Here is a 57671-nt window from a genome sequence, read left to right on the forward strand (position 1 = left end):
GCGAACGCCGCCTACTACCAGTACCTGGTGATCCTCACGACCGCCGCCAAGATCGGTGGCGCGGACGTCCTCAAGAACATCGACAACCTCGAGGACGGCGCCTGGACTGCCGAGCCGGTCAAGCAGGCCGCACAGATGTGGGGCGAGATCGGCAGCAAGTACATGCTCAAGGCGCACCTCGGCCTGCGCCACACCGAGGTCCAGCTCCAGCAGAACCAGGATCAGGTGGTCTTCTACCCCTCCGGCTCCTGGCTGGAGAACGAGCAGGCCAAGGACACCCCGGCCGGCTTCAACTACGCGGTGATCCCGGTGCCGAGCGCCAGCTCGTCGGACAAGCTGCCGCAGACCGCGATCTACGCGGCGGCCGGCGAGATGTACTTCGTCGCGTCCAAGGGCAAGAACCCGCGCGGCGGCATGGAGTACCTGCGCCACATGCTCTCCAAGGAGGGCGCGAAGGGCTTCACGCAGCTGACCAAGGTGCTGACGGTCGTGCAGGGCGCCACCGAGGGCCTCACCATCTCGCCCGGCCTCACCAGCAGCGAGGCGATGCTCAAGGCGGCGGGCAGCGACTACTTCGCCTACCGCTGGGACACCTGGTACAAGAAGATGGACGACGAGTGCCGGGCGGCCACCAACGAGCTGATGTTCAACGGCGGTGACGCCAACAAGTTCGTGACCCGCATGCAGAAGGTCGCGGACGCGGTGAAGAAGGACCCCTCCATCGAGAAGTTCACGCGGTAGTCGTCATGCGGCATGGCAGGTACCCGTTCATCGTCGGCTTTCTGATCGCGCCGGTCACGATCTACGTGACCTTCGTGATCGCGCCGTATCTCCAGGCCTTCTACCTGGCGATGACCAACTGGCGCGGTGTCTCGGCTAACCCGAAGTTCATCGGGCTGGACAACTTCAGGCGGCTGCTCGAAGACGACACCTTCTGGAAGGCCGTACGGCATCACGGCGTGTTGCTGCTTGTCCTGCCGCTGGCGTCCATCGCGATCGCCCTCGTCTTCGCGTTCCTGCTGAACGTGGGTGGAGGGTCGAAGGCTGGCGTGATGACGGGGGTCTGGGGGTCGAAGTTCTACCGGATCGTGTTCTTCTTCCCCCAGGTCCTCGCCGTCGTCATCGTCGCCGTGATCTTCCAGCGGGTGTACGCCCCGGACGAGAGCGGCCTGCTCAACGGCTTCCTCGGGCTCGTCGGGGTAGACCCGGTGCCGTTCATGGCGGACAAGAACATCGCGCTCTTCGCGATCATCGCGGTGCTCGTGTGGCAGGCGGTCGGCTTCTACGTGGTCCTCTTCTCCGCCGGCATGGCGTCGGTGCCGAAGGACATCTACGAGGCGGCGGTGCTCGACGGCGCCGGGCGGGGCAGCATGTTCTTCAAGGTCACGCTGCCCCTGCTGTGGGACACACTCCAGGTCGCCTGGGTGTACCTGGGCATCGCGGCGTTCGACGCGTTCGCGATCGTGCAGGTGCTCTCGATCGACCGGGGCGGTCCGGATGGCGCCACGACAGTGCTCGGCATGGAGATCTACCGCAACGCCTTCGACTACTCGCAGTTCGGCTACGCCTCGGCGATGGGCGTGGCGCTGTTCTTCCTGACCATCACGTTCGCCGCGTTGACCCTGCGGGTCAGCCGGCGCGAGACGATCGAGCTCTAGGGGGTATCGACAGTGGCACGCATCGACACCCCGGCGCCCGCGCGGCGGGACCCCGCCCCGCCGCGGCGGCACGCCAGCCCGGCGGGGGAGCGCCGCCGCGAGGTCGGCCTGCTCAACAGCCTCGCGCACGTCGGGCTCGCGGTCTGGGCGATCATCATCCTCGCCCCGCTGCTCTGGATGTTCCTCGCCTCGTTCAAGACCAACACCGAGATGTACCTGGGCAACCCGTTCAGCCTGCCGAAGGAGATCGACTTCGACAGCTACGTGCGGGCGTGGAACAAGGCGCACGTCGGCCGCTACTTCCTCAACAGCGTCTTCGTGGTCACGCTGAGCACGGCGGGCACGATGCTCTTCGGCTCGATGGCGGCGTACGTGCTGGCCCGGTACAAGTTCATCGGCAACCGGGTCATCTACTACCTGTTCGTCTCCGGCCTGGCTTTCCCGGTGTTCCTCGCGCTGGTCCCGCTCTTCCTCATCGTCAACAACATGGGCCTGCGCAACACGTTCACCGGCCTGATCCTGGTCTACATCGCGTACTCGCTGCCGTTCACCGTGTTCTTCCTGGCCGCGTTCTTCAAGACGCTGCCCAACTCGGTGGCCGAGGCGGCGGTGATGGACGGCGCGTCGCACACGCGCCTGTTCTTCCAGGTGATGATGCCGATGGCGCGGCCGGCGCTGGTGAGCATCACGATCTTCAACATCATCGGCCAGTGGAACCAGTACCTGCTGCCGGTGGCGCTCATGCAGGGCGAGGGCGCGCAACAGAAGTGGGTGCTCACCCAGGGCATCGCGAACATCTCGGTGCAGGCCGGCTACGAGGCCGACTGGGCGGCCCTTTTCGCGGCCGTCACCCTCTCCATCCTCCCCATGATCGTCATGTACTCCATCTTCCAGCGCCAGATCCAGTCCGGCCTCACCGCCGGCGCGGTCAAGTAGCGGCAACGGCTGTCGCGGGCGTCTCCGGACGCCCGCGGCCGCCGCACCGGCGCGAGACCCGGTGGTGCGATGCGCAGCTCGACAGCTCTCCCGACCGACCGGAGCGGTGCCCGCGGAGCATACGGTCTACAACTGACACGAACGCGGGAAAAGGTCTCTAGAGACCTCTCGGAGTCGGAGTGGCTTCGACCCCTTATTTAGACAGAGATTTGAGCTACCGCGATGTGCGTCGTGGTCCAGGCCGCTGCTCCCGCGGCCTCACCCGTCCGCCGCTGGTCGCGCCGGTGGTCGACGTTTGTCCACAATGTCTGTTCCCGGATCGGCGATCCGGGAAAGTAGCGGGGTTTCGTCGCCGCGGGTAACCGCTGCGGTGGTGTGAGCGGCGCGAGATTCGAGATCTAGGAGAGTTAGGGCGCTATTTCAACCCTCAGTCTCCTAGATCTCGAAGTCTCGCCCCTTTGGCTGGTGACGGTGCGTCAGGATGGCGGAGGTAGGTCCGTGAAGGCCGCCTTTGGGGCTTGTCTCGCGGACCTGGCAGTGGACGGCCGGGGATCTCGGCGAGCGCTGCGAGCCGCCGGCCGGGAGCGGTCCCCGCGGGAGCATACGGTCCGCAGCTGACGCGGACGTGGGCAAAATATGTCTTCAACCCAGGACAGGCACCCTGACTCCGGATGTCTCTAGTACATCTGTCGGACCGGTCGTGCAGAATGCGCAGGTGGAGGTTGACGGGCGGCGGGTGTGGGGGTCGACGGCGGCCGCCTATCCGCCGCTGCTGCGTGCCGGGGTGCGGGTCGAGCGCTGCCACGACGTCGAGCTGACCGAGGCGCTGCTGCTCGGCTACGACGGGCGGTGGGGTGAGCCGCGTTCGCTCGCGGCGGCCGATGCCCGGCTCACCGGCGCGCCGGTGCCGCCCGATCCGCCGCCGCGCGCGGCCGCGCCGCCCGGCGATGCCCAGGCCTCGCTCTTCGACGACGCGCCGCCGCCCGCGGACGATCCGGCCGTCCTCGCCCGGGTCTACGCCGACCAGGCGGCCCGGGTCGCCCGCACCGAGCATCCCGGCCGCTTTCGACTGCTGGTGGCGGCCGAGTCGGCCGGGGCGCTGATCGCCGCCGAGATGGGGGCCGCCGGGTTGCCGTGGCGGGCCGACATCCACGACCAGCTGCTGCTGGAGCTGCTGGGTGAGCCGTCGCCGGTGGGCGGCCCGCCCCGCCGCCTGGCCGAGCTCTCCGCGAAGATCGCGGCCGCCTTCGGCGTGCGGCAGCTGCATCCCGAGTCGCCGCAGGAGCTGCTGCGCGCGTTCGCGCGGGCCGGCGTCCAGCTGCCCAATACGCGCGCCTGGTCGCTGCGCGGCGTCGATCATCCGGCGGTGCCGCTGGTGCTGGAGCACAAGGAGCTCTACCGCATCTGGACCGCGCACGGCTGGGCCTGGCGCGACGCGTGGGTCCACGATGGACGGTTCCGCGCGGAGTATGTGCCGGCCGGCGTGGTCTCCGGCCGCTGGGCCACGCGGGGTGGGGGAGCGCTACAGATTCCCAAGGTCGTCCGCCGGGCGGTCGTCGCCGACCCCGGGTGGAAGCTCGTGGTGGCCGACGCCGGCCAGCTCGAGCCCCGCGTGCTCGCCGCGGTCTCCGGCGACGACCGGCTGGCCGCCGCGGCCGCCTCGGGCGACCTCTACGCCGCGCTGGCCGCCGACGCCTTCGGCGGCGACCGGGCTCGCGCGAAGGTGGCCCTGCTCGGCGCGATGTACGGCCAGACCGGCGGCGCCGCCGTCCCCGCCCTGGCCACGCTCAAGCGCAACTACCCGACCGCGTTCGAGTACGTGGAGGCGGCCGCCCGCACCGGCGAGGGCGGCGGGCTGGTCCGCTCGTGGCTGGGGCGCACCTGCCCGCCCCGTTCGGTGCCGGTCGGCGGGGAGGAGTATGGGCCCGTCGACGGGTCCCGCGCGCGTGCCCGCGGTCGCTTCACCCGCAACTTCGTCATCCAGGCCACGGCCGCCGAGTGGGCGCTCACGCTGCTCGCCACGCTCCGCGGCGACCTCGCCGGCACCGGCGCCGACCTCGTCTTCTTCCAGCACGACGAAGTGCTCGTGCACGCGCCACAGGAGCGGGCCGCCGAGGTCAGCGAGGCCGTGCGCGCCGCCGCCACCCGCGCGGGCCAGCTGCTTTTCGGAGGCACGGCGGTCCGCTTCCCCCTCGACGTGTCCGTCGTTGATTGTTACGCCGACGCCAAATGAGCCGCTCGGGTCTTTCCCACAGGAGGTTGAGCGCTCACACTTGACGCGGCACACCTGGGGGGGTGTTCGCGATGACGACCGCGGGGATGGTCATCGCCGCCGGCGGGGGGCGCCGGATCGGCGGGCCAGAGGCACTACTGCAACACGACGGCACACCGCTCGTCGACCGGGCGATCGAGACAGTGCGCGACGCCGGCTGCGAGCCGGTCGTCGTCATCCTCGGCGCGGCCGCCGACGAGGTACAGGCCGCGGCCGAGCTCAAGGGCGCGAGCGTGGTGATCGACAAGACGTGGGGCCGCGGCATCGGCAGCTCACTGCGCGCCGGGCTCAAGGCCCTGACCGACACCGAGGCCGACGCGGTCGTGGTGGTCCCGGTCGACATGCCGGGCGTGACAGCACACGCGGTGCGCCGCGTGGCCGCACTCCCGTACTCCGACGTGCTGGTCTGCGCCACCTACGAGGGCCGCCGCAGCTTCCCGATGCTCTTCGGCCGCAAGCACTGGCCCGGCATCTCGACGGTCGCGCACGCCGACGCCGGTGCCCGGCCCTACCTGCTGGCCCACAAGCACGAGGTGCTCGACGTGGCCTGCGACCGCATCGCCGACGGCGCGCGGCTGGAAAGCCCGGAGGCGGTGGCCGCTTTCAAGCTGACGATCCCCGCGCAGCGAGTGCGCACCTGAGCATAGGCTGTCGATCATCCGGGTCCGCTGATCGTCATGGGGTCATGAAGTTCATCCTGCTGCTCTGGGAGCCCGACACCGACTGGCAGTCGGTGTCCAAGGAGCGCCTGGACGCCGCCCTGGCCGCACACGGCGCGTTCATCCGCTACCTGGACGGGCGCGGCATCCCGTGGACCGGCGGCGCGCTGGCCGCCCAGGACACGGCGACGACCCTGCGCCCGGGCGACGACGGGCCGGTGCTGACGGATGGGCCGTTCATCGAGCTCAAGGAGGGCATCGGCGGCTACTACGTCATCGACGTTGCCGACCACGCGGAGGCGGTCGAGGTCGCGAAGCACTGCCCGATCGGCTCGGCCACCGAGATCCGCCCGATCTGGGGCTGACCGCCCGCCGAGCGGCCCTGGAGAGGTCCCCGGGCCGCTCTAGAGACTTTTCGGAGTCGTTGTGGCTTTCGGCGCCCCCTATTTAGACAGATTTGAGCTACCGCGATGTCCGTCGTGGTCCGGACCGCTGCTCCCGCGGCCTCACCCGTCCGCCGTTGGTCGCGCCGGTGGTCGACGTTTGTCCACAATGTCTGTTCCCGGATCGGCGATCCGGGAGAGTAGCGGGGGTTTCGTCGCCGCGGGTAACCGCTGCGGTGGTGTGAGCGGCGCGAGATTCGAGATCTAGGAGAGTTAGGGCGCTATTTCAACCCTAAGTCTCCTAGATCTCGAAGTCTCGCCCCTTTGGCTGGTTACGCTGCGTCAGGATGGCGGGCCTCGAAGCATCACGACGGGCGGCGACCCCGACCCCGAAAGGTCTCTAGGCGGTCGGCTGTCAGAGGGTCACGGCCGCGTCCTCGGCGAGGGTGAACAGTCCGGCGTCGAAGGTGACCGTGGCCAGCTTGGTGCCCTTGGGCACGTCGAAGTAGACGAATGCGCGTACCTTGTTGCCCGGGTTGATCTCGTCCAGGAACCCGGCGCCGTCCTTGTTTCCGTAGATGTTGGCCTCGCCGTCGGCCGAGAACTCGCGACCGGTCGTGTCCTTCGCCGTGACGGTGCCGTCGGCGTGGAAGTAGTGCGCCTTCTTGGTCACGTTCTTGGCGCTGACGTCGACACGGCAGAAGGTCCCCTGGGCCTTCTTGTTGAGGAACTCGCTGCCGACCTGGGCGATTCCGCACTTCGCGCTGTGCACGACGAACTCGAAGTCGCCGCCGCGGACGGTCTGACCGACCCGGTACGTCTTCGGCTTTTCCTCGGCGGTCTCCGCTTTCTCCTCGGCCTGCGCGGCGGGCGCGTCTTTCGGCTCCTCGGCCTGCTGCCCGCTGGTGCTCGTGGTGGTCGTGCTGGGGTCGCCGGCGACCGCGGCGGCGACGGCGCCGCCGATGCAAAGGACGGCGAAGACGGCCACGACGATGCCGATGGTGAGGCCGACGTTGGACTTCTTCTTCGGCGGTGGCATGACCGGGCCGGCGTGGTACGGCGGCTGCGGCTGACCCGGGCTGACCGGCGGGCTGGGGTATGTCACGGTGCTCTCCAATGCGGGGTCCGCGGGAGAAGACGGCGGCCGGCTGGACCCTGCTGAGCGTGCCGACCGCCGCGTTTTGAAGGGGGATCGGCCGGTCACGGTAGTGATCCCGTCGCAGGGTGTGCTGTCAGATCAAGGTCATGGTTCGCCGAACGGGTCCGCGTAGTCGGCGGTTTCGATCTCCGCGGCGAGGCGGGCTGTCCGTTCGGACATTTCGGCAGTGCACCGCGCGCCGGCGGTCGTCAGGGGCGGTGGGTGAGGTAGGCGGCGCCGCGTGGGGAGATGCGGTAGCCGACCTCCAGGCTCTCCGTCAGGCCGAGTGCCTTCAGCTTGCGCACGTCCGCCTTGAACGACGGCACGTCTCGGCCCAGCGCGGCCGCGAGGTCGGCCGCGCGTACCCCGGGATGGTCCGCGATCGCCCGCAGTGCGGCGGCGGTCCACGGGCCGCGGGTGCTGGCGTGGTCGAGGCGGGCGAGTCGCAGGTCGATGGCGGCCACGCCGGCGTCGTCCAGGCGGTCGTCGGCGGCCAGTGCGGCGCGCGGGTCGGGGCCGGCCACCCGGCGGAAGCGGAGCAGGTAGAGATGGCCGTCGGCGGGGCCGTGGAGATGGGCGAGCAGCGCGGCCACGCTGTCGAAGCCGGCGGCGTGTGCGTCGGCGGGGGTGAGGTCCTCCGGGCGTACCGGGTCGGCGGCGGTCACCTCCACCAGGCCGGCGCCGGTCCGATATGTCCGGCCGGCCACGACCTGGGGACGCCGCCAGCGGCGCAGCGCCGCGGTGATGGTGCCCTCCGCGATGCCGTCGCGCAGCCGCCGCTCAAACAGCATGGCCGCACCTCCGGGCGAGGTGGTCCCGGCCGACCGCGCGCAACCGCCGCTCAAACAGCATGGCCGAACCGCCTGGCGAAGTTGCCCCAGCAGACCGCGCGCAGCCAGTCGTCGCCGAGGTCGAGGCGGATCAGGCCGGTGAGCTGGTCGGCGTACTCGTAGGGGATGTTGGGGAAGTCGCTGCCGAGCAGCACCTTGCCGCCCAGCCCCAGCTCGCGCAGGCGCGGGCGCAGCGAAGGGGGAAACGGCACGAACTGGTCGAAGAACGGCGTGAACGCCATCGTGGTGTCGAGCGCCACCCGCTCGTACGACTCGGCCAGCGCCAGAAACTCCTCGTAGTCCGGCGCGCCCATGTGCGCCACGATCGCGGGGAGGCGCGGGTGGCGGGCGAGCAGGGCGGCGAAGGGCGATGGGCCGGTGTACTCGGCGGCCATCGGCGCGTGCCCGGCGTGCACGACGACCGGCACCCCCGCCTCGGCGAGCAGGCCCCACACCGGCGTCAGCGCGTCGTCGAGCGGGTCGAAGCCACCCACCTGGAGGTGCACCTTGAAGACGCGCGCGCCCGCGTCGAGCGCGGCGGTCACGTACTCCGTCACGCCATCCTCGGGATAGAACGTCGCCGACGGGAGGCAGCCGGGCGTGGCGCGGGCGAACGCCAGCGTCCAGTCGTTGAGGTCGGCGGCCATGCCGGGGCGGTGCGCGTAGGCCAGCGCGGTGAACGCCCGTACGCCGAGCTTCTCCAGGTGGGCGACCCGCTCCGCGTCGGACCACCGGTAGCGGATCGGCCACTCCACGCCCACCAGCGGGCCGGCCTCGTCGAAGTGCGCCCACACACGGCGGAGCATGCGCGGCGGCAGGAAGTGCACGTGCACGTCGGCCAGGCCGGGCAGGCCGAGACCACCCCAGAACCCCGGGACCGCGTTGTCACCCGAGACTGTCACACCTCGATATTGAACCGGCGGAGCACCGAAGGCGCCAGCAGCCCCCACGCGGACAGCAGCGAGACCACCATGAACGCGCCGCGGAACAGATAGACCTCCACCGCTCCGCCCGCGCGTACCGCGAGGCCGCCGGGCAGGCCGAACATCCGCCACATGCGCCGCCCGGTGGGGATGGGCCACAGGATGGGTACGCCGGCGCGGGTGATCAGGTCACCCAACAGGTGGACGAGGCAGCCCACGCCGACCGCGAGGCCCAGCATCGGGTATCCCCGGTCGCCGGGCAGGCGCAGCGCGGTGCCCCACGCGGCCGCGGCGGAGATGAGCGTGATGAGCAGCCAGCCGGCGCGCTTGGCCCACTCGTCGAAGAGGCCGCGGAGGGCGAGGCCGATCATGAGGAAGAGGATGGCGACGACCGCCCACTTGCCGTACGCGGTGCACAGCGCCGTCGTGCCCCAGCCCACCACCACCGTGAACGGAAGCGTGTGGGTGAGCGTGCGGTGGCCGTTTTCCCGCTCGGGGTCGTCGCTCAGCTTGGTGACGTGGTAGACGGCGAGCGACAGCTTTTCGATCACCTCGGCCAGGAAGAGCGACGCCACGCCGAACGTGCGCGCGACCGTCGCACCGCCCTTGTTGCGGGTGACTTTGCCGGAGAGGTCGAGGTCGGGAAAGAGCGCGCCGCCGGCACAGACCGCGGTGCCGACGGCGATGGCGAGGGGCGACTGCTCGTATCCGGCGAAGCGGTCAAGCGCCCACGAACCACCCAGCCACACAGCCGCGCCGGACAACGCGTGAGACGGCCCCATCATGCGCGGGACTGTCGCAGAGCGACAGTCCACATTCAACGACCGCCACGGTGGTACTCGCCACCGTGGCGGTCGGGTGGTGCGGTCACCACTCGTCGCGGTAGCCCCGGCCACACGGGCCGCGCCCGCGGTACTCCGCCTCGACGCGCCAGTCGCGGCCGCGCGGGCCGCGCCACTCGCCGGGGTGGCGGTAGCCGCCGTGGCGGTGCCAGGCCGCGTGCCGGGCCAGCCCGAAGAAGATGAACACCATGGGGATGATCGGCCAGAAGAACGCCACCCCGGAGAGCACCCACAAACCCACCAGGATCGCGCTGAACACCATCGCCCCGCCGACGTGCCGCCGCAGCATGCCGCGCGCGAACGCCCTCGCCTCCGGTGTGTCGGCCAGCGCCCGCCGGCCGCCGTCGGGCAGGTCGGTGGTGAGCCCGCGCAGCTCGTCCCGGTACGTCGCCGCGTACGCCCTGGCCAGCCGCTCCTCGCCTTCGGACAGGTCCAGCCGCCCCTCGGTCATCGCGGCCCGGAGAATCGTCGCCATCTGTTCCCGTTCGGCGTCCGAGGCTCGCACACGCCCGGCGCCGGTATCCGCTGCTGTCATGTCATCGAGGGTCGCCGAACGGCGAGCCGGGCGCGTCGGGCCGGCGGAGGCATCGTCCGGCCGCCGGTGGGAGCAGGGGTGGCGGGCGGGTACCACCGGGGGAGTAGTGGAGGGGGAGGTGTGCCGGGCCCGGGTACTCCCGGCGGGGTAGGCGCGATAGCCGCCGCGGGGCGATGCCGAGGCCGGGCCGCGTGCCCTACGGTCAGACCGTGAGCAGAGACCACCGCCGCCGTCCGCCGTGGGAGCGGCGTGACGCGCGGTGGGAGGCCCGCCGCGCGCGGTGGGAGGCCCGCCAGTGGGATCCCAGCCGCAAGCGCCACGGCGGCGGCATGGTGATCGTCACCGGCGTGGCCCAGGTGCTCGCGGCCCGCACCGCGCGCACCGACCCCGACGCGATCGGATACGCGATCCTGCTCGCCGGCCCGATCGCGCTCGGCCTGCGATACAAGTTTCCGGTGCCGGTGCTGGCCGTCACGATCGCGAGCGCCGTGGGCTTCGCGGCCTGGGCGGAGGAGCCGCGCGGGCCGTTCTACCTGGCGGCGATCTTCGCCCTCTTCGCGGCGATCGACGCGGGCAAGCGCATGGTCTCGTGGGCCATCGTCGCCACCGGCTACGCCGCCTATGCGGTCGTCGCCCGTCCGGATTGGGGTCGGGCGGTGGCCATCGCGGGCGCTGTCGCCGTCTCGCTGCTGCTGGCCGAGGCCAATCGGGTGCGCCGGCAGCAGTTCGCCGAGGTCGCCAAATACCGCGCCGAGCAGGCCCGGGCCCGCGTCGAGCAGGAAAAGCGGCAGGCCAGCGAGGAGCGGCTGCGGATCGCCCGCGAGCTGCACGACGTGCTGGGCCATCACCTGTCCTTGATCAACGTACAGGCCGGGGTGGGGCTGCACCTGATGGACACGCGCCCCGAGCAGGCCCGCGAGGCGCTCACCGCGATCAAGTCCGCGAGTGCCGAGGCGCTGCGCGAGGTGCGCTCGGTGCTCGGTGTGCTGCGCCCGGAGGAGGAGGCCGCCCCCCGCGCGCCGGCGCCCAGCCTGGCCCGGCTCGACGACCTCACCGCCGACGCCGGGCTGCCGGTGCGCACGGTGGTCGAGGGAGAGCCGCGCCCGCTGCCGGCCGAGGTCGACCGCGCGGCCTACCGGATCGTGCAGGAGGCGCTCACCAACGTGCGCCGCCACGCCGGCTCGGCGGCCGCCGCCATGGTGACCATCGGCTACGGCGACGGCGAGGTGACCGTGCGGGTGGCCGACGACGGCGTGGGCGGCCCGGTGGCTCCCGAGGCGGGCAATGGCATCGCCGGCATGCGGGCCCGGGCCGCGGCGCTGGGCGGCACGCTGGTGGCCGGCCCGGCCGACGGCGGCGGCTTCGCGGTCGCGGCCGCCCTCCCGCTGGCCACGCCCGCCCCGGCCCGCGACAACGGATCACGCGCCGAGCGGCGCGCGGACGAGGGGGACGCATGATCAGGGTGCTGCTGGCCGACGACCAGGGGCTGGTGCGGGCCGGGTTCCGGGCGCTGCTCGACGCCGAGCCCGACATCGAGGTGGTCGCCGAGGCCGCCGATGGCGTCGAGGCGGTGCGCCTCACCGGGCAGACCCGGCCCGACGTCGTGCTGATGGACATCCGGATGCCCGGCGTCGACGGCCTGGAGGCCACCCGCCGGATCGCCGCCGACCCGGCGCTGGCGGCGACCCGGATCGTCATCCTGACCACGTTCGAGCTGGATGAGTACCTCTTCGAGGCGCTGCGCGTCGGCGCCTCCGGTTTCCTGGTCAAGGACACCGAGCCCGTCGAGCTGTTGCGTGGCGTGCGCGCGGTCGCGGCCGGCGACGCGCTGCTCTCGCCGGGTGTGACGCGGCGGCTGATCGCCGAGTTCGCGGGCCGTGGCGGCGGCGCCCAGCCGGCCGCGCCCGAGCCGTCGCTGGAGCAGCTGACCGACCGGGAGCGCGAGGTGATGGCGCTGGTCGGCGCCGGACTGTCCAATGAGGAGATCGCCGCCCGCCTCGTGGTCAGCCCGGCCACCGCCAAGACCCACGTGAGCCGCGCGATGGTCAAGCTCGGCGCCCGCGACCGCGCCCAGCTCGTCGTGTACGCGTACGAGGCCGGCCTGGTCCGCCCCGGCTGGCTGAGCTGATCTGGAGGCCTTGCGGCGTCAGGGCTTTCAAACCGGGTTCCCGGGTCCGCGTCAGCTGCGGACCGCCGCTCCCGCCGGAGACCGCTGCGGTCGGCGGCTCGCGGGGCGAGCCGAGATCCCCGACCTCCGCTGCCAGGTCCGCGAAGGCCGTCTAGCCTTTGGCGGGGGCGAAGCTTGCGTTGATCATGTTGAGGTAGGCGAGGTTGCCGGCCCAGTCGAGGGCGCGGGTGATCCACAGGATCGTGTAGGCCCGCTTGGCCGACGTGCGGAAAAGCTCCTGCCGGGCGTGCAGCCGCTCGCCCTTGGCGCTCAGCCAGGTGCAGTCCCAGTCGGCGCCGCCCTTGAAGTAGCGGTTGGGCAGGATCGCGACCTTGCGGTAGTCGTTGAGCGCGCCGCCGGCCACGACCTTGCGCTCCTCCGACTCCCAGTGCTTGACCGGGTCGCCTTTGAGGCCGGGCGCGGTGTCGACGGCGAGCAGGCGGGGGCTGCCCGGCTCGCGGAAGCAGACCACGTCGCCGTCGCGGTAGTAGGTCCACGACGAGGGCACCGCTACCCGGAAGCCGCTCGGGTCGGCGTGCCACGCGAAGCCGTCCGCGAGCGCGAACCGCGGTGTGGCGGGCGGCTCAGGGCGTTTCAGGCCGGCGTCGGTGGGCGGCGAGCCGCACGGCATGCCCGTGCCCGCACCGGCCCCGCTCGCCGGCGCCGACGGGCTGGACGAAGGCACCGAGGCGCCGACGAGCTGGCCCGTCCTCCGGTCGTCGCGGCTGAGCGCGACCACGGCGGTGGCGGCGCTGATCGCGGCGACGAGGGCGGCGGTGGCCGCGATCGCGAGCCGGCGGCGCCGGCGGCCGGAACCCTCGGCGGGAAACTCGGGCCGCGGGTCGTCCGGCGACCGCCGTGGCCGTGGCAGCAGCCGGGTACGCGGCGGCACGGCGGGCGGTGGCAGCGCGGCCCGGCGCAGCAGCCGCTCGGCCTCGGCGCCGTTGAGCCGGTGCTTGGGGTCCTTGCGGAGCAGCCCGCCCAGCACCGGGCGGAGCGCGCCGGCGTGGGTGGCCGGGTCGGGCGGTGCGGTGGCGAGGGCGGTGAGCGTGGCCATGGTGGTCGACCGGGCGTACGGCGAGCGCCCCTCCACGGCCGCGAATAGCGTGGCGCCCAGCGACCACAGGTCGGTCTCGACGGTGGAGATGCCGTCTTTGGCCCGCTCCGGCGCCACGTACTGCGGGGAGCCCATGATGAGCCCGGCCCGGGTCAGCGCGCCGTCGCCGCCGTCGAACGTGGCCAGCCCGAAGTCGGTCAGCACGACCCGACCGTCTTCGGCGATCAGCACGTTGTGCGGCTTGACGTCGCGGTGCAGGACGCCGGCGACGTGGGCGGCGCGCAGCGCGTACAGCACGGCGAGGCCGATCTGCGCGACCCGCTCCGGCGGCAGCGGTCCGTCTTGCTGGACGACCTCCTGGAGCGAGCGGGACGGCACGTACTCCATCACGATCCACGGGCGGCCCTCGGTGTAGACCACGTCGTAGATCTGCACGGCGTTGGGGTGGTTGAGCTGGGCGGCGGCGCGCGCCTCGCGGATGGTGGTCTCGCGGAGCATCTCGCGCTCCTCGGCCGTCATCCAGTCGGGTGGCACGACCTCTTTGATCGCCACCTCACGCCGCAGCATCTCGTCGCGGGCCAGCCAGACCCTGCCCATGCCACCGCTGCCGACCGGCTTGACAAGGCTGTACCGCTCGGCGATGAGTACTCGCCACACGGACGACAAGGCTCCCCCATCCCGGTCCCCTGAGCCACCACGATAAACAGACGCGGCGAGGGCCGCATTACGAGCAGATAACAAACCGGGGTTGCCCGGAAAACCTGGACCAATGATCCAGAACGGTCGGGACCAATGGTGGCCTACGGCCCGCCAAACGAGGGACCTTTCAAGGGATACACCGCCCCGTCCGTCCACATGGGACATCACTCTGGGTACTCGGGGAATTGGCACTCGAATGGGTGAATCCGTGCCGGCGCGCGCCTATTGAATTCGTACATAAACGCCAGTCGGCCCGTGGCGGGCATCAATCGTCCCGGTTAAATGGAGGCATAGGGCGGAAGGGTCCACATCGGACATCACGCTGCGTGCCCAACCGTTGTGATCCATGTCACTATTTCAATGCTCGCGCCACCCCTGGTGTCGGCTTGCCGACTACCGCTCGTGATTCGTGGTTGTGCACACGGTGATCGGTCCGCTTAGATCCGCTCGCTCGATCTGGCGCTCGTACGGGGGAGGCCACTATGCGGCGTTCGCGGATGTCTGGTTGGCGGGCTCGATGGGGCCGCCACGGCGCGATCGGGGTGCGGGTCGCCGTCGCCTTCGTGCTGCTGGCCACGATCGTCGGCGACGTGCCCGCGGTCCGCGGTCGCGGCGAGCCGGCGGTGGCCTGCGTCGGGGCGCGACCCGACCAGGAGGCCGCCGCCACCGTCGCCCGGGCCTGCGGCCACGAGGTCGAGGTCCTCGACCAGCGCTCCGAGACCGCCCGGGTCTTCGCCGCGCCGGACGGGACGGCGCGGGCGGAGATCCACGCCGCGCCGGTCCGCTTCGCGCGCGACGGCCGCTGGCAGCCGATCGACCTCACCCTCCGCGAGAGCGGCGACGCCGTAGCGCCCGCCGGGCACCCCAACGACCTGCGGCTGTCCGGCGCGCGCCCCAAGGGCACCCACGAGCTTGCCGCCGTCGGCCTCGGCGCCGCCCGCGTCGCCATGAGCTGGACCGGCGCGCTGCCCCGGCCGGTGCTGAACGGCACCCGCGCGACGTACGTGGACGCCCTGCCCGGCGTGGACCTCGTCGTGGAGGCGACCCGCACCGGCTTCGCGCAGTCCCTCGTCGTGAAGGAGCGGGCCGCCGCCGGCCGCGTGGCGGCGGTGCCGCTGCTGCTGTCCGGACCCGGAGCGGCGAAACACCGGCGGGACAAGGCCGGCGACATCACGCTGCTCGACGCCGCGGGCCGGACGACGGCGACCGTACCGGCGCCGGCGATGTGGGACGCGAAGACCCTGCCCGACGGCTCCCCGGCGCGCACCCAGCCGATCAGCACCTCCACCAGCGACGCGAAGCGCGGCGGGGTGCGGCTGACGCTGCGACCGGACCAGAAGTGGCTCCGGGCGCCGGGCACCCGCTACCCGGTCACCCTCGACCCGACCGTCAACCCGCTCTCGACCACCTTCGACACGTACGTGCGCGAAGGGCTGACCACCAACCAGAGCGGCGCCGTCGACCTCCAGATCGGGCTCCTCGCGACCGCCCCACCGACGATCAACCGATCCTTCCTGACCTGGAACACCGCGGTGCTCGCCGGCAAGCACATCCAGGCCGCGACCGTGAACTTCTGGAACTTCTGGTCGCATACGTGCACCGCGCAGAGCTGGGAGATCTGGACCACCGGCGCGGCCAGCACGAGCACCCGCTTCACCAACCAGCCGGCCTGGCTCAACCGGGAGGCGACCTCCACCGCCACGCACGGCTCCACCGACTGCGCCGACGCGTGGGCGCCGGTCAACGGGGTCAACTTCTTCCAGCGCGCGGCCAGCGCCAACGCCACGACGGCGCACATGGGCCTGCGGGCCACCGACGAGACGGCCGTGACCACGTTCAAGCAGTTTCGCTCGCGGGAAGCGACCGACACCAGCCAGGTGCCCTACGCGAGCGTGACCTACCAGTCGTACCCGGTCCTCGGCACCCGGGCGACGGTGCCGGCCACGGCATGCGTTGCCAGCGCCGACCGGCCGTTCATCGGCAGCCTGACCCCGCAGCTTCAGGCGGTCGTCTCCGACCCGGACGGGGGCTCGCCCAGCGCCGAGTTCGAGTGGTGGCACAGCGGCGGCGTTCGCATCAACGGTGCGACCGTCTCGGTCGCATCCGGCGCGAACGCGACCACGACCGTACCGGCCGGCCAGTTCGTGGAGGGCGGCACCTACTCCTGGCGGGTGCGGGCGCGCGACGCGGCGGGAGGCGTCACGGCGTGGTCGGCGTGGTGCGAGTTCACAGTGGACACCGGTCCACCCACCGCACCCGTGGTGTCCTCCGTGGACTATCCGGCCGACGGTCAGGAACACGGCGCGGCCGGCCAGCCGGGCTATTTCCTGGCGCGCCCGGCCGGCTGGCCCGCCGGGCAGGCGGCCCAGTGGTCGCTCACGGACGGCGCGAACTTCGACCGCACCGGTAACGGGCACGACCTCTCCGCCCGCGGGGGTCTCAGCTTCAGCGCCGACGCCAGCCCCGCTGTGCGGTTCGACGGGGTCGACGACTCCGCGGTCACCGAGGGGCCTGTGCTCAACACCTCCGGCAGCTTCACGGTGTCGGCGTGGGTGCGCCTGGAGCAGACCGATCGGTCGGTCACGGCGCTGAGCCAGGACGGCACCCGGGTGAGTGGCTTCACGCTCGGCTACTCGGGCGACTCTCGCAAGTGGACGTTCGCCCGACCGAACTCGGACACCGACAGTCCCACGCTCACCTACGTCGCGTCGCGGGCGGCCGCGGACTTCGGCGGCGACGGCACAGCCCGCCCGCTGACCCACCTCACGGGGGTCTACGACGCGCCCGCCCAGACCCTCACCCTGTACGTGAACGGCCGGTCACAGGGCAGCGTGGCGTACACCGGAACGGCGAACGCCGCGGGGCGGACGGCGGTGGGCCGGGCCCAGTGGAACGGGAGCGACGCCGCCTTCTATCCGGGGCGGATCGGCACGGTGCAGGTGTGGAACCGTGCGCTCACCGCGGCGGAGGCGCTCGCGATCGGCGACATCACGACCGTCAGGTACCGGTGGGACACCGACCAGTCGACGTCGAGTGGTGGCCTCACCGCGATGGACCTGAGGTCCGTGTTCGCGGCGCCACCGATCGACGGTCAGCGCACGCTCACGTTCTGGAACGAGGACCGGGCCGGTCGCCAGTCGGCGACGGCGGCCTACACCTTCCGGGTCGCCCCGGCCGGACCACACCACCTGTACTACGACGCGGCCGGCCAGCTCGTGGCCATGCGCCAGGAGAGCAACGGCGGCACGGCCATCTACGACTACGACGCCAACGGCAACCTGCGCGGGGTCGAGCGCCGCGACTACGGCTTCAGCGTCCTGAGCGTGGTGCCGGCGCGGGCCGCGGTCGGGTCCCGGGTCGAGATCGGTGTCTCCCACCTGACGATCACCGACCCGACCGTCACCTTCACCGGCACCTCGACTCCGGCGGAGATCGTCTCGTCCGCGAACGGGCGCCTCGTCGTCCTCGTGCCGCCGGGTGCCACGACCGGGCCGATCAAGGTGACCCTCAACGGCGGACAGGGCCCCGAGGGGGCAAGCCCATCTCCGTTCACCGTGATACCGGGCAGTCCGGCGCCTGACATCACCGGCATCTCCACCACCGGAGCCGACCCGGGCAGCACGGTCACCATCAACGGCTCCGGGTTCGACCCGAACCGGGCGCGGGACACCGTGGTCTTCGGGCGCACCACGGCCCGGGTGACCGCGGCCACCACCACGCAGCTCACCGTCGTCGTGCCCGACGCGGCGACCAGCGGCCGGGTCCAGGTGCGCACGCCGGGCGGGGTGGCCACATCGGACACCGACTTCGTGGTGCCCCCGCGGCCGTACACGACGGCGAACGTGGTGGACGGCGGCCGGCTGGCCGTCGACGGTCCACAGACGACGGTGACCGTGCCGGCGGGCAAGACCGGACTGTTCCGCTTCGAGGGCAACCCCGGTGACAAGCTGAGCCTCGGCCTCACCGGCGCCGCCGTCACCGGCACGTCGAAGGTCCGGCTGTACACGCCGTACGGCGGCTCGTTCGCCCGCGACCAGTTCGACACGGCCCGCGAGGTCCCCGGCATCACCGGCGGGATCGGCCTGCCCGCCCTGACCACCGCCGGCGTGTACCAGATCGCCATCGAGCCGCCCGCCGGCGCGGGCGCGCTGACGCTGACGCTGTCCCGGCAGGCACAGGGCACTTTGGACGCGGCCGGGCAGGGTTCGACGTTCACGGTCGACCGGGCCGGGCGATACACCGAGTTCACCTTCACCGGCGGCGAGAACGCCGCCATGAACCTCGGCTTCGGCGACTGGTCGCTGCCCTCCAACGCCCAGCTCGACATCGCGGTGTACGCGCCGCCCGGCGACACCGTCGGCCTGTGGCGGGACGAGTTCGCGGCCGTCCGGGACTCGTCGCTGGGCTTCAAGACCCAGATGCCCGGCACGTACCGGGTGGTGGTCGGGGTCCGCAACGCCGGCCTCGGCTCGGCCCGGATGTGGCTGTCGCCGGAGATCAACGGCGGCACGCTCGCGGTGGGTGGCGCCGGCAACCCGATCACGTTCAGCCGGCCGGGGCAGTGGGCGCGGCTCGCGTTCGACGGCACGGCCGGGCAGCGGCTCGGCCTCGGCTTCTCCGACCTGACGCTGAGCGCCGGCGGGGTCAGCTACCGCCCCGCCGTGGCGCTCGTCAACCCGGACGGCACCCGGCGCAACCTGAGCGGCGGCGAGGAGTTCGACATCCAGCTCACCGCCGCCGGCCGGCACGAGCTGATCGTGGTGGCCGGCCCGGCGACCGGCGGGGCGCGGGCCTGGCTCTCCGGTGAGGCCGACGGCGGCACGATCACCGCCGGCACCGACAAGACCGTCACCGTCGCCCGCTCCGGGCAGAACCAGCGGCTGCGCTTCACCGGTACCGCCGGCCAGCGGCTCAGCCTCGGCGTGGTCTCCTCCGCGCTGCCGGACGACGTCTGGTTCCAGGTGTACGGACCGGGTGGCAACCAGATCGTCACCTGGGCGGGTGACGTGGACCTGCCGCAGCTGTCCGTCACCGGCACGTACGAGATCCTCCTCGACCCGGACTCGGGTGGCACCGGCGCCATCACGCTCGCGCTCTCGCCGGAGCTGGACGGCGGCACCGTTGCCGTCGACGGCGCCGGCACGCCAGTCTCGATCGGCAAGGCCGGCCAGAACGCGCGGATCCGCTTCACCGGTGCCGCCGGGCAGCGGCTCAACCTCGGCTTCAGCGCGGCGAGCGTCCAGTTCGTCAACCTGACCGCGTACCGGCCGGACGGTTCGCAGTTGGTGACCCGGTTCACGCCGACGTCCGAGGGCCTGGACCTGCCCGCACTCCCGGTCGCCGGCACGTACGAGGTGGTCATCGACCCGGACGGCGGCGCCACCGCCAACCTGACCGTCATCGCCTCCACCGAGGCCGACGGCGGCGTCGCGACCGTCAACGGGCCGGGGCTGCCGGTGACCGTGACCCGGCCGGGCCAGACCGCGCGGATCGCGTTCGACGGCACGGCCGGTGACGCGCGCCGGGTGACGATGGCCGGCGCCTCGTTCAGCAAGACCTTCTACGACCTGCGCGTGCTGGCTCCGAACGGCGCCGTCGTCGTCGACGAGTCGCTGCTCTCCATCCAGTCCACCGTGGACATTCCGGCGCTGCCCGCGACCGGCCGGTACCTGGTGGTCGTCAAGCCGGCCCTGGGCGGCACCGGCTCGATCACGTTGGGTGTGGCCACCCGGACGGCGGCATTCGCGGCGGCGTCCGCGGCGAAGCCCGCCGAGCCGGTCGAGCGGTGCCCCGCCATGGCGGAGAGCCGGCCGGCGGCGGCGACCGGCTTCGCGGTCACGGCGCCGCCCCGCCCGGCGAAGCGGACTACGGCCGGCGAGCCGGACGCGGGCGCGCCGACCGCCGGCTGGCGGGCGTGTGGCTTCCCGAAGGCGGCACAGCCGGCGCCCAAGGCCGAGCGGGCCTGGAAGCCGGACGCGAAGAACCTCGCCGGCCGCGACTGGATCACCCGCTTCGGCGCCCCGCCCGCGCCGGCCGGCCTGGGCTCCGCGCCGAAGGACACGACCGCGGTCGCCGGCCAGGTGCGCACGGTCGCCGGCACCCCGCTGCGCGACGTGACCCTCACCGCCGGCCAGGTGCGGGTGAAGACCGACGCCGAGGGACGCTTCCTGCTCTCCGGTGTGGAGTCCGGGCGCCGGGTGTTGCGCGTCGACGCCCGCGGCGTGGGCGGCACGTCGTACGGGGTCTTCGACATCGGCGTCGACCTCCAGGCGGGCATCACCACCCACCTGCCGTACACGATCTTCCTGCCCGAGATCGACAAGGCCGCGACCGTCAAGGTCGACAGTCCCACCCGGGCGCCGGTGGTCCTGCGCACCCCGGCCATCCCCGGCCTGGAGGTCCGCGTCCCGGCCGGCACGGTCGTGCGCGACGGCGACGGCAAGGTGGCCAAGGAACTCTCCATCACCGCGATCCCGATCGACCGGCCGCCCTTCCCGCTGCCGCCGACCCGGGTGCCCATCTACTTCACGGTCCAGCCCGGCGGGGGCTACCTCTTCCCGGCCGGCGCCCAGGTCGTCTACCCGAACTACACCGGCGAGTCGCCCGGCACCCGGATGGACTTCTGGAGCTACGACCCGGAGGGCCAGGGCTGGCACATCTACGGGCGCGGCACGGTCAGCCCCGACGGCAAGCGGGTGGTGCCCGACCGCGACGTGAAGATCTACCGGTTCACCGGGGCGATGACCGCGGTGCCCGGCCACGAGCCGCCGCCGGTCGCGCCGAAGTCGCCGGCCCGGGTCGCCGACCCGGTCGACCCCTCCACCGGCCTGCTCGTCGACCAGGTCACCGACCTGGCGATCGACGACGTGATGCCGATCGCGCTGCGCCGCACGTACCAGCAGGGCGACCCGTACCTGCGTGCGTTCGGCGTCGGCACGAGCTTCGACTACGGCGCGTTCCCCTGGTCGACCGGCAACATCGGCAACTTCACCTACCTGGAAGCCGACCTGGTACTCGGCGACGGCAGCCGGATCCACTTCAGACGGATCGTGCCCGGCGAGAAGACGTTCCTGGACGCGGTCTTCGCGGCCGACCCGTCGCCGCGTGCCGAGTTCCGCGGCGCGCTGATGTACTGGAACGGCAACGGGTGGGACATCAAGCTGCGCGACGGCACCACGCTGGTGCTCGGCGACGAGGCTCCGCTGCAAGCGATCCGCGACCGCTACGGCAACACCACCACCATCACCCGGGCGCCGGCGCCGGCCGACCCCGACGGCAACGTGCGCGCCCGCGGGCCGGTCACCCAGATCACCTCGCCCAGCGGCAAGTGGATCAAGCTGACCTACAACACCGCCAACCCGCCCCAGGTGACCCGGGCGGAGGACAGCCTCGGCCGCTCCGTCTCGTACACGTACGTCAACGGCTACCTGGACACCGTCACCGACGCGAACAACGGCGTCACGAAGTACACGTGGGAGAACGGCCGGCTCAAGACGATCCGGGACGCGCGCAACCTCGTCTACCTGACCAACGAGTACGACGCCGAGGGGCGCGTGCTCAAGCAGACCGCGCCGGACGGCGGCTTCTGGTCCTTCGCGTACACAAAGGACAGTGCGGGCCGGATCACCGAGACCCGGGTCACCGATCCGCGGAACACCGTGCGGCGGTTCACCTTCAACGCCCAGGGCCAGGTACTCACCGACACGCGTGGGCTCGGCACGGCGGCCGAGCAGGTGACCACCATCCAGCGGGACGCCGCCGGCATGCTGCCCACGGCGACCGTCGACGCGCTCAACCGGCGCACCGAGTTCGAGTACAACGCCGCCGGTGACGTCATCCGGATCACCAGGCTCGCCGGTACGCCCGAGGCGCACACCGAGCGCTTCACCCGGGACGGCCCGTTCGGCGAGGTCAGCAAGTACACCGGCGCGTACGGCGCGGAGACGCTGCTCACGTACGAGCCCAACGGCGCCCTCCAGACGGTGACCGACCCGGTCGGGCACACGACGACCTACGCCACCGACGGCGCCGGACGGGTCACGTCGGTCACCGACAACGACGCCAAGACCACCACCATCGGGTACGCGCTCGGCGACCCGGTGTCGTTCACCGACCCGCTGGGCCGGACCACGCGGCTCACCTACGACTCCGCCGGGCGGGTCGTGGCGTCCACCGATCCCACCGGCAGCACCACGGAGACCACCTACGACGGGATGGACCAGGTCCGGGCCGTCATGGACCCGCTGGGCCGGACGACCGCGTTCGAGTACGACGCCAACGGCAACCTGACGAAGGTCACCGACCCGCGCCTGGCGACCACGGTCCTGGCGTACAACAACATGGACCTGCTCGAGTCGGTCACCGATCCGCTGACCCGGGTCGAGTCCTATGTGTACGACAAGAACGGCAACCTGACCCGGCACACGAGCCGGCGTGGCAAGGTGACCGAGTTCGTGCCCGACGTGCTCGACCGGGTGCAGACGGCCAGGTACGGCGTGACCTCCGCGACCGCGCAGGAGAGCACGGTCACGTACACGTTGGACAAGGGCGACCGGGTCACCCGGATCGTCGACAGCGCCGGCGGCACGGCCAACTACAAGTACGACGGTCTGGACCGGGTCACCGAGGACGCCGGCCCGCAGGGCACCGTCACGTACCTGCGCGCGCCGCCGTCCCAGGCCGACGAACCCGGCGTCGTGGTGGCCGTGGGTGGCCAGACGCTCTACAGCGACACCTACGTCGAGGCCACCGGCCAGCGCACCGTGCGGGATCCCGCCGGCAACGGCGTGCGGCAGAACCAGGACGGGGTCGGGCGCCTGCTGTCGACCTACGCCTACAACCCCGCCGACCCCTTGGGGCAGGGCTACTCGTACGACGCCGCGGGCCAGCTGAAGGAAATCGACTACGTCCGCGCGGCGAGCGGCACCGGCGAGGTCGTTGGCAAGATCACCTACGAGTACGACGCGGCCGGCCGTCCCACCCGCATCGGCGGTGACTTCGCCCGAGCGAGCGTCCCGGCCGCGTTCGGTCCGGCCACCTACAACGCCGCGAACCAGCTCACCAACCTGGCCGGCACCGCGGTCACGTACGACCTCGACGGCAACCTGACCTCCGACGGGCGCGCCACGTACACCTGGAACGCCCGCGGGCAGCTCACCGCGACCACGGCCGGCGGCCCGACCACCAGCTACACCTACGACCCGCTCGGCCGCCGGGCCAGCCAGATCGAAGCCACCGGCTCCACCACGTCGTACGTGTACGACGGCCTGAACCCGGTGCAGGAGAAGGTCGGCGCGACGGTCACCGCGCAGACCATCTCCGGTCGCGTCGACGAGGTCTTCTACCGCACCAGCGGCGGCACGATCCGCCGGTTGCTCACGGACGGCCTCGGCAACACGGTCGCGGTCGCCAACGGCACGGGCGACATCCAGGCCCGGTACGCCTACGACCCGTTCGGCCGCACGACGGTGGCCGGGAACGACGGCGGCAACCCGTACCGCTACACCGGTCGCGAGCAGGACGGGCCCGACAGCCTCTACCACTACCGGGCCCGGTACTACAGCCCGACGCTCCAGCGCTTCATCAGCGAGGACCCGGTCGGCTTCGCCGGCGGCGACGCCAACCTCCACCGGTACGTCGGCAACGCCCCCACGTACCTCACCGACCCGCTGGGGTTGAAGCCGGCCGTCCGGGGCTGTACGTCTATCAGTTTCGGCTGCGGAAAGGCGACGACGGCCGCCAACTGGGTGGACGAAGGAGGCTTCCAGAATTCGACGCCGCCTGCGCCGAGCACGCAAGGTGCTTGGTTCAGGTACCAAAGCGGCGCTGTCGGAACGCGATCGAATCTGGCGACGGGAAGATCTCAGGTTCCCCAATACACCGCGCCCGACGGGAATGGTGGTGTCGTTACCGCGAAATTCGATTCGGCGTTCGGTGACGAGGCGATCGACCGTAAGCTCGGATTGACCCGCTTCGGCAGAGACGAAGCGGAGCGGCAAGCCGCTGTCGCCCGCCACCACGGGTTCCAGGCGGTGTATGAGCTACCCTCTCAGACGAAGGTCGACCAGGCCAACGCGCTCCTCGCTGAATGGGGCGTAACGGGAATTCGGACCAGAGTGGGGAGTTGGTGACCCGTGGCGGCGGACTATCTCTTGAAGGCACTTCTCTCGGTCGTGGCAATGCTCGAAGACGCGGCCAAGTTCGGGATGGATTCACATTCAGCGGTCAATGCGTTGGAGAGTGCGGCCTTCGAGCTCGATCAAATGGACGCACCCGCGCGGCGGGAATTCGCTGAGATTCTCGACCGTATCGCGGCCTCGGCCGATCCGGCTCGGCAGGAGTGGATTCGCAACCTCCCACAAAACCTGGGGATCGATCTCACGTGAGACCTGTGCCGCGGCGGACGGTGCTCGGCGTGGCGGTGACCGGGTCCGCCGTGCTGGCGGCGTGCGAGCCCGGTGCGGACGCGGCGCCCGCGCCGGCGCCGCCGCGACCTGAGGTGCCGCACCAGGACGGGATCCTCACGCCGCCGCCGGACGCGGCCGTGTTCGCCGCGTACGACGTGACCGCCAAGGACCGGGACGGACTGCGCACCCTCCTGAGTGGACTGGGCGAGCGGATGGCGCGCGTCCGGGGCGGCACGGTGACCGTCGCGGTCGGTGCCTCGCTCTTCGACGGCCGCTACGGGCTGGAGCGCCACCGCCCGGCGCGGCTGACCGAGATGCCGGCGTTTCGCAACGACGTGCTCGACCCGGCGTGGTGTCACGGCGACCTGCTCCTCCAGGTGTGCGCCGGCACCCCCAAGCTGGCCGCCACGATCCTGGCCGACGTGACCGGCGGCGGCGCGGCGGTCAAGCGGCGGTGGCGGATCGACGGGCACCGGCCCGAGAATCGCACCGACGGGCCCGCCGGGCGGCCCTCCACCCGAAACCTCTTCGGCTTCCGCGAGGGCGCCGGAAACCCGGACGCCGGCGACGCCGCGCTGATGGACCGTCTGGTGTGGACCCAGCCGGGCGGTGGCGAGCCGGCGTGGACGGCCGGCGGCACGTACCAGGTGGTGCGGCTGATCCGGATGTCGCTGCCGCTCTGGGACGCCGACCCGGTGCCCCGCCAGGAGGCGGCCTTCGGCCGGCACCGGGCGGACGGCGCGGTGCTGGGCCGCGGTCGGGAGGACGAAGAGCCCGACTACGCCGCCGACGCCGACGGGCGCACGGTGCCGCTGGACGCGCACATCCGCCGGGCCAACCCGCGCACCCCCGAGACCGACGGCCAGCGGATCCTGCGGCGCGGCTATTCGTACCGCCGGGGCACCGACGCCAGCGGCCACCCGGACGTGGGCCTGGTCTTCGTGAGCTTCCAGCAGGACGTCGAGCGCGGCTTCGCCACCGTGCAGCGACGCCTGGCCGGTGAGGCTCTGGAGAAGTACGTGCTGCCCTTCGGGGGCGGCTACTTCTTCGCCCTACCTGGCGGCGCCCCGCTCGGCGCGAGCCTACTGTCCTAGGGCCAACCAGACCGTCGCGTACGCGCCGACGTGCACCTCGGCCGAGTGCGGGTGGCCGTGCGACGGCTCGTCGACGGCGACGACGGCGCCGAAGTTGCCGACGCCGGCGCCGCCGTAGCAGGGGGCGTCGGTGTTGAGGACCTCCGTCCAGCGGCCGCCGGCCGGCAGCCCGATGCGGTAGTCGCAGCGGGGGACACCGGAGAAGTTGGCCACGCAGGCCACCATCGAGCCGTCGTCCCCGATCCGCACGAACGACAGCACGCTCTGCCGCCAGTCGTCCCAGGCGATCCACCGGAAGCCGTCGGACGAGGTGTCGCGCGACCACAGGGCGGGGGAGTCGCGGTAAAGGCGGTTGAGGTCGCGGAGCAGGTCGGGGGTGCCTTCGCCGGTGAGCGACCAGTCGAGGCCGGCTTGCTCGCTCCACTCCCGCTCGTCGGCGAGCTCGCAGCCCATGAAGAGCAGCTGCTTGCCGGGGAACGCCCACATGTACGCCAGGAAGCCGCGCAGGCCGGCCAGCTTTTGCCACCGGTCGCCGGGCATCTTGGCGACCAGCGAGCCCTTGCCGTGCACGACCTCGTCGTGGCTGATCGGGAGCAGGAACTGCTCGTCGAACGCGTACACGGTGGGCCAGGTCAGCTGGTCGTGGTGGTAGGACCGGTAGAGCGGGTCCTTGCAGACGTACTCCAGCGTGTCGTGCATCCAGCCCATGTTCCACTTCAGACCGAAGCCCAGGCCGCCCCAGTCGACCGGCCGCGAGACCCCGGGCCAGGCGGTCGACTCCTCGGCGATCATCACGACGCCGGGGTGGTTGCGGTAGACCGTGGCGTTGAGCTCCTTGAGCAGGTCGATGGCCTCCAGGTGTTCGTTGCCCCCGAAGGCGTTCGGCGCCCACTGGCCCGGCTCCCGGGAGTAGTCCAGGTAGAGCATCGAGGCGACCGCGTCGACCCGGAGCCCGTCGATGTGAAACTCGGAGAGCCAGTAGAGCGCGTTGGCGACGAGGAAGTTTCGCACCTCGGTGCGGCCGTAGTTGAAGATGAGGCTGCCCCAGTCGGGGTGCTCGCCGGCCCACGGGTGCTCGTAGAGCGCGGTGCCGTCGAAGCGCGCCAGCGCCCACTCGTCCTTCGGGAAGTGGGCCGGCACCCAGTCGAGCAGCACGCCGATGCCGGCCTGGTGCAGCCGGTCGACCAGATAGCGGAAGTCGTCCGGCGTGCCGAAGCGCGACGTGGGCGCGTAGTAGCCGGTGACCTGGTAGCCCCACGACGGGCCGTACGGGTGCTCGGCGACTGGCATCAGCTCCACGTGCGTGAAGCCCAGGTCGGCCACATAGGACACGAGTTGGTCGGCGAGGTCGCGATAGGACAGTCCGGGGCGCCACGAGCCGAGGTGCACCTCGTAAACGGACATGGGCTTGGCGTGGTGGTCGGTGCCGCGGCCGGCCATCCAGGCCGTGTCGTCCCACTGGTACGCCGACTCGTACACCACCGAGGCGGTGCGCGGCGGGCACTCGGTGTGCGTGGCCATCGGATCGGCGCGCTCGGTCCACCGGCCGTCGGCGCCGTGGATGCGGTACTTGTACCGCGCTCCCGGCCCGACGCCCGGCACGAAGCCGGCGCGGATGCCGCTGGAGCCGAGCGGCTCCAGCACGACGCCGTCGTACGGGCCCCAGCCGGTGAAGTCGCCGATGACCCGGACCTCGCGGGCGTTGGGCGCCCAGACGGCGAAGCGGCAGCCGCCCGGCCGCGGGTGCGCGCCGAGCATCTCCCAGAGCCGCTCGTGGCGGCCCTCGCCGAAGAGGTACAGGTCGACGTCGCCGATCAGCGGCGGGGTGGTACGCGAAACCTGGTTGGGGACGGAAGGCAGAACAGTCGTCACGAAAGAACACCGTCCAGCGCGAGCAGGTTGCCCTCCGGCACCACGATCTTGGCGCGCCCCTCCTCCAGCAGCATCTCCGCCTGGCGGGTGTTGAAGCTGGAGGACTCGCGCCGCGCGGCGGCGTACGCGGCGGCGGTGCGGGCCGCGATCGTCGACCAGCCGTAGCGCTCGGCCACCATCGTGCGAGCCCGCTGCGCGACCGAGCGGGCGAAGGTCTGGTCGCCGAGCAGCGTGCCGACCGCGCCGGCCAGCGCGTCCGGGTCGCTGTGCGGGAACGTCACGCCGGTCACGCCCGGCTCGACGATCTCGGCGAGCCCGCCGGTCGCGGAGACGGCGAGCGGCGCGCCGGCCGCCGCGGCTTCGAGCGCCACCATGCCGAACGGCTCGTACAGGCTGGGCACCACGGTCGCGTCGGTGGCGGCGAGCATGGCGGGCAGCTGTGTCTCGTTCATGAACCCGGCGAAGCTGACCGTCTGGCTCAGGTCGAGCCGGTGGGCGGTCTCCTGGAGCTCGCCCTTGTACGGCCCGTCGCCGGCGATGACCACGCGCAGCTCCGGATGCCGGGCGCGCAGCTGCGGGATCGCGTGCAGGATGTGCTGCACGCCCTTCTCGTACACGAGGCGGCCGGCGAAACCGACCAGCGGGCCGTCGCCGGCGAAGCGCGACCGGGCCGCGGCGACCGCGCCGGGCTGGGCCTGCCACACCCGGTCGTCGACGCCGTTGGGGATCACCTGGACCCGCGTGGCGGGCAGTTCGAGCAGGCGGGTCACCTCCCACTTCATGTACTCGGAGCAGACCAGCACCCGGCACGCCTCGCGCCCCAGCCACCACTCCACGGAGTGGATGCACCTGTTCATCTCCTCGGGCAGCCAACCCTGGTGGCGGCCGGCCTCGGTGGCGTGGATGGTGGCGACGAGCGGGAGGTCGAGGTGCTCCTTGAGCGTGACCGCGGTGTGCGTCACGAGCCAGTCGTGGGCGTGGATGACGTCGAACTCGCCGGACTGGGCGGCGCGCAGCGCGGCGCGGGTCAGCGTGTGGTTGAACGCCATCGTCCAGGCGAGCAGGGAAGGCGTGGCGAGCGGAAACAGCGGCGGGTCTTCGGGGGCGCGGACGATGCGCACGCCGTCCGCGTACTCCTCCAACGGCGCGCCGGGCGCGTGGCGGGTGACGACGGTGACCTCGTGGCCGGCGGCGGCCAGCGACGTCGACAGGTGGTGGACGTGCCGGCCGAGACCACCGACGACGACAGGTGGGTACTCCCAGGAAAGCATCAGGACCCGCTGTCGCGGTGATGTCCGGATGTCGATTACGTCGCCGCCCGCCGTAGTCATAAGCCCGCCCCCTAGATGTGCAGCCGCCCCCTGCCCATGCGCGCGTACAGGCACACCGGCACGGGTGCCTTCACGACGTTGGGTTCGGACCAATCGTGCCGGTCACGAGAAAACCAGTGAAGACACCACCGTTGCGTGCATGTAACGCGCACCGATCAAAACCGTCGAGCGCGCAGCGCCTCCGCGACAGACCAGCCCTGGAAGGGGCAACCGGTCGCCGCGTGTGGCGCGTACCCGTCGGCGGTTTCGCTTACGGATGCTAGGCCAAACTCGGGCAAATGAGACTCGATACCGGTGAACAACTCGCTAATTCGCCAGCCGGCCTTCCGAGCCGCATCCGCGTAGGGGCCTATTGTCCACGGCCAGACGGTCCCTTGGTGGTACGCCGCGTCCCGTTGTGCCGGCGTGCCCCGGTGACTTCCGGTGTAGCCCGGCGAGTCGGGGGCGAGACTGCGCGGGCCGAGCGGGGTCATGAGGGCCGCGCCGATCGCGCGCAGCGCGGCATGGTCGGGCTCCGGCATGGGTGCGCGGGGTAGCGACCACGCGAGGAGCTGGTTGGGGCGGAGGGACATGTCGTTGCCACCCGGCCCGTCGAGCACATCGTAGAGCCAGCCGGTGGGTGCGGGGTAGCGCTCACGGTAAGCAGAAAGTGCCAGAGCGTGAGCCGCCGGCGCGGCGCCCGGATCCTGGCCCACCCGCGCGGCGAGATCGACGATCGCGGCCAGACCGTTGACCCAGAGCGCGTTCACCTCGACCGGCTTGCCCGCGCGCGGCGTGACCGGCACCCCGTAGACGCGGGCGTCCATCCAGGTCAGTGCCTCGCCCGGCGCGCCCTGTGCGATCAGGCCGTCGGCCGGGTCGGCGCGGATGCCGTACCGGGTGCCCTCCAGGTGCGCGTCCACGATGCCGCGCAGCGCGGGCAGGAGTTCGGCGGCCAGGTCGGTGTCGCCGGTGACCGTCACGTGCCGGTCGACCGCGTGCAGAAACCACATCGTGGCGTCGCTGGTGTTGTATTCGACGCTGCCGGTGTCGGCGGTGTTGGCCAGCATGCCCCGGGAGAGCGTGCCCGCGTAGGACCGCAACAGCTCGCGCCCCTCCTCGGCGCGGCCGGTGGCGAGGAAGAGCCCCTCGTACGAGGTCATCGTGTCTCGCGACCACGCGCCGAACCACGGGTAGCCGGCCACCACGTCCGGCCCGGCGCCGGTGCGCACCACGAAGGCGTCGGCCGCGAGGGCGAGCGTGGCGTCGACCGGGTCGGCGGGCTTGGCGGCCGCGATGACCTGCCAGTGCCGCTCCCGGGCGGCGGCCACGACCTCGGTGGCCGGTGCGGGCCGGTCCTCCAGGTCGCCGGCCCAGGCGAGCACCTCCAGGGTGTCGCCCGGTGCGTCGAGCGCGCCACCGAAGCGCCCCGCGTACCAGATGTCCTCTTCGGACGCGAGCCCGCGCGCGGCCTCCTCGCGGTGGTGCGCGCCGCGCCACCACTGGCCCGTGGGTGCCCAGCCGGGGCCGGCCATGCGGTACGCCTGTTCGACGACGGCGCCGTCGACGGTCGGGATGACGCGCGGCGGCGGTCCGTCGGCGTACCGCTCGCCGTGCTGGTCGCGCCACGTGCAGAGCGCCTCCAGCGCGAGCCGGACTCCGGAGCCGGCGATCAGGCGGTGGACCACCGCGACGGCTGGCCGGCCGTGCGCCATGGCGATCTCCCGCTCGATCACCACGTCGCCGATCCGCCACCGCCAGCGCGGGAGCCCGTCGGCGAGGTCGAAGCGCTCGATCAGGTGGTGCCCCTTCGGCTCGATCGCTCCAGAGGCCCACTCGTGGGTCGCCAGCCGCACGTGAGCGCCCGAGGGCAGGGTGACGACCGGATCGAGGGAGACCAATCCCACGTGACGGGACGCCGGCACATCTCCCGCGACCACCAGCAGCGCATGGTACCGGCGGGTGCGCAGGCCCGAGACGGTTCCCATGGCATAGCCCCCGAGCCCGTCGGTGAGCAGCCACTCCCTGGTGGTACCCATCACAAGATCGCCACAGACCTGCGGACCGAAACCGATGGGAATCATTAGGCTCCTTACCGAGAGCGGGTGGCCATGACGGCGCCTGTAACACGCCACCGGGACAATGGTCCCGTGTGGTCACGACGACGGAAGGCGAAGGTGGCACGCGGGGTTAAGTCCGCCGGCGACGCGGAGCATACGCGGCTGGCCCAGGCCAACGCGGGAGAGCAGCCATGGCGGTCCTGGGGGCCGTACCTGTCGGAGCGAGCCTGGGGCACGGTGCGGGAAGACTACTCGGAGCACGGCACGGCCTGGGATTACTTCCCGCACGACTGTGCCCGCTCCCGCGCCTACCGGTGGAACGAGGACGGCATGGCCGGCGTCTGCGACGACCGCCAGACGTTCTGCTTCGCCCTCGCCCTCTGGAACGGCCAGGACACGATCCTCAAGGAGCGGATGTTCGGCCTCGGCGGCGACGGGGGCAACCACGGCGAGGACGTCAAGGAGTACTGGTGGTACGAGGACTCCACCCCGACCCACTCCTGGATGCGCTGGCGCTACCACTACCCGCAGACCGCCTTCCCGTACGACGACCTGGTGGCCGTCAACGCCGCCCGGGGCCGTGACGAGACCGAGTACGAGCTCGTCGACACCGGCGTCTTCGACGACGACCGCTACTGGGCGGTGACCGTCGACTACGCCAAGGCCTCGCCGACCGACATGTGCATCGTGGTCAACGTGGCAAACCGCGGCCCGGACACCGCGACGCTGCACGTGTTGCCCACGCTGTGGTTCCGCAACACATGGTCGTGGGGGCTGCCCGGCCGCGACCAGGTGCCCGTGCTGCGTGGCGGCGACGGCCGGCTGGTCGGCGAGCACTGGGTGCTCGGCCAGGTGGTGCTGCAAGGCGAGGGCGACCCGACCGTGCTGTGCTGTGACAACGAGACCAACACCCAGAGACTCTGGGGTCTGCCCGGCCGCAGCGAGTACCCGAAGGACGGCATCAACGACCACGTGGTCGACGGCGCCGACACGGTAAACCCGGCGATGACCGGGACAAAAGGGGCGCTCCACTACCAGCTGACCGTGCCGTCCGGCGGCGAGGTGTGGATCCGGCTGCGGCTGACGCTCACCTCACCGCCGCCCGGCGACGAGGCCGCCCCGCTGCTCGACCTGGGCAAAGACTTCGACAAGGTGGTGGCCGCGCGGCGCGCCGAGGCCGACGCCTACTTCACCAAGCTCACCCCGAAGGGCGCGAGCCGCGAAGAGGCCCTCGTGCTCCGCAAGGCCATCGCCGGGCTGATGTGGGGCAAGCAGTTCTACCACTTCGACGTCGAGCAGTGGCTCAACGGCGACCCGGGCAGCGCGCCGCCACCGGCCGGCCGCAAGCACGGGCGCAACAGCGCGTGGTGGCACATGAACAGCTTCGACGTGATCTCCATGCCGGACCCCTGGGAGTACCCCTGGTACGCCGCCTGGGACCTGGCCTTCCACTGCGTCACGCTGGCCCGCGTCGACCCGGAGTTCGCCAAGCAGCAGGTGCTGCTGCTCCTGCGCGAGTGGTACATGCACCCCAACGGCCAGATCCCGGCGTACGAGTGGGCGTTCGGCGACGTCAACCCACCCGTGCACGCCTGGGCCGCGCTGCGCGTCTTCGAGATCGACGGCGGCCGCGACTACGACTTCCTCGCCCGGGTGATGCACAAGCTGCTGCTCAACTTCACCTGGTGGGTCAACCGCAAGGACATCAACGGCAACAACGTCTTCGAGGGCGGCTTCCTCGGCCTCGACAACGTCGGCCCGTTCGACCGCTCGGCGGCGCTGCCGGTCGCCGGGGTGCTGGAGCAGTCCGACGGCACCGGCTGGATGGCCATGTACGCGCTCAACCTGCTCGACATGGCCGTGCGCCTGGCCGAGCACGACCGGGCGTACGAGGACGTGGCCACCAAGTTCTTCGAGCACTTCGCGTACATCGCGGCGGCCGCGTACCAGCAGGGCCTGTGGGACGAGGAAGACTCGTTCTTCTACGACCAGCTCCGCCTGCCCGACGGCAGCACCGTGCCGCTCAAGGTGCGCTCGGTGGTCGGCCTGCTCCCGCTCGCCGCCACCACCACACTCAGCTCCCGCACGCTCGCCCGCCTGCCCGAGCTGGCCGCGCGGCTGCGCTGGTTCCTGACCAACAAGCCCGCCTACGCCGACGTGCTGGGCGCCCGCCGGCTGGCCGGCGACGGCATGAAACGGCGCCTGCTGTCGATGGTCGGCCCCGAGCAGATCGTGCGCATCCTGGCCCGCATGCTCGACGAGGACGAGTTCCTCTCCCAGTACGGCCTGCGCACCCTCTCCCGCCGCCACCTGGACAAGCCGTTCACGGTCGAGCTCGGCGGCCAGGAGTTCACCGTCGGCTACGAGCCGGCCGAGTCCACCAGCGGCCTCTTCGGCGGCAACTCCAACTGGCGCGGCCCGATCTGGATGCCCACCAACTACCTGCTGATCAGCGCGCTGCGCGACTACGCCGACTTCTTCGGCGACGGCCTGGCCATCGAGCACCCGACCCGCTCCGGCAAGAAACGCACCCTCAACGAGGTCGCCGACGACCTCTCCGACCGGCTGATCTCACTCTTCGTGCCCGACGCCTGGGGCCGCCGCCCGATGTACGGCGCCTGCGAGCTCTTCCAACGCCACCCCGACTGGAAGGACCTGATCGTCTTCCCGGAGTACTTCCACGGCGACAACGGCGCCGGCCTCGGCGCCTGGCACCAGACGGGGTGGACCGCCCTGGTCGCCGACCTGATCCTCACGACGAGACGATAGAGATCTTGAGCTACCGCGACGCCCGTCGTGGTCACTCTCCGTTGCTCCCGCGGCCTCACCCTCCGCCGTTGGCCGCGCCTCCCTCCCCAAGAGGGCAGCCCTCTTGGGCGTGAATTCCCAGCAGGGGTCGCGTATACCCGCCCAGACAGTGACAGGGCTGCCCTCTTGAGGACCGGGCGGGAGGCGCCTCATGCCGGGGCGACTGTGATGGCGCCGGTGCTCGAACGCAGGGTTATCGCGCTCTTGGCTTTCGGGAGGCTGGGCAGGTTGACGGCCGGGCCGGCGGCGGTCTTGGCGTCGATGCGGTATTCGCCCTGTGCCGGCAGAAACACCTGGGTCGCGCCGACGTCGTTCGTCACGTCGACGGCGGGTGGGGCGGCCGCGTAGCGCAGCTCGACGGCGCCGACGCTCGTGGTGGCCTTCGTCTTCCCGGCCAGGCCCGTGCCCCGGATCGCGCCGACGTCGGTGGTGATGTCGAGCGCGCCGGTCATGCCGGTCACCGTCACCGGCGCGGTCCGCACCTTGACGGTCACCGCCAGCGTGCGGGGCACCTCGATCCGGTAGTGGGTGGAGCACCGCCCGTCGGCGTCGGCCGCCTTGCCGCAACCCTGGTCCACCAGGAACAGGGTGCCGCCCTCGACGCGGTGGCTGGTGAGCGGAGGTAGGTCGGCGTACACGTGCCGCTCGCGGACCCGGTGCGGGCCGTCGACGGCGGCGACCTCGACCGAGCCTGACCCGCCGGTCAGTTCGACCGTCGTGACGGTGGCGGGCACGTCGTACGTCTTGAGATCCTCCGCGACCTTGAGGGCGGTGGTGTCGCAGCCGGCGAGGGCGACTGCCGCGAGTGCCGCGAGGAGCCAGCGAGCGGGGGTCAGCACTCGGCGAAATCTACGCGCATGACGACGCGGCGGAGGGTGGGGTGGCTGACCTCCCTGAAGCCGGCCTCCTCGAAGACCTGGCGGGCGCCGACGTGGAGCTCGCCCCAGGTGATCACCTTGCCCGGCTGGGTGGTCATCGGGTAGGCCTCCAGCGCGCGGGCCCCGCGCTCGCGGGCGAAGTCGACCGCGGCCCGGACGAGGTCGTAGGTGAGGCCCCGGCCGCGGTATCCGGTGCGGACCGCGAAGCAGGTCACCGCCCACACGTCGGGGTCGTCCCTGTCCTCCTGCCGGCCTTTCCACGGGACCGGCATGGTGCGCAGCCTCGGGTACGCGACGCGCGGCTCGACCGCCACCCACCCGGCCGGCTCGCCGTCGACGTACGCGACGAGCCCGCTGGTGGCCGCCGCGTCGGGGTCGTCGCACCGGGTCTGCGTGCGCAGGGCCTCGGTGCGTTCCTCCTGTGTGGAGTCGCGCCAAATCCAGCCCACCACCTTGAACCGCTGGCACCGGCACCGGCCGGGGTAGGACCCACCGAAGACGGCGGTGATGTCGTCCCACGACGCCTCGTTGGCCGGGACGATCCGGACGCTCATTGGGGTGGATCCTCGCCGACCAGGCCGTCGACGGCCTCGCGGAAGAGATCGGCGTGCCCCACGTGGCGAGCGTACTCGTCGTGCAGGTCGACGAGCAGGCGTCGCAGGTTGGGTGACCGACCGTCCGGGGTGACGAACCTCGTGGGTTGGTCGAGCCCGCCCTCGGCGAGCGCCTTCGCCAGCGCGGCCCGCCGGCGCTCGACCGCGCCCTGCCAGAGGGCGTAGAGGTCGTCCGGCGAGTCGCCGGCCGCGCTGTGCCAGCACCAGTCGGGGTCGGCCGCGAAGTCCGCCGCCTTCCATGGCCCCACGGGCGGGCCGCCGGTCAGGTCGCGCGCGGTGTAGTAGGCCTCGACAAACGCCATGTGCTTGAGCAGCCCGCCGAGCGTCATCGTCGACGGCGGGTGCGGCTGGCGGAGGCCGGCCGCGTCGAGGCCGCCGCACTTCCAGGCGAACTGGGCGCGGGAGCGGTCGAGCGCGAAGAGCAGCATCTCCACCTCGCCGGCGGTGAACGACGGCTCGTGGATCGTGGTGTCGAGAACTGTCATGGCGGGCATGCTAGGTTCCGTTCCGGTCGTTCTGCTTCCGGATTGTGGGGAGGCGTGGTGAAAACCGAGGCGAGTCCCACCGCGCGGGCGCTGCTCGCGCTCGAGCTCGTGCAGGGCAGCCCGGGGATCACCGCCGACCGCATCGCGGGCAAGCTGGGCGTGTCGGAGCGGGCCGCCCGGCGGTACGTCGAGATCCTCCGCGAGGCCGGCATCCCGATCGAGTCGGTCCGCGGGCCGCACGGCGGCTACCGGCTCGGCCGGGGGCTGCGGCTGCCGCCGCTGCTGTTCAGCGCCACCGAGGCGCTCGGCCTGGTCATGGCCGTGCTCGACGGCCACCACGACGCGGGCGACCCCACCGACCCGGTGGGCAGCGCGCTCGGCAAGCTCGTGCGCGCGCTGCCGGAGCCGGTCGCCGCCCAGGCCGAGGCGGTGCGGCGCAGCACCGCGCCCGCGCCCGACCGGTCCGCCGCGCGCCCCGACCCGCAGACCACGACCGCGCTGGTCCAGGCCCGCGCGCAGGGCCGCCGGGTGCGTCTCGGCTACCGCTCCGAGGCCGGTCCGGAACGGGTCTTCGAGGTCGACCCGTGGGCGGTCGTGGTCCGCCACGGCCGGTGGTACCTGCTGTGCTGGTCGCACACCTCGGGCGCCCGCCGCGCGTACCGGATCGACCGGGTCCGCGACGTGGCGGTGCTCGACGCGGCCTTCAGCCCACCCGCCGACCTCGACCCGGTGGCGATGCTCGAAGAGCACCTGTCCGTCGGTTGGGACTACCAGACGGAGGTGCTCATCGAGTCACCCGTCGAGCCCCTGTCCCGCTGGCTGCCGCGCGCGCTCGGCCGCCTCGAGCCGGTCGACGACGTCACCTGCCGGCTTGTCGGCACCACCAGCGATCCCATCTGGTACGCGGAGCAGCTCGCCGTCGTGCCCCGCATCACCCGGGTCGTGGGCGGCCCGGAGCTGCGGTGGGCGGTGCGCACGCTCGGCGAGCGGCTCGTCGCGGCGGCTAGCTGACCAGAAGGCCGTCGCCTTCACTGTCGAGGTTGACGGTCTGGCCCGGCTTGAGCTCGTCGCCCAGGATCCGCTCGGCCAGGAGCAGGCGACGCCGGGCGGGCGGCGGTGGCCCGGCCCCACCGACGAGCACCGTGCGTGGCTGTTCGCCTTCCGCGAACAGCGCCCGTTCTACGCCCGCGTCCGCGACACCCGCCAGGCCGCCGACCTTCCGCTGGGCCGGGCCGCGCACCTGACCGCGCGGTTTCCGAGGCTGCGCACCGCCACCGCGGCCGGCCTGATGTACGACGGTCCGGGCCGGCAGACCGCCCTCGCGATGCTGTACACGGTGCTGGCCCACGAGTCGCCGGAGCTGCTGCCCACCGCCGAGGCCCGCGCCTGGGTGGGCGACCTGGGCGAGGAGGCGGCCGTCGACGTCGCCTGCGCCCCGCTCGACCGGGCCGCCCGGCTGCTGCTCGACGGCGACCGCTGGCGGCTGTGGACGAGGGTGGAGGCGGCGCTCGCGGCCGGCGAGAGCGGCTCCGACCGGCGGGTCCGCGACGTGGCCGTCACGCTCGGCCGGGAGCTGCGCGCGGTGAGCCTGCGCGGCTCGCTCGGCGGCGTGCGACACATCCTCGACGCGCTGCTCGTCGAGGCCCACGAGGGTCACCCGCCGGGGGCACGCGTCCGGCTCGAGGGTCGGCCCGCCACCGTCGTCGGCGTCCGCTGGTCGCCGGCCGGCCCGCCCACGGGATACGAGGTGTGCCTCGACGGCGACCCGACCGTCCGTGTCGTGCCTACCGATTCCCTCGACAATGGACAGTCGGTCCTGGTGTGAGGCCCGAGCTGGTTCTGGTCCTGCGCTACCGCCGGCGCAAGCAGCAGGACCACGCCAGCCGCCTGGCCAGCGCCGCCCGCCAGTACCCCCGCCCCGGCCGCGGCCGCACGCTCCCGATCGTCGAGCGCTAGTCGGTGCCCACCCGTCCGCTGTTGGTCGCGGCCACTCGGCCACCTCCGGCGGGTCGGCCCTGATCGTTGGCTGGTGGACCTTCGGCGCGATCCGCGACGCGGAGCTGTTAGCTCGAGGGCGATCCGTGGTGGATCGCTTGAGACCAAGGGACTTTTCGGAGTCGGGGTGGCTTCGCCCCCTATTTGGACAGAGATTTGAGCTACCGCGACGTCCGTCGTGGTCCGGACCGTTGCTCCCGCGGCCTCACCCGTCCGCCGTTGGTCGCGCCGGTGGTCGGCGTTTGTCCACAATGGCTGTTCCCGGATCGGCGATCCGGGAAAGCAACAGGGGTTCCGTTGCCGTGAGTAACGGCCGCGATGGCGTGCGCCGCGCGAGAAACGCCACGACGGGCGGCGACCCCGACCCCCGAAATGTCTGTCACATGCGGTCGGGGGTGCCGATGCCGAGCAGGTCGAGCCCACGCCCTAGCACCCGCGCGGTCAGGTCGCAGAGCGCGAGGCGGCTCTCCCGCGCGGTGCCCTCCGCGCGCAGCACGGGGCAGCGCTCGTAGAAGGCGGTGAACGTCGTCGCCAGCCGGAAGAGGTAGGCGGCCAGCCGGTGGAACTCCAGCGACTCGCCCACGTCGGCGACCACGCCCGCGAAGCCGAGCAGCTCGATGGCGAGCGCGCGTTCCTCGGGCGCGGTGACCGGGATCGTGGCCGGGTCGTGCGGTGGGGTCACGCCACCCCGCCGGAAGATCGAGAGGATGCGGGCGCGCGCGTACTGGAGGTACGGGCCGGTGTCGCCCTCGAACGAGATCATCCGGTCCCAGTCGAAGACGTAGTCGCGGGTGCGGTCGTTGGAGAGGTCGGCGTACTTCAGCGCTCCGATCCCGACCTGCTTCGCGATCTCGGTGTCCTCGACCAGCGCCGACGCACGGGCCACGGCCTCGTCCAGGAGCGTGCTGAGCTTGACCGTGTCGCCGGCCCGGCTGCGGAAGAGCTTGCCGTCCGGCCCGAGGATCGAGCCGAAGCCGACGTGCTGGGCGCGCGCCGGCTCGGTGAGCCAGCCGGCCTCGCGGGCGACCTGGAAGACCATCGCGAAGTGCTGGGTCTGCGGCAGCCCCACCACGTAGAGCAGGCGGGTGGCGCCTACCTCGCGGGTGCGGTGGCGGATCGCGGCGAGGTCGGTGGCCGGGTAGCCGAAGCCGCCGTCGGACTTGCGCACGATCAGCGGCAGCGGCCCGCCGTCCCGGCCGGTGAAGCCCGCCGGGTAGACAACCTGGGCGCCGTCGCTCTCCCGCAGCAGCCCCAGCCGGTCGAGTTCGGCCACGACCGGCTCCAGCATGTCGTTGTAGAAGCTCTCGCCCCGGAAGTCACCCTCGGTCAGGCGCACGCCGAGCAGGTCGTACACGGCGAGGAAGTGCCGCTCCGACTCCTCGACCAGCAGCCGCCACAGCCGGCGGGTACCCGGATCGCCGCTCTGGAGGGCGACCACCCGGCTGCGCGAGCGTTCGCGGAAGGCCTCGTCGGCGTCGAACTTCGCGCGGGCAGCCTGGTAGAAGGCGTTGAGGTCGCGGAGCGAGAGGTCTTCGGCCGTCTCGCCCTCGTCGACGAGGTGCGCGATCAGCATGCCGAACGGGGTGCCCCAGTCGCCGAGGTGGTTGGCGCGGAGCACACGGTGGCCGAGCCAGTCGAGCACCCGCACCGCCGCGTCGCCGATCACGGTCGAGCGGAGGTGGCCGACGTGCATCTCCTTGGCCACGTTGGGCGCGGAGTAGTCGACGAGCACCGTCTCCGGTGCCTCCACCCGCGGCACGCCGAGCCGCTCGTCCCGGCTCATCGCGGCCAGCAGCGGCCCGAGCGCGGCGTCGGCGAGCGTGAGGTTGATGAACCCCGGCCCGGACACCTCGGCGGACGCGACGAGCCCGTCGAGCCGGGCCGTGTCGAGCACCGCCGCGGCGATCTCGCGCGGCGGCCGCCCGAGCCGCTTGGCCAGCGCGAGCGCCGCGTCCGCCTGGAAGTCCGCGCGCTGCGACCGTCGCAGGCTCGGGTCCACCCGCGCGCCGGCGACCGCTTCGAAGGCGGGCGCGAGCCGGTCGTGGAGCAGAGCTTCCAAGGTCGCCATGCCCGCAAATGTAGGCGGGGTCGCGGGCGGTGGTCGCCCCAATTACGCCCCGAGCCATAGCGATGGCGGCTATTTCCAGGTACTCCAGCGGGACGCCCTGCTCAGTCGCCGGGCCATGATGTCTCGGGTGGCCACCCCTGCCCTCCGAGGCGAGTCACCAAGTGCGCCCGCCCGTGCGGAAGGATGCGGTCAGAGGGGCTTCCGATCCCCGTCTCAATAGGCCAAGCGTGAGCGGAGGCAGGCCAACCCGAACTGACATGCTTTGCAGCGCCTCGCGGATGAACGGGAAGGCAACGAAGAAGCCAACATTGGCTGAGAAGGCCGGTATCAGCTGGTCAAGGTCGCCGGGCGGCTGGTCAAGATCGAAAGAGACGATCACGTCAACTTCGAACGTCGCGATCGCCTCGCCCGCCACGGTCGTGAGGGGCGCCGCGACACTGAACTTGCAGCTGAATCCCTCCGATCGGCGTCTGTAGGCGGCGCTGACCGCAAGCTCCGCCTCCACGTCGTCCAGCGGGCCGTCTCGGAAAAGCTCCACATTGGACTTTGTAACGCGGACGTCCTTCAGTTCGGCGCTTGCGGCTAGTGCCTCCAATTCGGTCGGGTTGACCTCAGGCGTGCTGGGCGGGCTCGCTGGCGCCTGCTCCGGCTGCTGGGAGGTGAGACGCCGACCCCGCTGCGAGCTCACCTCCGCGCGCCTACGATCACGAGATTTTGCCTTATCCGGCACGAGTCTCTCCGTCGCTCCCGCTTTGTGCGCCTGTTTCGGACGGCTCGATCTCAACCGCCACCGGCGGCTGCTTGACCATCCCCACCGCCATACGCCACGCACTGGATAGCTGCGGGGATGAGCTGCCCGCGCGGGTCAGGCGGGTCGTATCAGGATGGCCGATGAGGCGGTCGGAGAACGAATTGATGACCTCCCACTCGGCATCCACGGGCTCGCGCACGCCAGAGATCGCGCAGTGGATCTGCGCGATCTCGCGGTCGCTGAGGAATGACTCACCGAAATCGATCTTGTAGTTATGCGAAAGCCACTCGGCGACCCGTGCCCAGCGCCAGACCTTGGATGATCCTGGGGAGCCGGCTGGCGGCGGAAAACCGCCCGGACCGCGACGGCCGTCAACCCAGAGTCGAACTGCCTCCCGGGTGACTCCGACGCGATGGGCGATATCGGAAACGCTGACCAAATCTTGGTCGACCTCCACCAGAGTGGCGTGGGGCAGGGCGTGGCGAATGCGTCGGGCGACCTGCACCGTGACGCCAGCAACGTCCGTGGGGTCCTGTTTGTCAGTGTGAAGCGTGGCCAGCACGCGTCCGTCGACGGACGTCCACTCCAAGTCAGAAAGGCGCTCACCGATCATGGACAGTGTGCTTTCGTCTGTCAGATCGACACCGGCTACGTGAAGAGGGACACGGAACATGATCTCACCCGCCTCTTGACTCCTCGACCTGAGCATATACGTGGCGTTGGCGACTGCCAACAGTCTAGGCCGAACTGCAACGTCGCTCAGCCATTCGCCAAACGAGACCGGACCACGGCGAGGCGCGTGCGGCACTGCTGGATCCTCTTCTTGAGGGTCCGTACGGCCTGGCTGCGTGGAAGGCTCTTGGCTTCCTGGTGAACCTCCGACACCGTGGCCTCGGCCAAGTCCATGATCCGTCGAGGATCGAGGTCGTCCGTCTCGGCGGCGTCGAGGGCCTCCTGCGCCGCCTCCTCGGCAAGCGCGACGGCCTTGTCGGCGTCATCGGCAATTTCCCACAGCCGCTCGATCTCCGCGGTGTCTGACTCGGCGGCGTCCATAAGCTCGCTGGCGCGTGCCCACGCCTCCAACGACTCCTGCTGGCCTCCGTGCGCGTCGATCAAGCGCTCAGCCGCGTCTACCAGACGTTCGGCCTTGGTCATCTTCACCGTCGCGGCCTCCAGTCGGCTTGCCGGACCCGTGGCGCTGTGCCGGCATTGCTCGACCTTCCTTCTCAAGCCTGTAGCGGCGGATTCACCGCCCTCACCGGTGCTGAACACCACGTAGGAGCAGAAATCGTTGGTGTCCACTTTCCGACAAAAAACCACTCCGAATATATGTGCCGCGCCACCGGACTCCTTGAAATGCCATCCGGCGCTGCGTGCGAAATCGAGGGCTTCGCGAAACCATTGCGAATTGTGGCGCGGCCACTTGTCGTCCGGTGACCTCCACTCACCGGAATGACCACGCTTTGACATCAACCACCTCGCAAGGTGCCAGTGGACATGGGCTTGTCGACAATAGCGGCAACACCCCACGCGCTATCTTGCCACAGCTCTTGCGCGACCGAGGTTGGTGTATCGGCGGTGATCCTGCCTCGATCGGAAATTGATGTTGCCCCGGATGAATGTCACCTGGCAGCGGTGGGCTTGGGGAGTGGGGCGCGGCCGATGGTGGAGTAGAGGAAGTGGCCGCGGATCACCAGGCCGGAGCGGCGGTCGCGGGCCAGCCACTCCAGGTGGTCGAGCTCGTCGCCGGTCAGGCCGGCGGTGAGCAGGCGGTCGCGAAACAGGGCCAGGTTGACCGTCGCGAGCAGCGCGCCGGGGCTGCCGGCCGGCCAGACGGGCGAGTGGATGGCCGTGTCCACCTCGTGCAGGCCGGCCGCCCGCATCCGGCTGTGTATCCGGGTGGCCCAGGTGGGGTCGTTGTCCAGGATGCGCAGCAGGGCCTTCTGGTAGCGGTCGAACAGTGCCACGTCCTCCCGGCTGGGCGCGTCGATGACGATGTCTTCGGTGCGGATGTACCAGTCTTCGACCACCAGGCTGCCGCCCGGGCCGAGGGCGGCCGCGAGCTTGGCCAGCACCTGCTCGCGCTCGGGCAGGTGGAGCAGGAGCAGGCGGGCGTGGATCAGGTCGTACGGCGGGTCGGGCACCGGCTCGGCGACGATGTCGTGGGCGAGCACGCGGATGCCGGGCTCCTCGACGAGGTGGCGCGGCTTGAGGTCGGTGGCGACCACCGACGCGCCGCGGCCGGCCAGCCAGCGGGCGACGCTGCCCGCGCCGGCGCCGACCTCCAGGCAGCGGAACGGGCCGGCGGGAGTGTCCACAGCGGACAGGCGGGCGCGGGTGAAGTCGTCGAGCATCGCGGATAGGCATGCGTGCTGCTGGAGCGCCACGTCAGCGTCGTTGTCGTAGGCGTAGCCGCCCGGCATCGAACCTCCTGGAAGGGGTGAGGCGACCCGGGCCACCAGGTTGCCGACCAAGGGGCGGGGGCCGCCTCACCGAACGTTCAACCTAGGGTTCTTAGGACCCAGAGTCAATTGGGTACGACGAATACTTGAGACCCCAGGGCGGGCATGATCAAATGTCATACGCCGACCAAGGGGAGTGCCAGCACATGCCCGCCGTGCCCGTTTACCGCAAGATCATTAATGACATACGCGGACGGATAGAGTCCGGTGAACTCAAGGCGGGAGACAAGCTGCCCTCGATCGCCGAGCTGATGCAGGCATACGAGTGCAGTGACACCCCGGTCAAGGCGGCGCTCGGCCGGTTGCAGGACGCCGGGGTGCTCGAGGGCCACCAGGGCCGTGGAGTCTACGTAATGGGCAAGCCCGTCCAGTCCTCCCCAGGTAAGTAGGATCGCGCCAGAACCACACCGTACCCGGCACCCGGAAAGTGGTGCATCCACCCCAAATGGTCGATGTCGTCGTGGTCGGAGCGGGCGTGATCGGGCTGACGTCCGCGATCCGCCTGCGGGATGCCGGCGCCCGGGTGGCGCTCGTGGCCGCCGACCCGCCCGAGCGGACCGTCTCCGCCGTGGCCGCCGCGGTGTGGTATCCCACGCACACCGACCCCGACCCCCGGGTGCTGGCCTGGGCCGGGGAGACCTACGACGAGCTGGCCCGCCAGGCGGCCGCGGGCGCGCCAGGTGTGGTGATGCGCCGCACCCGCATGTTCGTCCAGCCGTCCGACGACCCGTGGTGGGCGCGGGTCGTCCCCGATTTCGAAGACCACGGCGGTGAGTGGCGGTTCACCGTGCCCACCGTGGAGATGGGCCCCTACCTGGAGTGGCTCGTGGCGCGGCTGGCCGGCGGCGGCGTGCGGCTGGAGCGCCGGCGCCTCCGCGACCTGGCCGAGGCGGCCGAGCTCGGGCCGGTGGTGGTCAACGCCACCGGCCTCGCGGCCGGTGTGCTGTGCGCGGACGCCGCGATGGTCCCGGCCCGCGGCCGGATCGTCCTGGTCGCCAATCCGGGCATCGAGACGTCGGTACGCGACGAGCACCACCCGGCCGGCACCGCCTACGTGCATCCACGCTCCCGGGACGTGGTGCTCGGCGGCACGTTCGAGCTGGGGGAGTGGGACACCGGCCCGGATCCGCGGGTCGCGCGGGGGATCGTGGCCCGCTGCACCGAGCTCGTGCCGGAGCTCGCCGGCGCCCCGGTGCTGGGTGAGCTGGCCGGGCTGCGGCCGGTGCGGCGGAGCGGCCCGCGGGTCGGCGCCGACCCCGAGCCGCTGCCCGGCGGTGCCCGGATGATCCATAACTATGGGCACGGAGGGGCCGGAGTAACGCTGTCCTGGGGATGTGCGAGCACCGTTCTCGTAGACTTCGGCCGTGACCTCGGTCCAGATCGCGGAGAGCCACACCCTCCGGCGGGACGCCCGGCGTAACCGGGCCTTGATCATCGAGGCGGCGCGCGAGGTGTTCGCGCTCGCCGGCTTCGGCGCGCCCCTGGACGCGGTGGCCCGGCGCGCGGGCGTCGGACGCGGCACGCTCTACCGCCACTTCCCAGACCGCTACGCGCTGGCGGTCGCCATCTTCGAAGACAACGTGCGCGACATCGAGCAGCTCGCGATGGCCTGCGATGGCCGCCCCGACGCGTTCGACGCGCTGCTGCGCTCGCTGGTCGACCACCAGGTGCGCAGCCACGGCCTGCACCAGGCGCTGGCCAAGGGCAAGGAGGCGCCGGAGCTCCAGGCGCTGGCCGAGCGGATCGTCCACGCCTTCGGCGAGCCGATCCGGCGCGCGCAGGAAGACGGCGCCATCCGCTCCGACCTGGCCAAGGAAGACCTGCTCGACGTCATGCGCATGGTCGCCTCGGTGATCGAGGGGATCGACGACCTCGAGCGCCGGCGGGCCAAGGCCGACCGCGCCGTGAGCCTGCTCCGCAACGGCCTGCGCGGCTGACCAACCCCGCCGCCGAGTTCCAGAGACCTTTCGGAGTCGGGGTGCTTCGACCCTCCTATTTAGACAGAGATTTGAGCTACCGCGACGTCCGTCGGGGTCCAGACCGCTGCTCCCGCGGCCTCACCCGTCCGCCGCTGGTCGCGCTCACCCTGCGCGCAACCGGCGGGGGTTTGAGCTCGCGCCAGGCGGTGGTCGACGTTTGTCCACAATGCCCGCTCCCGGACCGGCGGAGGTAGAGGTCCGCGGGACAAGCCCTTCTCGCGTCCCTGCGACAGGTTCTTTGCGGCGGCCCGCGGGAGCATACGGTCCGTAGCTCAAATCTTTCGGGCTTCGGGCAGCTTGACCACCGCGAGCGGCCTCGTGCTCGGGATCAGGTGGGGTGGTCGCCGCAGGTGGCGATGCTGCACCAGCGGCGGCGTCCACTGTGGTCGGCGAAGAGCCAGCCGCAGGTCCGGCTGGCGCAGGCGCACACCGTGAAACGCCGCGGATCCGCCAGCAGCTCGCCGGCGCTGCGGGCGGCCGCCAGCAGCGGCGCGCGCAGGCCCGCGGCGGGTGTCAGCCGCCAGTGCCCGAGCCCGTCCGGCCCGCGGCGGAAGACCGACACCGCGGCCGCCGCCTCGACGTGCCGGGCCACCGCCGCGAACGCCTTCGCGTCCGCCGGGTCGGTCAGGCAGGCGTACAGCCTGGCCCGCAGCTCGCGGGTCTCGTCGAGGACCGCGGCCGCGGCGAGTGGGTCGCGTCGGGCGGCGCGGAGCAGGTGGGTGACGGTGGCGTCGTCGAGCAGGTCCTGGTGGCCGGCCCACACCGCGAGCGTGGGATAGCCGCGGAGCCACTCCGCGCCGGGCGTGCGTTCGCCGCCCCAGCCGGCGTACGTGTTGCACAGCTCCAGCGCGGGGTGCCCGCCGACGCTCCAGGGCAGCCAGTGGTCGCGGACCCGGACCGCGTACACCGGGGCGGCCGGGCGCTCCAGGCGCGGGTCGCCGGCGAGGATGCGCTGGTGCACGGTCTCCAGCTCGACGCCCGGCTCGACACCTGACTCGCCGGCGAGGGCCTTGCGCGCGTGGTCGTAGAGGTCGAGCGCGTCGGCCTGGCGGGCCGCACGGAACAGGGCGGTCATCACGCTCGCCACGAGCCCTTCCCGGGTGGGGTGCTCGCGGGCCAGGCCGGCGAGGTCGAGGGTGACCCGCTCGTGGTGGCCCATGTCGAGCAGCACCCGCGCGTGGGTCTCGGCGGTAGTGAGCCGCAGGTCGTGTAGTGGCGCGCCGAGCCGCTGGCGCAGCGTATCGCCGGCGAGGCCGGCCAGGAGCGGGCCGCGCCACAGGGCGAGGGCGGTGCCGGCGAGGCGTACCCGCTCGCCCGGGTCGGTCGTGGCCGCCACGCCGCGGGCGAGGTCGGCGAAGCGCACCGTGTCGACGTCGGCGCCCTCGACCGCGTAGCCGCCGCCGGTGGTCACGATCGACACCCGGTGCGGTGACAGGGCGGTGCGGAGGCGGCCGATGTACGTGTGGACGGTGCCCCGTGCGTTCGCCGGCGGCTCGCCGTCCCACAGCAGGTCGGCAAGCCGTTCGACGGTGACGGCGTGGCCGGCGTCGAGCAGCAGGATGGCCAGCAGCAGCCGCTCCTGCCGCCGCCGACCGACCGTCACGGGCTTGCCGTCACGGCCGGCCTCGAAGGGTCCCAGCAGCCTGAACTCCATACCGCTAGGACGCTTTGGTCACCCCAGTTCGGTGCACAGGTTGCGCTCGGTGCCGTGGTACATGGTCACCGTCTTCACGCCGGCGGCGTCGAACGCGACGGTGTAGACCCCGTCGAAGACCCAGAGCCCGCGCGGGCGGTTGCCGCCACCCTCGCGGAAGCCGAACCCGGCCGGCCCCACCAGGTACCAGGTGGATTTGGTGGTGAGGGTCCCGCCCGGCTCGATCTCGACGAGGGCGCTGCCGCCGAGGTCGGCCTCCAGCGTCTCGCCGGTGTCGGTGTTGGTGTACGCGAAGACGAGGTCGCCGACGTACGCCTCGCGCTTGGTCGAGCCGTCCGGGTGGCGGGCCAGCACCTTGGTCTTCACCTCGTCGACGACCGGCTCGCCGTGGACCGGGAAGTCGCAGCGGGCGCCGGCCGCCACGTCGAACGGTGCCGAGGGCGCCGGCAGCCACCCTCCCGCGGTCACCGCGAGCGCGGTCACAAGATTCATCAACATGGGAACGAGCCTGGCCCGGCCCGCTCACCATCCGCTCACCACGGCTGGGTCAGGAGCTCGTGGATGCGGCGGGCCCGGTTGGTGACCGCGGGGTGGTCGAGTGGGCGGCCCTGTGGTGGGCCGAGCCATCGGCAGAGCTGGCGCAGGGCAAGCAGGACCGCGCCGCGCTGGATGGCCGGCCCGTGATCGGCCGGCAGGGGCTGGACGCGCTGGTAGCCGTCGAGCAGGGCGGGCAGCAGGGCTTCCCGGTCGTGCAGGTGGAAGTGGCTCAGGTCGAAGAACGGCTCGGTGCCGCGGATCTCGCCGAAGTCGATGAGCCCGGTGTACCGGTCGCCGGTGTGGAAGATGTGCGTCGTGTCGAAGTCGCCGTGGGCGAGCACCGCGCGTGCGGGAGGCCGGTCGCGCTCGTGTTCGACCATGCCCTCGATGGTGTCGAGGACCGGCGTGGCGAACAGCGACGCCAGCGGGCCGGGCCAGGTCTGCGGCAGGTACGAGGTGAGGTACGGCGGGTAGGTGGCGTATTCGGCCCGCAACGGCCACCGGCGTCCGCGCCGTCGCACGAAGCCGAACCCGTCGACCGGCACCTGGTTGAGCACGGCGAGGTCGGCTCCGGCATCCGCGACCACGGGTGCGGTGCGGGCCGGCGCGGCGCCGGGCACCTCGGTGGTGATCATGACGGAGCGGCCGATGTCGGCGTTGAAGGCCTCGACGTAGACCACCGACGCGACCTTGACGCCGAGGTCGCGGAGCCGCTGGTGCAGCTCCGCGTCGGTTTCGAGGTTTTCGTCGGCCTCCTCGGCCACCCGGAGGTAGAAGGTCTCCGTTCCTGTGTGGACTTGGTACACCTGCGTGGACATCCCTTCGGCGGTGCGCCGGTAGCTGACGGAAGCGCCGAAAGCCTTGTGGAGCAGGGCGTGTAGAGCGTCGGCGGGGACGTCCGGCTTGCGGTGCGACAATGGCGGCCCTTTCGGCGGGGGACAACGACGCGTGCGTGCTCTCGCTAGCATGCCGGCCATGACAACGGGGATCGGATCTCGGCTGGCCGTGGTCGCGTGCGTCGCGGCCCTCGCCATCGCCGGATGTGGCAAGAGCGGTGCCGGAAAGTACGGCGACGAGCTGGAAAACGCCGGCTTTCAGAACGTGTCGGTCACGCGTGACGAGGAGGGCTCCGGCAAGAAGAAGCTCGTCGCGTACGACTTCGACGTCGCCGTAGACACCGACGGTGACGACGGCACTTGTGCCGTCGAGCTGGAGCACCCGGCCAACTCCAAGGGCCGGCTCACCGGCGACGACTGGCACATCGACGAGGTCAACGGCGAAGACGTCAACGGCTGGGGCGCCGACAGTCCGGACGCCGCGAAGGTCAAGCAGCTCCTCCAGGAACACGGCTACGACTGCTGATCAGTCCACCGCGACGGCCCGGGGCAGCGGAAAGAGCGTGAGAAACCGCCGGGCCGTCGCCATGTCGCCGGTGAGCTCGACCCGGCCGTGCCGCATCGCCTTGGACAGCTCGAGGTTGTCGTGGAGCATCGCCGTGAGCGAGTCGGTGTCGGTGTGCAGCGTGACGTCGGCGGCGCCCACCACGTCGCGGGTGGCCTGGAAGGCCCGGTCGGCGATGCGGATGGCGAACTCTTCGTCACCGAGCCGCAGCGCGATGGTGGCGTCGAGATCCCCGGCGGCGTCCGGGTCGAACAACGCCTTCAACGAGAGGATCAGCGAGCTGGCGCTGATCGGGGCGTGCACTGGCAGCGCGGGTGACTGGCTGGCCCACCGGGCGAGCCCGGTGATGAGCGGCTCAAGCTCGGCGCCCCACCCGGTCAGCTCGTAGACCCACGCCGGCGCGGGCGGCCCCAGCCTGCGCCGCCGCGCCAGGCCGGCGCCTTGCAGCTCCTTGAGCCGCTGGGAGAGCACGTCGGCGCTGACGCCGGGCAGGGCGGCCTGTAGGTCGGTGAACCGCTTCGGCCCCAGGAGGAGCTCGCGCACGACGAGCAGCGCCCACCGCTCGCCGACGAGCTCCAGGCCGTGCGCCAGCGCGCATCCGTCGTTGTATCCCCGCTTGCCCACCACCAGATCAGCCTAGCACTCGCTCCGTCTAAGCAACTTTTTGCTTGGAAAAACCGATCAACTACTTGTACAGTCCGAGAGCAAGGATGGTGCGAGCGAGAAGGAGAGCAGCTATGCCACAGGTACTTATCGAGGCACCGACGGGGATCCAGCCAGGCGCCAAGGAGACGATGATGCGGGAGATCTCCGCCGCCGTCGACGAGGCGTTTCGCATCCCCGACGTCCGGGTCTGGCTCCGGGAGTACCCGGCCGGAAACGTCGCGCAGGACGGTCGCGTCGGCGCCGAGCCGATCCGTCCACTGTGCTTCCTGGAGGTCCCCGAGCTGCACAAGCTAGACGCCAAGCGCGCGATGGCCCGGCGGATCCACGACGCCATCGCGGCGGCGTACAGCGGGCTGGCCAACACCGACGAGACACTGATCCTGATGAACCACTACCCGCTGGAAAACGCCGGCTGGGCGGGACGGTTGCAGTCCGACGACGCCGGCGCCGTGGCCGCGGTGCGGCAGCTCAACGCCTGAGCACGGTCGGGGCCCGCCCCCAAATGAGGGCGGGCCCCGCGAATCTCTCAGGACACTCCGGCCGCGCGCCCTTCGTGCAGCGTGATGTTGCGGCCGTCCGACGGGTCGAAGAGGTGGATCTTCTCGAGGTTGAACCAGACCTTGTACGACCCGCCCTCGCGCACCCGCGACTCGGCCGACAGCCGGGTCACCAGGTTGGCGCCGCTGGTCGGCAGGTCGGAGGCGCCCGCGTCGGCGGCGAGCTCTTCCAGCTCGGCCGAGCTGGCCCGCTCGCCCTCGACGGTCAGGTACACGTACTTGTCCGAGCCCATCGACTCGACGAGCTCGACCGGTGCCTCGAACTCCCTGCCCTTGCCCCGCGCCGGCTCGTCGACGAGCGCGGCGTCCTCGAAGTGCTCCGGGCGGATGCCGAGGATCATCTCCTGCGGCGCCTCGCCCCGCTCCAGCATCCCCCGCAGCCGGTCGCCGATCGGCACGTCACCCAGCGCCGTGCGAAGAGCCCCGTCCGACGCCTGCGCGCTGAGGAAGTTCATCGCGGGCGAGCCGATGAAGCCGGCCACGAAGAGGTTGTTCGGGTGGTCGTACAGCGTCTGCGGGTCGCCGACCTGCTGCACCGCGCCGGCCCGCAGCACCACGACCCGGTCGCCGAGCGTCATCGCCTCGGTCTGGTCGTGCGTGACGTACACGGTGGTGGTGCCCAATCGCTTTTGCAGCCGGGAAACCACGGTGCGCATCTGCACGCGTAGCTTGGCATCCAGGTTGGACAGTGGCTCGTCCATGAGGAACGCCTTGGGGCTGCGCACGATCGCCCGGCCCATCGCCACCCGCTGCCGCTGGCCGCCGGAGAGGTTGGCCGGCTTGCGGTCGAGCAGCTCGGTGAGCTCCAGCACCTTGGCCGCCTCGGACACCTTCTCGTCGATCGTGGCCTTGTCCAGTTTGGCCAGTCGCAGCGGGAAGGCCATGTTCTCCCGCACGGTCATGTTCGGGTAGAGCGCGTACGACTGGAACACCATCGCGATGTCACGGTCGCGCGGCGCCTTCTCGTTCATCCGGTCGCCGCCGATGCGCAGCTCGCCGCTGGAGATGTCCTCCAGGCCGGCGATCATGTTGAGCAATGTGGACTTGCCGCAGCCCGACGGGCCGACCAGGATCACGAACTCGCCGTCCGCGATCTCCAGGTCTACGTCGCGCACGGCGACGGTGCCGTCCGGGTACTGCTTGCCGACCTTGTCCAGCACGATCTCGGCCATGAGTCACCCCTTAACCGCGCCGGACGTCAGGCCCGAGACGATACGACGCTGGAAGAACAGCACGAACAAAATGATCGGAATGGTGATGACGACGGCGGCCGCGGAGATCGACCCGGTCGGGTCTTCGAACTGCGAGTCGCCGGTGAAGAACGACAGCGCCACCGGCACCGTGCGGGAGCGCTCGGTGGAGGTGAGCGAGATGGCGAAGAGGAAGTCGTTCCAGCAGAAGATGAACGCGAGGATCGCGGTGGTGAACACCCCCGGCGCGGCCAGCGGCGCGATCACCTTGCGAAACGCCTCACCCTGCGTGGCACCGTCCATCTTGGCCGCCTTCTCCAGGTCCCACGGGATCTGCTTGAAGAACGCCGACAGCGTGTAGATGGTCAGCGGCAGCGCGAACGTGATGTACGGGAGGATGAGCCCGGGCCAGGTGTCGAACAGGCCCAGCCGCCGCTCGATGTCGAAGAGCGGCGAGACGAGTGACACCTGGGGAAACATCGCGATCAGCAGCGATACGCCAACCAGGGCGCCCTTGCCGGGAAAGTCGAGCCGGGCGATCGCGTACGCGGCCATCGTGCCGAGGGTCACCGCGATGAGCGTGGATATCAGCGCGATGCCGATCGAGTTGATGAGCGCGCGCACGAACTGGTCGGTCTGGAAGATGGTCTTGTAGTTGTCGAGCGTCCACTCACGCGGGATAAAGTTGCCGTCGGTGAGGGTGGCCGTCGTCTTGAACGACAGCGACATGATCCACAGCACGGGGATGAGGGCGAAGACCACCACGATGACGTCGAGCAGTCCCCAGCGCCACTTGACTCCACGTGACTCCATCAGCGCCTCCCCTCGTCGCTGCTACCGGGTGCCGCCGTGCCGAAGAGCTTCACGAAGATGAACGCGATGATCGCCACGGTCAGGAAGATGAGCACCGACATCGTGGAGCCGATGCCGAGGTTGAGCCCCTTGATGAGGTTGTTGTAGGCGAGCATCGACACCGACGAGGTCTCGTTGGCGCCCGCGGTCAGCACGTAGATGTTGTCGAACACCCGGAACGCGTCGAGCGTGCGGAAGAGCAGCGCGACCAGGATGGCCGGCTTCATCACCGGCAGCATCACCTTGATGAAACGCTGCCACGCCGTCGCGCCGTCCATCGACGCGGCCTTCAGCAGATCCTCGGGTACCAGCGCGAGGCCGGCCATCAGCAGCAGCGCCATGAACGGTGTGGTCTTCCAGATCTCGGCCAGCATGATGATGGCCAGGGAGCTGGCCCGCTCGGTGAGTGGCGCGCTGTCGCTGAAGAGGTTGGCCAGGTAGCCGGTGCCGGGTGTCCACGCGTATCGCCAGGAGAACGCGGCCACGACCGTGACGATGCCGTACGGGATCAGCGCGGACGTGCGCACGATGCCCCGGCCGACCAGGGTGCGGTGCATGATGACGGCCAGCCCCATGCCGAGCACCAGCTCGATCACGACCGTCACGATCGTGATCAGCATGGTCACGCCGAACGCGGTCCACCAGTACTGGTTGCTCAGCACGGTCACGTAGTTGGACAGCCCGACGAACTCGCGCTCGTCCGGAAACTTCAGGTCGTACCGCTGAAGCGAGAGCCACACCGAGTACAGGATCGGGTAGCCGGCCACGGCGAGCATCACGATCGCGGCGGGCGCGCAGAGCAGCCAGCCCAGCCGGCGCTCGGCCCGCTTGCCTTCGGAGAGGCGCGCCTTTTCCGCCTTGCTCAGCGGCTTTTCCTCGGCCCGGTGCTTGGCTGTCGTGGCGGGCGCGCTCATGGCAGGACCCCCTTCGACTCGAGAGCGTCCTGTATGGACCCGCGCAGCTCCTTCGCGGTCTGCTCGGGGTTGATCGAGGCGGGCGGCGACAGCGTCGCCGACATCACCGTCGAGATGTTCTGGTACGCCGGGGAGAGCGGCCGCGTCGCCGGGTCCCGAAGCTCCTCCAGGATCGTGTCCTTCATCGGGTACGTCTCCGCCATCTCCGGGTCGGCGTAGAGGCTCTCGATCGTCGGTGGCACGCCGTCGTTGATCGCGGAGAACTTCTGGTGCTCGGCGTTGCGCAGGCACAGCGCCGCGTCGAACGCCTCCTCGGGATGCTTGGAGTACTTGGAGACCGCGAGGTTGTAGCCACCGATGGTGACCTTGCTCGGTGTGCCCGCGTCGACGCCCGGGTAGCGCGCCCACCGCACCTTGGCGGCGAGGTCCGGGGCGCCCTCCTGCATGGCCGGGTACACGAACGGCCAGTTGAGCTGGAACGCCGCGTTGCCGCCCTGGAACTGCAACCGGGCATCGTCCTCAATGGAGTTCGTGAACGAGGGGCTCGTCACCCCGGCGGAGGCGAACTTCTGGAGGATCTCCAGCCCGCGCACCGCGCCCTGGTCGAAGACGGCCTCGGTGCCCTCGTCGTTGAGGATGTGGCCGCCGGCGCTGGCGACGATCGTGTTGTAGAGGACGACGAGGCCCTCGTACTGGGCGCCCATGGTGATGACCTCGTACGGCTTGCCCTGCCCCTTGAGGTCCAGCGACTGCTGGATCATCTCGTCCCACGTTCGCGGCGGCTGCTGCACCAGGTCGGTGCGGTACCACAGCAGCTGCACGTTGGTGTTCTTCGGCGCCGCGTAGAGCTTGTCCTCGTACTCGGCGCTGGCCAACGGACCGGCCAGCGTGCCCTGCTCGGCCTGCGCCTTGTTGTCGCCGGTCCACTCCAGGATCCAGTCGGCGCTCGCGAACTCCTGGGTCCACGTGATGTCCAGGCCCAGCACGTCCATGCCGCTGTCTTCGGCGGCGAGCCGGCGCACCATCTGCACGCGCTGGTCGTCGGCGCCGCGCGGCAGCACCTGGTAGCTGATCCGGTAGCGGTTGGCCGCCTCGGCGTTGCAGTCGTCGACGACCTTCTGAAGGTTTTGCTCGGGTGCGTAGTACAGGTTGATGGTGGGTGTGCCGCTCTCGCCGCCGCCGCACGCGGCTAACGGCGAGAGCAGGGCCATCGCGGCCGCGGCGGCCCCTACCCGTGCCGTCCGTCTCGTCTTCCGCACCGGCCTCGCCTCCCTCCGGTCGGGCGCCGGAGGGCGCGGCGCGCCCGCAGGATCCCTGCGTGGCGCGAGCGCGTCGGCGTCGACGCGTGATCTGAAACCCCCGGCTGGTCGTCGCGTCGCGCGAGCGCGACACGACGACCAGCCTCAAGAGGATCGTTTGTGCGCCCCTTCTCCCCCGTCCGCACGGACATCAAACCTGGCGAGGTTCACTATAGGATCAAGCACAAGATATCGGTGCAAAACTGGGCAGGCTCACCAGCGTCGATGGCTAAAAGTGCACGAACGGCCGCTGTCCGGAGGGCGAATCCCGTCGGTACGGTCAGACGGCCGGGTCGCCGCCGAAGCCGATCCTCCCCATTAGACGGTCCGGAGGGCGGGATCGTGGAAGAGACAATCGTGCGGCCTGTGGCGATCACGTTCGACGTGCGTGGGCTGCCGCCGCTGAAAACCGAGGCGCTGTCCATCTTCTCCGCCGGCCACCGCCAGGCCCGCCGGGTGCGCGCGCTGCTGGAGGCCGCCTGCGCGGCCGCGCAACGCACCGGCTGGACCGCGCTGGCCGTCCCGGTCGCGCTGGACGTGGTGCTGCGCCGCCCACCCGGCCACCACAGCGGCGACGCGACGAACTTCCTCGGCGGGATCGGCGACGTGCTCCAGGACAAACGCCGCTCGGCGAGCGTGAGCCTGGCCCACCTGGGCGTGCTCGTCGACGTGGCGCTCTACGTCGACGACCGGCAGATCCGCCAGCTCTCCTACCGCGAGGAACACGCCGACGAGCCGTCGTACACGGTGCGCGTCTCGGCGCTCGGCCCGTGATCTGACGCTAGGTCGAGGCGCGGAGGCGGCCGCCATGGTCCGCGCACACGGTGGCGAACCGCTCGGCGGCGGCGATGACGTCCGGGACCTCGCGCTTGTACGTGCTCAGCTCCACCACGAGCTGCTTGTGCCGCGCGCCGACGTCGCGAATGCGCACGCGGTCGTGCCTGATCTCGTCCCACGGACCCTTGTCACGCTCGTCGCGGAGCTGCTTCTGGCAGGCGGTGGCGTCCTTGCGCCGGTCGAAGTCGGCCAGGACCCACACCGCCGCACTGCTGGCCTCACCGGCGGCCTGCGGATCTCCATGCACCGGCGCGCCGGCGACCTCCGCCCCGGCGGACAGCCGCGCGGTGCCGTCGACGAGGACCCTGAGCTCCCAGCATTCCTCCCACTCGCCGGTGAAGTAGGAGGTCAGGAACGGGTCGACGCCGCCGGAGACCACGCCGGCCTCGACGCCGGCGGCGGACAGGACCTCGCCGAAGAACGCCGGTCCTGAAATCGGCAGGGGTGCCGTCCGGAGGCGTCCGTGGGTCAGGAGCAGCTGGACGATGTCGCCGGAGCGCTCCACGATCGGGTACCAGACGTGATAGGAAGGCGCGCTACTCACCGGGCTCCTTGAAGTTGGGTCCGACGTCCTTGTCGTACGAGCCAGCGCTCTTGTTGAGGTAGGCCTGGAGGATCTCCACGGTGCTCTCCCGCCCCTTGAAGTGATACCAGTCGAACCGCTCCGACTGGTTGGTGTTCTTCCCGTCGCTGTTCCAGTGCCGGAACACCTCGGGTTTGTGCTCGACGCTTGGCTCGGTCTTACCCTTCAGCGGCACGATCGTGCCCGGGACGGCCTCCCAATGTGTCGCGGTGGCCCAGTCGGCCGCGACCACGAAGCTGTTGGTCCGGCGGTCCTTGAGGCGCAGGAGCGGCGTGACCCGATCCTTGATGATCTGCTGCGTGGCGGTGCGGTCCCCGGAGCGGTAGAGGCGCCGCCGGATCATCTGCGCACCCTGGTACTTGGGCCGGAGGATCCGCACGCCGTTTTCGATGATGGTGTACTTCGTCTCGCCCGGTGGGTACGTGCGGGAGGTCTTGCGCGGGTTGATCTCCGCCACCGCGCGGAACTCGCCGCCCCCGCGGTCTTCGAGGTACAGCCTGGTCAGCTTGTGTTTGCGTCGGATCCGGCCGAGCTGCCGCGCGATGACCGAGCGGCTGGGCGTGTCGCCGGCGAGCGCCTCGACCTCGGCCAGCGCGGCATCGAGCGCCTTGAGCTTGTCGGCGGCGCTGCGCTTGTCCTCGCGCCTGGGTGGCCGCCTGCGCCGCCGGTCGGGGTCCTTGCGGTCCGGCCGGCGCCGGGCCCGCCGTGGCGGCCGGTCGGGCCTGGGCTTCTTCGGCTTCTTCGGCTTCTTCCGGTCGAGCTGGCGCTTGAGCTTGGCCCACAGCCGCTTGACCAAGCCGATGATCTTGTTGATCGCCCAGTCGACCGCGCGCTGTACCGGCCGGGACAGGGTTTGGAAGATCTTCTTGACCCTGTCCGCGATGCCGCCGATCCCCAGCAGCGCGGCCAGGAAGCCGATCAGCACCGGGATCGACCTGGCCAGGGCCCGCTCGACGAGGGCCGGCGCGCCACCACCCGCGCCGCGCGCGATGGCGATCACCGCGTCCAGCACCGCGTTGACGAAGTCGATGATCTGGCGGGCGCGCTGGACGATGAACGTGACGATGTCGATGATCAGCTTGACCGCGCGGACGAACGCCGACGCCGGGTTGAGCAGCGACAACACCCAGGTGATACCGGCGATGATGATCGTCGGTACCAGGTACTCGATGATCTTTGAGATCAGCGTGCGCTTGAGGTCGCCGACCCGGGCCTTGATCTCGTCCCACAGGCCGCCGACACCTTCCCGCTTGACCTTCGTGACCAGCGGAACCGCCGACTCGGCCGCGACGACCGCCTGCACCGGTACCCGCCGCACGATGCGCGCCCGGAGCGACGCCCAGCTCAGGCCGAGCAGCGTGGCGATCAGCAGCAGGATGCCCCGGGCGTCGAACCTGGCCGGCAGCTGGAGCCCGGCCCGCGCGGAGACGCCCAGCAGCCAGGACAGGATGCCGGTCTGTAGGTGGGTGCGGATGTTGCGGATGAAGTTGCGGAGCCCCGCGCCCACCGCCCGCACCAGGTTGCCCAGGAAGCCGATCGGGTCGCGCAGGATCGCCATGATCGCCTGCCCGGCCTTGGCCAGCACGCCCAGCAGCAGGTTCTTCAGCTCGATGATGGTGTCGATGACGCCCTTGACCGCGTCCACGGCCTTCGCGACGAGCCCCTTGTTCTTCTCCTTCTCGGCGGCGATCTCCTCGTCGACGCTCTTGAGCGCCTCGGTGTACTTCTCGGCCAGCGTGTCGACGAGCTCCGTGCCCTTGTCGTCGACGGACTGCCGCAGGTCGTCGAACTTCTCGCTGAAGTCGGCGGCCGCCTCCTGGCCGATCGCGCGCAGGTCGGCGGGGAGCCGGCGCACCTCGGCCTGGAGATCGGCACGGCCCTTGGCGATGCGCCGCTTGGCGCGGGTCAGCTCGCCGGCGATGGTGTCGGCGATGCGGGAGATGACCTTCCGCATCTCGGCGACGTAGTTGTCCCGGGCCACGACGTAGACCTGGTTGGCCTCCTCGGGCAACCCGGCGAACAGGTCGCGTACCCACCGCGCCTTGCCGGTCAAGCCGCCGTAGCGCCGGTCCTTGTACTCGGACATGCGCCGCTTGTGCTCGGCGGTGAACGCGTCGCGGGCGTCCTTCTCCTCGCGGGTGAACTGGTCGTCGACCTTCTTGTCGAGCCCGGACAGGATGTCCTCGACGTCCTTCTTGGTCGCGTCGAAGACCCGCTGGAGCGTCGCCGTCACCTGCGCCCGCTTGTCCTCGTCGCGCCCCTTCGCGCCGGTCTTGCCCGCGCCCACCTTCCGGCCGGTCG

General features: G+C 71.2%; 49 protein-coding genes (2 of these 49 only partly in view). 21 read left to right on the forward strand and 28 right to left on the reverse strand.

Going from position 1 to position 57671, the window contains the following annotated elements:
• From ngcE to ACTMTJ_RS33955, 6 genes are all read left to right on the forward strand, one after another.
• A protein-coding gene (gene ngcE, locus ACTMTJ_RS33930; RefSeq protein ID WP_441222745.1) for an N-acetylglucosamine/diacetylchitobiose ABC transporter substrate-binding protein crosses the window boundary here: on the forward strand, window positions 1-741 show its 3' portion. 693 nt of this gene lie to the left of the window's left edge; only the last 741 of its 1434 coding nucleotides appear in the window; the start codon falls outside the window, past its left edge; it ends in the stop codon at window positions 739-741.
• Window positions 742-746: 5 nt separating this feature from the next.
• The gene (locus ACTMTJ_RS33935) at window positions 747-1658 is read left to right on the forward strand and encodes a carbohydrate ABC transporter permease (protein ID WP_441222746.1); all 912 of its coding nucleotides are present in this window, start codon (window positions 747-749) and stop codon (window positions 1656-1658) included.
• A gap of 12 nt (window positions 1659-1670) precedes the next feature.
• A complete protein-coding gene (locus ACTMTJ_RS33940) occupies window positions 1671-2594 on the forward strand; it encodes a carbohydrate ABC transporter permease (protein ID WP_441222748.1) in 924 nt (307 codons plus the stop codon).
• A gap of 601 nt (window positions 2595-3195) precedes the next feature.
• Window positions 3196-4827, forward strand: coding sequence for a bifunctional 3'-5' exonuclease/DNA polymerase (locus tag ACTMTJ_RS33945; protein WP_441222824.1), 1632 nt, complete (start codon window positions 3196-3198; stop codon window positions 4825-4827).
• 86 nt (window positions 4828-4913) lie between these two features.
• Window positions 4914-5507, forward strand: coding sequence for a nucleotidyltransferase family protein (locus ACTMTJ_RS33950; protein WP_441222825.1), 594 nt, complete (start codon window positions 4914-4916; stop codon window positions 5505-5507).
• A gap of 44 nt (window positions 5508-5551) precedes the next feature.
• A complete protein-coding gene (locus ACTMTJ_RS33955; protein WP_441222749.1) occupies window positions 5552-5890 on the forward strand; it encodes a YciI family protein in 339 nt (112 codons plus the stop codon).
• Window positions 5891-6323: 433 nt separating this feature from the next.
• Here the strand turns inward: ACTMTJ_RS33955 and ACTMTJ_RS33960 are convergent, their stop codons facing one another.
• From ACTMTJ_RS33960 to ACTMTJ_RS33980, 5 genes are all read right to left on the reverse strand, one after another.
• Window positions 6324-7013, reverse strand: a complete 690-nt coding sequence (locus tag ACTMTJ_RS33960) for a DUF4352 domain-containing protein (RefSeq protein WP_441222751.1) — start codon at window positions 7011-7013, stop codon at window positions 6324-6326.
• A gap of 242 nt (window positions 7014-7255) precedes the next feature.
• Complete coding sequence (locus ACTMTJ_RS33965) at window positions 7256-7837, reverse strand: hypothetical protein (RefSeq protein WP_441222752.1); 582 nt, start codon at window positions 7835-7837, stop codon at window positions 7256-7258.
• A gap of 50 nt (window positions 7838-7887) precedes the next feature.
• Window positions 7888-8778, reverse strand: a complete 891-nt coding sequence (locus ACTMTJ_RS33970; protein WP_441222753.1) for an amidohydrolase family protein — start codon at window positions 8776-8778, stop codon at window positions 7888-7890.
• Window positions 8775-9584, reverse strand: coding sequence for a metal-dependent hydrolase (locus tag ACTMTJ_RS33975; RefSeq protein ID WP_441222754.1), 810 nt, complete (start codon window positions 9582-9584; stop codon window positions 8775-8777). The genes ACTMTJ_RS33970 and ACTMTJ_RS33975 overlap by 4 nt, the downstream gene beginning before the upstream one ends.
• An 82-nt stretch (window positions 9585-9666) precedes the next feature.
• Window positions 9667-10116, reverse strand: a complete 450-nt coding sequence (locus ACTMTJ_RS33980) for a DUF1707 domain-containing protein (protein WP_441222755.1) — start codon at window positions 10114-10116, stop codon at window positions 9667-9669.
• A gap of 269 nt (window positions 10117-10385) precedes the next feature.
• Between ACTMTJ_RS33980 and ACTMTJ_RS33985 the strand changes: the two genes are divergently transcribed.
• Window positions 10386-11633, forward strand: a complete 1248-nt coding sequence (locus ACTMTJ_RS33985; protein WP_441222756.1) for a sensor histidine kinase — start codon at window positions 10386-10388, stop codon at window positions 11631-11633.
• Entirely contained in the window at window positions 11630-12304 is a 675-nt protein-coding gene (locus tag ACTMTJ_RS33990; RefSeq protein ID WP_441222758.1) for a response regulator, read from the forward strand. The genes ACTMTJ_RS33985 and ACTMTJ_RS33990 overlap by 4 nt, the downstream gene beginning before the upstream one ends.
• Window positions 12305-12455: 151 nt before the next feature.
• On the opposite strand, the gene ACTMTJ_RS33995 is transcribed toward ACTMTJ_RS33990, so the two are convergent.
• Window positions 12456-14057 (reverse strand): serine/threonine-protein kinase, encoded by a 1602-nt coding sequence (locus tag ACTMTJ_RS33995; RefSeq protein ID WP_441222760.1) that lies wholly within the window; start codon window positions 14055-14057, stop codon window positions 12456-12458.
• 524 nt (window positions 14058-14581) lie between these two features.
• On the opposite strand from ACTMTJ_RS33995, the gene ACTMTJ_RS34000 reads away from it, so the two are divergent.
• Genes ACTMTJ_RS34000 through ACTMTJ_RS34010 form a run of 3 tightly spaced genes read left to right on the forward strand, consistent with a single transcriptional unit; the run spans window position 14582 to window position 25599 of the window.
• Complete coding sequence (locus ACTMTJ_RS34000; RefSeq protein WP_441222761.1) at window positions 14582-24229, forward strand: RHS repeat-associated core domain-containing protein; 9648 nt, start codon at window positions 14582-14584, stop codon at window positions 24227-24229.
• Window positions 24230-24232: 3 nt separating this feature from the next.
• Complete coding sequence (locus ACTMTJ_RS34005; protein ID WP_441222763.1) at window positions 24233-24484, forward strand: hypothetical protein; 252 nt, start codon at window positions 24233-24235, stop codon at window positions 24482-24484.
• The gene (locus ACTMTJ_RS34010) at window positions 24481-25599 is read left to right on the forward strand and encodes a Dyp-type peroxidase (RefSeq protein ID WP_441222765.1); all 1119 of its coding nucleotides are present in this window, start codon (window positions 24481-24483) and stop codon (window positions 25597-25599) included. Before ACTMTJ_RS34005 ends, ACTMTJ_RS34010 begins: the two co-directional genes overlap by 4 nt.
• On the opposite strand, the gene glgB is transcribed toward ACTMTJ_RS34010, so the two are convergent.
• The 3 genes from glgB to ACTMTJ_RS34025 all read right to left on the reverse strand — a co-directional run bounded on the left by glgB (window position 25588) and on the right by ACTMTJ_RS34025 (window position 30865).
• Entirely contained in the window at window positions 25588-27471 is a 1884-nt protein-coding gene (glgB, locus tag ACTMTJ_RS34015) for a 1,4-alpha-glucan branching protein GlgB (RefSeq protein WP_441222767.1), read from the reverse strand. The two genes, ACTMTJ_RS34010 and glgB, sit on opposite strands and share 12 nt — an antisense overlap.
• On the reverse strand, window positions 27468-28802 hold the full coding sequence (locus ACTMTJ_RS34020) for a glycosyltransferase family 4 protein (protein ID WP_441222768.1): 1335 nt from the start codon (window positions 28800-28802) through the stop codon (window positions 27468-27470). The genes glgB and ACTMTJ_RS34020 overlap by 4 nt, the downstream gene beginning before the upstream one ends.
• Before the next feature lie 155 nt (window positions 28803-28957).
• On the reverse strand, window positions 28958-30865 hold the full coding sequence (locus ACTMTJ_RS34025; protein WP_441222770.1) for an amylo-alpha-1,6-glucosidase: 1908 nt from the start codon (window positions 30863-30865) through the stop codon (window positions 28958-28960).
• A gap of 93 nt (window positions 30866-30958) precedes the next feature.
• Between ACTMTJ_RS34025 and ACTMTJ_RS34030 the strand changes: the two genes are divergently transcribed.
• Window positions 30959-33610: an MGH1-like glycoside hydrolase domain-containing protein gene (locus ACTMTJ_RS34030; protein ID WP_441222772.1), complete on the forward strand. Its 2652-nt coding sequence runs from the start codon at window positions 30959-30961 to the stop codon at window positions 33608-33610.
• A 188-nt stretch (window positions 33611-33798) separates the two neighbouring features.
• Here the strand turns inward: ACTMTJ_RS34030 and ACTMTJ_RS34035 are convergent, their stop codons facing one another.
• The 3 genes from ACTMTJ_RS34035 to ACTMTJ_RS34045 are packed head-to-tail and all read right to left on the reverse strand — an operon-like array spanning window position 33799 to window position 35626.
• Entirely contained in the window at window positions 33799-34488 is a 690-nt protein-coding gene (locus ACTMTJ_RS34035) for a hypothetical protein (protein ID WP_441222774.1), read from the reverse strand.
• Window positions 34482-35081: a GNAT family N-acetyltransferase gene (locus ACTMTJ_RS34040; RefSeq protein ID WP_441222776.1), complete on the reverse strand. Its 600-nt coding sequence runs from the start codon at window positions 35079-35081 to the stop codon at window positions 34482-34484. Before ACTMTJ_RS34040 ends, ACTMTJ_RS34035 begins: the two co-directional genes overlap by 7 nt.
• Window positions 35078-35626 (reverse strand): mycothiol transferase, encoded by a 549-nt coding sequence (locus tag ACTMTJ_RS34045; protein ID WP_441222778.1) that lies wholly within the window; start codon window positions 35624-35626, stop codon window positions 35078-35080. Before ACTMTJ_RS34045 ends, ACTMTJ_RS34040 begins: the two co-directional genes overlap by 4 nt.
• A gap of 57 nt (window positions 35627-35683) precedes the next feature.
• Between ACTMTJ_RS34045 and ACTMTJ_RS34050 the strand changes: the two genes are divergently transcribed.
• Complete coding sequence (locus ACTMTJ_RS34050; protein ID WP_441222779.1) at window positions 35684-36637, forward strand: helix-turn-helix transcriptional regulator; 954 nt, start codon at window positions 35684-35686, stop codon at window positions 36635-36637.
• Here the strand turns inward: ACTMTJ_RS34050 and ACTMTJ_RS34055 are convergent.
• Window positions 36630-36866 carry a hypothetical protein gene (locus tag ACTMTJ_RS34055; protein WP_441222780.1) on the reverse strand — a complete coding sequence of 79 codons (237 nt, stop codon included), beginning with the start codon at window positions 36864-36866 and terminating at the stop codon, window positions 36630-36632. The two genes, ACTMTJ_RS34050 and ACTMTJ_RS34055, sit on opposite strands and share 8 nt — an antisense overlap.
• A gap of 48 nt (window positions 36867-36914) precedes the next feature.
• On the opposite strand from ACTMTJ_RS34055, the gene ACTMTJ_RS34060 reads away from it, so the two are divergent.
• Complete coding sequence (locus ACTMTJ_RS34060; RefSeq protein ID WP_441222781.1) at window positions 36915-37451, forward strand: hypothetical protein; 537 nt, start codon at window positions 36915-36917, stop codon at window positions 37449-37451.
• Window positions 37448-37582, forward strand: coding sequence for a hypothetical protein (locus ACTMTJ_RS34065; RefSeq protein WP_441222782.1), 135 nt, complete (start codon window positions 37448-37450; stop codon window positions 37580-37582). The genes ACTMTJ_RS34060 and ACTMTJ_RS34065 overlap by 4 nt, the downstream gene beginning before the upstream one ends.
• Before the next feature lie 418 nt (window positions 37583-38000).
• On the opposite strand, the gene argS is transcribed toward ACTMTJ_RS34065, so the two are convergent.
• The 5 genes from argS to ACTMTJ_RS34090 all read right to left on the reverse strand — a co-directional run bounded on the left by argS (window position 38001) and on the right by ACTMTJ_RS34090 (window position 42863).
• The gene (argS, locus tag ACTMTJ_RS34070; RefSeq protein ID WP_441222783.1) at window positions 38001-39689 is read right to left on the reverse strand and encodes an arginine--tRNA ligase; all 1689 of its coding nucleotides are present in this window, start codon (window positions 39687-39689) and stop codon (window positions 38001-38003) included.
• A 154-nt stretch (window positions 39690-39843) separates the two neighbouring features.
• Window positions 39844-40227 (reverse strand): hypothetical protein, encoded by a 384-nt coding sequence (locus tag ACTMTJ_RS34075; RefSeq protein WP_441222784.1) that lies wholly within the window; start codon window positions 40225-40227, stop codon window positions 39844-39846.
• Between the two features lie 181 nt (window positions 40228-40408).
• A complete protein-coding gene (locus ACTMTJ_RS34080; RefSeq protein WP_441222785.1) occupies window positions 40409-41113 on the reverse strand; it encodes a hypothetical protein in 705 nt (234 codons plus the stop codon).
• A gap of 86 nt (window positions 41114-41199) precedes the next feature.
• Entirely contained in the window at window positions 41200-41910 is a 711-nt protein-coding gene (locus ACTMTJ_RS34085) for a hypothetical protein (RefSeq protein ID WP_441222786.1), read from the reverse strand.
• A gap of 152 nt (window positions 41911-42062) precedes the next feature.
• The gene (locus ACTMTJ_RS34090; protein ID WP_441222787.1) at window positions 42063-42863 is read right to left on the reverse strand and encodes a class I SAM-dependent methyltransferase; all 801 of its coding nucleotides are present in this window, start codon (window positions 42861-42863) and stop codon (window positions 42063-42065) included.
• Between the two features lie 185 nt (window positions 42864-43048).
• On the opposite strand from ACTMTJ_RS34090, the gene ACTMTJ_RS34095 reads away from it, so the two are divergent.
• The 3 genes from ACTMTJ_RS34095 to ACTMTJ_RS34105 are packed head-to-tail and all read left to right on the forward strand — an operon-like array spanning window position 43049 to window position 44839.
• Entirely contained in the window at window positions 43049-43291 is a 243-nt protein-coding gene (locus tag ACTMTJ_RS34095; RefSeq protein ID WP_441222788.1) for a winged helix-turn-helix domain-containing protein, read from the forward strand.
• A gap of 56 nt (window positions 43292-43347) precedes the next feature.
• On the forward strand, window positions 43348-44322 hold the full coding sequence (locus ACTMTJ_RS34100; protein WP_441222789.1) for an FAD-dependent oxidoreductase: 975 nt from the start codon (window positions 43348-43350) through the stop codon (window positions 44320-44322).
• Window positions 44267-44839 carry a TetR/AcrR family transcriptional regulator gene (locus ACTMTJ_RS34105; RefSeq protein ID WP_441222790.1) on the forward strand — a complete coding sequence of 191 codons (573 nt, stop codon included), beginning with the start codon at window positions 44267-44269 and terminating at the stop codon, window positions 44837-44839. The genes ACTMTJ_RS34100 and ACTMTJ_RS34105 overlap by 56 nt, the downstream gene beginning before the upstream one ends.
• A gap of 370 nt (window positions 44840-45209) precedes the next feature.
• Here the strand turns inward: ACTMTJ_RS34105 and ACTMTJ_RS34110 are convergent, their stop codons facing one another.
• Genes ACTMTJ_RS34110 through ACTMTJ_RS34120 form a run of 3 tightly spaced genes read right to left on the reverse strand, consistent with a single transcriptional unit; the run spans window position 45210 to window position 47989 of the window.
• Entirely contained in the window at window positions 45210-46535 is a 1326-nt protein-coding gene (locus ACTMTJ_RS34110) for a BTAD domain-containing putative transcriptional regulator (protein ID WP_441222791.1), read from the reverse strand.
• Window positions 46536-46553: 18 nt separating this feature from the next.
• The gene (locus ACTMTJ_RS34115; protein WP_441222792.1) at window positions 46554-47033 is read right to left on the reverse strand and encodes a hypothetical protein; all 480 of its coding nucleotides are present in this window, start codon (window positions 47031-47033) and stop codon (window positions 46554-46556) included.
• Window positions 47034-47068: 35 nt separating this feature from the next.
• The gene (locus ACTMTJ_RS34120) at window positions 47069-47989 is read right to left on the reverse strand and encodes a phosphotransferase (protein ID WP_441222793.1); all 921 of its coding nucleotides are present in this window, start codon (window positions 47987-47989) and stop codon (window positions 47069-47071) included.
• A 58-nt stretch (window positions 47990-48047) separates the two neighbouring features.
• Between ACTMTJ_RS34120 and ACTMTJ_RS34125 the strand changes: the two genes are divergently transcribed.
• Window positions 48048-48434, forward strand: a complete 387-nt coding sequence (locus ACTMTJ_RS34125) for a hypothetical protein (RefSeq protein ID WP_441222794.1) — start codon at window positions 48048-48050, stop codon at window positions 48432-48434.
• On the opposite strand, the gene ACTMTJ_RS34130 is transcribed toward ACTMTJ_RS34125, so the two are convergent.
• Window positions 48435-49100, reverse strand: a complete 666-nt coding sequence (locus ACTMTJ_RS34130; protein WP_441222795.1) for a winged helix-turn-helix transcriptional regulator — start codon at window positions 49098-49100, stop codon at window positions 48435-48437.
• Window positions 49101-49210: 110 nt separating this feature from the next.
• On the opposite strand from ACTMTJ_RS34130, the gene ACTMTJ_RS34135 reads away from it, so the two are divergent.
• Window positions 49211-49618, forward strand: a complete 408-nt coding sequence (locus ACTMTJ_RS34135; RefSeq protein WP_441222796.1) for a hypothetical protein — start codon at window positions 49211-49213, stop codon at window positions 49616-49618.
• Window positions 49619-49665: 47 nt separating this feature from the next.
• Here ACTMTJ_RS34135 and ACTMTJ_RS34140 read toward each other — a convergent pair whose 3' ends face one another.
• The 4 genes from ACTMTJ_RS34140 to ACTMTJ_RS34155 are packed head-to-tail and all read right to left on the reverse strand — an operon-like array spanning window position 49666 to window position 53863.
• Window positions 49666-50868, reverse strand: coding sequence for an ABC transporter ATP-binding protein (locus tag ACTMTJ_RS34140; RefSeq protein ID WP_441222797.1), 1203 nt, complete (start codon window positions 50866-50868; stop codon window positions 49666-49668).
• A 3-nt stretch (window positions 50869-50871) separates the two neighbouring features.
• A complete protein-coding gene (locus ACTMTJ_RS34145; protein WP_441222798.1) occupies window positions 50872-51699 on the reverse strand; it encodes a carbohydrate ABC transporter permease in 828 nt (275 codons plus the stop codon).
• Complete coding sequence (locus ACTMTJ_RS34150; RefSeq protein WP_441222799.1) at window positions 51699-52652, reverse strand: carbohydrate ABC transporter permease; 954 nt, start codon at window positions 52650-52652, stop codon at window positions 51699-51701. The genes ACTMTJ_RS34145 and ACTMTJ_RS34150 overlap by 1 nt, the downstream gene beginning before the upstream one ends.
• Window positions 52649-53863: an ABC transporter substrate-binding protein gene (locus ACTMTJ_RS34155; RefSeq protein WP_441222826.1), complete on the reverse strand. Its 1215-nt coding sequence runs from the start codon at window positions 53861-53863 to the stop codon at window positions 52649-52651. The genes ACTMTJ_RS34150 and ACTMTJ_RS34155 overlap by 4 nt, the downstream gene beginning before the upstream one ends.
• A 444-nt stretch (window positions 53864-54307) precedes the next feature.
• On the opposite strand from ACTMTJ_RS34155, the gene ACTMTJ_RS34160 reads away from it, so the two are divergent.
• Window positions 54308-54724: a hypothetical protein gene (locus tag ACTMTJ_RS34160; RefSeq protein ID WP_441222800.1), complete on the forward strand. Its 417-nt coding sequence runs from the start codon at window positions 54308-54310 to the stop codon at window positions 54722-54724.
• 7 nt (window positions 54725-54731) lie between these two features.
• Here ACTMTJ_RS34160 and ACTMTJ_RS34165 read toward each other — a convergent pair whose 3' ends face one another.
• The gene (locus tag ACTMTJ_RS34165; RefSeq protein WP_441222801.1) at window positions 54732-55331 is read right to left on the reverse strand and encodes a hypothetical protein; all 600 of its coding nucleotides are present in this window, start codon (window positions 55329-55331) and stop codon (window positions 54732-54734) included.
• Window positions 55324-57671, reverse strand: partial view of a hypothetical protein gene (locus tag ACTMTJ_RS34170; protein WP_441222802.1) — the 3' portion only. It continues 1318 nt past the right edge of the window; the window shows 2348 of its 3666 coding nt (coding positions 1319-3666); its start codon lies beyond the right edge, outside the window; the stop codon is at window positions 55324-55326. Before ACTMTJ_RS34170 ends, ACTMTJ_RS34165 begins: the two co-directional genes overlap by 8 nt.

It is taken from the genome of Phytohabitans sp. LJ34, assembly GCF_052068095.1.
GTDB lineage: Bacteria > Actinomycetota > Actinomycetes > Mycobacteriales > Micromonosporaceae > Phytohabitans.

What these genes read in the sequence shown, in the direction of transcription:
- ACTMTJ_RS34080 (WP_441222785.1), bottom strand. Translation starts at nt 41,113, where the DNA reads ATGTTCCGTGTCCCTCTTCACGTAGCCGGTGTCGATCTGACAGACGAA.
- ACTMTJ_RS34155 (WP_441222826.1), bottom strand. Translation starts at nt 53,863, where the DNA reads ATGGCCCTGCTCTCGCCGTTAGCCGCGTGCGGCGGCGGCGAGAGCGGC.
- ACTMTJ_RS33975 (WP_441222754.1), bottom strand. Translation starts at nt 9,584, where the DNA reads ATGATGGGGCCGTCTCACGCGTTGTCCGGCGCGGCTGTGTGGCTGGGT.
- ACTMTJ_RS34045 (WP_441222778.1), bottom strand. Translation starts at nt 35,626, where the DNA reads ATGACAGTTCTCGACACCACGATCCACGAGCCGTCGTTCACCGCCGGC.
- ACTMTJ_RS34145 (WP_441222798.1), bottom strand. Translation starts at nt 51,699, where the DNA reads ATGGAGTCACGTGGAGTCAAGTGGCGCTGGGGACTGCTCGACGTCATC.
- ACTMTJ_RS33950 (WP_441222825.1), top strand. Translation starts at nt 4,914, where the DNA reads ATGGTCATCGCCGCCGGCGGGGGGCGCCGGATCGGCGGGCCAGAGGCA.
- ACTMTJ_RS34150 (WP_441222799.1), bottom strand. Translation starts at nt 52,652, where the DNA reads ATGAGCGCGCCCGCCACGACAGCCAAGCACCGGGCCGAGGAAAAGCCG.
- ACTMTJ_RS34025 (WP_441222770.1), bottom strand. Translation starts at nt 30,865, where the DNA reads ATGATTCCCATCGGTTTCGGTCCGCAGGTCTGTGGCGATCTTGTGATG.
- ACTMTJ_RS34085 (WP_441222786.1), bottom strand. Translation starts at nt 41,910, where the DNA reads ATGTCAAAGCGTGGTCATTCCGGTGAGTGGAGGTCACCGGACGACAAG.
- ACTMTJ_RS33965 (WP_441222752.1), bottom strand. Translation starts at nt 7,837, where the DNA reads ATGCTGTTTGAGCGGCGGCTGCGCGACGGCATCGCGGAGGGCACCATC.
- ACTMTJ_RS34060 (WP_441222781.1), top strand. Translation starts at nt 36,915, where the DNA reads ATGTACGACGGTCCGGGCCGGCAGACCGCCCTCGCGATGCTGTACACG.
- ACTMTJ_RS34100 (WP_441222789.1), top strand. Translation starts at nt 43,348, where the DNA reads ATGGTCGATGTCGTCGTGGTCGGAGCGGGCGTGATCGGGCTGACGTCC.
- ACTMTJ_RS34135 (WP_441222796.1), top strand. Translation starts at nt 49,211, where the DNA reads ATGCCACAGGTACTTATCGAGGCACCGACGGGGATCCAGCCAGGCGCC.
- ACTMTJ_RS33980 (WP_441222755.1), bottom strand. Translation starts at nt 10,116, where the DNA reads ATGGCGACGATTCTCCGGGCCGCGATGACCGAGGGGCGGCTGGACCTG.
- ACTMTJ_RS34090 (WP_441222787.1), bottom strand. Translation starts at nt 42,863, where the DNA reads ATGCCGGGCGGCTACGCCTACGACAACGACGCTGACGTGGCGCTCCAG.
- ACTMTJ_RS33935 (WP_441222746.1), top strand. Translation starts at nt 747, where the DNA reads ATGCGGCATGGCAGGTACCCGTTCATCGTCGGCTTTCTGATCGCGCCG.
- ACTMTJ_RS34110 (WP_441222791.1), bottom strand. Translation starts at nt 46,535, where the DNA reads ATGGAGTTCAGGCTGCTGGGACCCTTCGAGGCCGGCCGTGACGGCAAG.
- ACTMTJ_RS34125 (WP_441222794.1), top strand. Translation starts at nt 48,048, where the DNA reads ATGACAACGGGGATCGGATCTCGGCTGGCCGTGGTCGCGTGCGTCGCG.
- ACTMTJ_RS34095 (WP_441222788.1), top strand. Translation starts at nt 43,049, where the DNA reads ATGCCCGCCGTGCCCGTTTACCGCAAGATCATTAATGACATACGCGGA.
- ACTMTJ_RS34140 (WP_441222797.1), bottom strand. Translation starts at nt 50,868, where the DNA reads ATGGCCGAGATCGTGCTGGACAAGGTCGGCAAGCAGTACCCGGACGGC.
- ACTMTJ_RS33955 (WP_441222749.1), top strand. Translation starts at nt 5,552, where the DNA reads ATGAAGTTCATCCTGCTGCTCTGGGAGCCCGACACCGACTGGCAGTCG.
- ACTMTJ_RS34020 (WP_441222768.1), bottom strand. Translation starts at nt 28,802, where the DNA reads ATGACTACGGCGGGCGGCGACGTAATCGACATCCGGACATCACCGCGA.
- ACTMTJ_RS34040 (WP_441222776.1), bottom strand. Translation starts at nt 35,081, where the DNA reads ATGAGCGTCCGGATCGTCCCGGCCAACGAGGCGTCGTGGGACGACATC.
- argS (WP_441222783.1), bottom strand. Translation starts at nt 39,689, where the DNA reads ATGGCGACCTTGGAAGCTCTGCTCCACGACCGGCTCGCGCCCGCCTTC.
- ACTMTJ_RS34000 (WP_441222761.1), top strand. Translation starts at nt 14,582, where the DNA reads ATGCGGCGTTCGCGGATGTCTGGTTGGCGGGCTCGATGGGGCCGCCAC.
- ACTMTJ_RS33990 (WP_441222758.1), top strand. Translation starts at nt 11,630, where the DNA reads ATGATCAGGGTGCTGCTGGCCGACGACCAGGGGCTGGTGCGGGCCGGG.
- ACTMTJ_RS34115 (WP_441222792.1), bottom strand. Translation starts at nt 47,033, where the DNA reads ATGTTGATGAATCTTGTGACCGCGCTCGCGGTGACCGCGGGAGGGTGG.